Raw genomic sequence first — 57671 nt, forward strand, 5'->3', positions numbered from 1 at the left:
GTGGTGCTGCGACGATGTTCCTGGTGCTGGCCACCGCCGTTGCGGCGTTGTCGGCACCGTCCCCCGCCACCGCCGATCCTGCCGCCACGCCGGCACCGAACTGGTCGGGTTTGGATGTGCGCGACTACGCCGGACCGATCCCCCAACGCGCGGGGACCCTGATCTCGCGGGTCCCGCTCGCCACCGAGCTGAGCCTGCCCGCCGCCGGGCAGGCCTACCGAATCCACTACGCGACACCGGATCAGCACGGCCGCCCGGCCACCAGCACCGGTGCCGTGTTCCTCCCGAAGGGCTCCCCACCGCCCGGTGGATGGCCGGTGATCGCGTGGGCACACGGCACCACGGGTCTGGGCGACGGGTGCACACCATCGGCACTGCCGCGCAGCGATCGGGATTCGGCGTATCTGTCGCACTGGCTGGAACAGGGGTACGCGATCGTATCCACCGACTACGTCGGCCTGGGCACGCCGGGCCTGATGAGTTACCTCAACGGCGACTCCGAGGCCCACTCGATCGTCGACTCGGTGCAGGCTGCCCAGCAGATGGGGCTACCGCTGAGCACACGATGGGCGATCGTCGGGCAGTCCCAGGGCGCGGGCGCGGCGCTCAACGGCGCACACCAGGCCACCGCGTTGTCGCGGGGCTCCGGGCTGGACTATCGCGGCGTGGTGGCCACCGGCACACCGGCCAACATCGAGCAGATCATCGCGCTCGGCGGGCCGGACTTCCCGCCTGTCACGTTGCCGGCGGGCCTCAACACCTACACCGCCTACATTCTCGCCGGGTTCAGCGAGGCCCGACCGGACCTCGACGTGCGGTCGGCGCTCACCCCGCGCGGCGCCGAGCTGGTCGCCAAGGCCCGCACACTGTGCTACACGGAGATGGCCGACGTGATGACCGGCGTGGATCTGCGCACCCTGTTCCGCGCGCCGTTGGCCGGCATCCCCGGTGTGCGTGCGGGACTCGCCGAGTACATGGGCACGCCGTACGACGGCTACGACCGGCCGATCTTCCTCGGTCAAGGCCTGTTGGACACGGATGTACCTGCACCGTCCGCGCTTTCGCTCTACGCGCAGATGCGCGCCGCCGATCAACCCGTGGAGTTGCACGTGTACCCGACCGAGGACCATTCCGGCACAGTGCTGGCGTCCATGCCCGACTCGACCCCATTCCTGTCCCGGATCATGAGGTGAACACCACGTGCCTGCCGCACACTACGACGACATCATCATCGGTGCCGGCCACAACGGGCTGACCGCCGCGGCCTACCTCGCCGACGCCGGAAGGTCGGTTCTGGTGCTGGAGAAGGCCGATCATGTCGGTGGTGCGACGGTGTCGGCGATGCCGTTCGCGGGCCGGCCCGCGCAATTGTCGCGGTATTCCTACCTCGTGTCGCTGTTACCGCAACAGATCATGGCTGACTTGGGGGTGGACATCCGACTCATCCGCCGACGCCACGCCTCCTACACACCGCTGCCCACCGACCCGTCGATCGGCGTGCTCGTCGACCACGGCGACCTCACCGCCACCGCCGGATCCTTCCACCGTGCAACCGGTTCGGATACCGTGTTCACTGCCTGGCAATCGTTCTACACCCGAGTCGGCACCATCGCCGCACGCATCTTCCCGACGATGCTGGAGCCGTTGCGCTCGGGCGCCGAGATGCACGACCTGGTCATCGGCACCGATTCCAGCGAGGCCGAGTTCTGGGAAACACTCACCACCGAGCCGCTCGGAACACTGCTCGAACAGTACTTCGATGACGACGTGGTGCGTGGGATCGCCGCCACCGACGGTCTGATCGGCACCTTCGCCGACCTCGACGATCCGTCGATGCGGCAAAACATCTGCTTCCTGTACCACGTGATCGGTGGCGGCACCGGCGACTGGGATGTCCCGGTCGGCGGGATGGGCGCCGTGTCAGGCGCCCTGTATCAGGCGGCGGCTGCCGCAGGCGCCGAGATCCGCACGGGTGTTCAGGTTCTCGGCGTCGACCCGACCGACGGTACCGTCGAACTCTCCGACGGCCGGGTGTCGGCGAGCATGCTGTACGCCGCGTGCGCGCCGTCGGTGGTCAACGAGCTGCTCGACGACCCCATCCCCACCGAGTCCGAGACCCGCGGTGCGCAACTGAAGATCAACCTGCTCCTCGACCGACTGCCGCGGCTGCGGGACGGTTCGGTCTCGCCCGATGCGGCGTTTTCCGGCACCTTTCACATCAACGAGTCCGCGACTCAGCTGCGCACCGCATTCCGGCAGGCTGAGCGCGGGCAGATGCCTGATCTCCCGCCGTGCGAGATCTACTGCCACACCTTGTCGGACGCGTCGATTTTGGGTCCCGAGCTGGCCGGACACCACACCCTCACGCTGTTCGGGCTGCACACGCCGCCGGAGGTGTTCGATTCCCCCGGAGCCGTCGAGCATGCGGTGGGCGCCACCCTCGCCTCGCTGAATTCCGTACTGGCCGAACCCATCCAGAACGTCATCGCCCACGACGTCGAGGGCAGGCCATGTGTCGAGGTCAAGACCCCCCAAGACCTCGAGGACACCCTGGGGCTACCCGGCGGCAACATCTTCCATCGCAGCCTGCAGTGGCCGTGGGCCGAATCCGACACCGAGGTGGGCACGTGGGGCGTGGAGACGCCGCATCCACGCCTGCTGCTGTGCGGCGCCGGCGCTCGACGTGGTGGCGGGGTGAGCGGGATACCCGGCCGCAACGCCGCCCGCAAAGTGCTGGGCGGGTAGCGCATGCGGATGCGGTTGACGCGTCTACGGGACGTGTTCTGGTTCCTTCCGCTGGTGATGGGGCTGTCGGCGATCGTGCTCGCACAGGTCCTCGTCGCGGTCGACCGCTCACTGGCCGACACCACCCCCGGCTGGGAGGGCGGCTTCTTCGTCCGGGTCGGTGCCAGCGGCGGTCGCGACCTTCTCGGTGCGATCGGCGGGTCGATGCTCGGGGTTGCAGCGACCTCGTTCTCCATCACCATCTCGGTACTCGCGACCGCGAGCTCCACGTACGGGCCGCGACTGGTGCGCAATTTCATGAACGACCGCGGCAACCAGTTCGTGCTCGGTATGTTCGGCGCCACCTTCCTGTATGCGCTGATGGTGTTGCGCGCCATCACAGCCGGACCGACCGTGGACACCACCTTCGTCCCCGACATCGCGGTCAACGTGGCCGTGGGGTTGGCCGTGGTCGACGTCCTGGTGCTGGTGTACTTCATCAACCACATCGCGTCGTCGATCCAGGTGTCCACACTCTCGGCACGCGTGCGGTCCGAACTCGACGCCGTGGTCGCCGAACTCTATCCCGATCCCGCACCCGACAACGCAGTCCCCGCGCCGACGCCGAAAGGTGGGACACCTGTCACGGCAACGGGTTCGGGATTCATCATCGGCATCGACGAGACCGCACTGCTGGGTACCGCGCGCGAGCAGGACTGTCTGTTGGCAATGGAGGTCCGCCCCGGCGATCACCTGGTCGACGGCGAGGTGCTCGCCCACATCCACGGTGCCGATCGCAACGACGAGGTGATCGCGGCCGCGACCGAAGCGGTTCGGGCCGGTATCGACCTCGGCGAGACGCGAACGCCGTACCAGGACATCCAGTTCGCGGTTCAGCAACTCACCGAGATGGCCGTACGCGCCCTGTCCCCGGGCACGAATGATCCCTACACTGCGCACAACGCGCTCAACGAGCTCGCCGCCGGGCTCGTCCCGTTGGCCCGCCGCCACGCGCCCGACCTCGGGCGCGTCGACGACAAGGGCACCGTGCGCCTGCTCGTGACCCGTCTACCCATGCAGGAGTTGCTCGACGACGTGTTCGGAGCGGTGCGCACCTACGCACTCGATGCGCCGATCGCGATGACCGCGGCCATCCTGCTCGCACGTCGGATCGGGGTGGCGGCGGTGGATTCCGATGTGCGTGACCACGTCCTGCATCATCTCGGCCTGATCGACGATGCACTCGAGCGCACCGACGATAGCGTCAACGTGGATTTCTGCCGACGTGAGATCGAACAGGCGCGGTCGGCGATCGGCGCGTCAGAGAGCGCGAGATGAAGGAGCATCGTGACGAGTGACCCGGACCGCCTCACCGAACCGGCTGTTCCCGCCTCAGGTCTCGACGAGCTCCGCGCACGCCGGCACCTGACGAGCGATGCCGCGCGCACGGACAAGGTGGCCCGTCGTCATGTAGCCGGACGTCGCACCGCGCGGGAGAACATCGCCGACCTGATCGATGCCGATTCGCTGATCGAGTACGGCCAGTTCGCCACCGCCGCACAGGAACAACGTCGAGACCTGATGGACCTGGTGCTCGACACCCCGGCCGACGGGTTGATCGGCGGCACCGCCACCGTCGGCGGCCGCGCCTGTCTGGTGATCAGTTACGACTGGATGGTGCAGGCCGGCACCCAGGGCATGCGGGGTCATCACAAGACCGACCGGCTGATCGACGTCGCCACCCGATTGCGGCTGCCGGCGGTGTTCTTCACCGAGGGTGGCGGCGGGCGCCCCGGCGACACCGACTATCCGGTGGTGTCGGCGCTGGATGTGGGCTCGTTCCGGATGTGGGGCGCGCTCGGCGAGGTGGCACCGCGGATCGCGGTGGTGTCCGGCCGCTGTTTCGCGGGCAACGCAGTCCTGGCCGGGTCGGCGGACATCCGGGTGGCCACCCCGGACGCCAATCTCGGCATGGCCGGCCCGGCGATGATCGCGGGCGGCGGACTCGGTCAGGTGGCCGCCGAGGACATCGGACCTGCCGAGGAGCAGGCAGCCAACGGGGTCATCGACATCCTGGTCGACGACGAAGCCGAGGCCGTCGCGGTCGTGCGGCAGTTGCTCGGCATGACTGCACCGGGCGGCCCGGTCGAGGTCGTCGTCGACGATCAGACAGTGCTGCGCGACGCCCTGCCCGCCAATGATCGTGAGGCGTTCGACGTACGGCCGATCGTCGAGACCGTCGTCGACACGGGGACGGCGCTCTGGCTGCGCGAGCGGTGGGCGCCGGAACTGGTCACTGCTCTCGCCCGGATCGAGGGCATGCCGATCGGGGTGGTGGCCAATCAGTCCACCCATCTCGCGGGTGCGCTCACCTCGGATGCCGCGGCCAAAGCCGCCGACTTCCTCGAACTGTGCGAGCGGTGGGGCATCCCGCTCCTCAGTCTCGTCGACACGCCCGGGTTCATGGTCGGGCCCGAGGCCGAACGCACCGGTCTGGTGCGGACCGCATCTCGGATGGTCAACGTCGGGTCACAGTTCACCCAGCCGTTGATCGGCGTCGTCCTGCGGCGCGGCTACGGCCTCGGCGCCCAGGCGATGCTCGGCGGTGACACGCACCGCCCCGTCCTCACGGTGGCCTGGCCGCAGGCCCATCTGGGCCCGATGGGTCTCGAGGGCGCGGTGCGACTGTCGATGGCCAAGCAGCTCGCCGCGCTTCCGGAGGCCGAACGCGAAGAACTCGTCCGCACGAGTACTGATGCGATGCGGGAGCACGCCAAGGCTCTCAACGCCGCGCGGGTGTTCGAGATCGACGATGTGATCGATCCGGCGGATACGCGCGACATCGTCGCGCAGACGCTGCACCGGGCGCGATGAGATCGCTTCCTCGACTCCGCGACCAGGTGTTTCTCATCGCGATCCGACCGTCCGAGCGGACAGGTACCCTCATGTGCGATGTCTACTCACGAGTTGTTGCCGATCGAGACCCGCAAGCTGGTGGGGTGGTCCCGGACCACCCCGACCGTCGGGCACGTGCTCTCAACGCCATATCCCGAGGTCATCGCGGAAGCCGTTGCGCGCGTGGCCGACGACAATGCGGACAAACCGGACTATCTCAAGCGCGGGGTGATCGCTCGCGGGTTGGGTCGTTCCTATAACGAATCCGGCCAGAACAGCGGTGGCCTCACCGTCGACATGACGCCGCTGACGCGGATCTACTCGATCGACCCGGACACCGCGATCGCCGATGTCGACGCCGGGCTGTCTCTCGACGCCCTCATGGCCGCGGCTCTGCCGTTCGGACTGTGGGTCCCCGTGCTGCCGGGCACCCGGCAGGTCACTGTCGGAGGCGCGATCGCCCACGACATCCACGGCAAGAACCACCACAGCGCGGGGAGCTTCGGCAACCACGTCGTCGAGATGCATCTGCTCGTCGCCGACGGCCGGGTGCTGATCCTGACCCCCGACGGCTCCTCCGACGACCCGGACGGCGAACTGTTCTGGGCGACGGTGGCCGGCATCGGTCTCACCGGCATCATCCTGCGCGCCAAGATCGCGATGAAGCGCACCGAGAGCGCCCTGTTCCTCGCCGACACGTTCACCACCAATACCCTCGACGAGACGATCGACCTGCACCTCGAGCAGCGTTACGAGGACGGCTTCGAGTACGCCTCGGGATGGTTCGACACCATCAGCGGCCCACCAAAACTCGGGCGCGGGTCGTTCAGCCGCGGCAATCTCGCAACCCTCGACGACCTGCCGGCCAAGTACCGCAAGGACCCGTTGGCGTTCAAGAGCAAGCCGCTGATCTCGCTTCCGGATGTGTTTCCGCGCGGGCTGGCCAACAAGTTCGACTTCGCGCTGGTGGGTGAGGCTTACTACCGCATGGGTTCGAACAAGATGGGCCAGATCAAGAATTTGGCGCAGTTCTATCACATGCTCGACGTCGTCGGGAACTGGAACAACGCCTACGGCCGCGGTGGCGGATTCACGCAGTACCAGTTCATCGTGCCGACCGGCAACGAGAAGGACTTCAAGCAGCTCATCGTCGACATCCAGGCCTCCGGGCACGTGAGTTTCCTCAACGTGATCAAACTGTTCGGCGAAGGGAACAAGGCGCCGCTGAGCTTCCCGTTCAAGGGGTGGAACGTCTGCCTCGACTTCCCGGTCAAGAAGGGTCTCGCGGAGTTCCTCAACGACCTGGACCGGCGGGTGATGGAGATGGGTGGCCGCCTCTACACGGCCAAGGACTCGCGGACGTCCGCGCAGAATTTCCACGCGATGTACCCGCGAATCGACGAGTGGACTGCGGTTCGGCGGCGGATCGACCCGACCGGAGTCTTCATGTCCGACATGGGTCGTCGCCTCGAACTCGTCTGACGACCACCTTCCCGAACTTCCCACGACCTGCTCACGAACACCGAAAGGGCACCATGATCAACGCCGTCGGCGCACCCCAATCCATCCTGATCCTCGGCGGCAGTTCCGAGATCGGGCTGGCGATCGCCGAGGAGTACCTCAAGAAGGGGCCCGCCCGACTGGTGCTGGCCACCGTCCCGGGCGATCCCACCTCCGATGCCGCGGTCGAGAAGATGCGGACGGCCGGCGCCACCGACGTCGAGTTGATCGACTTCGACGCACTCGCGCCCGACACCCACCCCGCGGTGATCGACAAGGCCTTCGCCGGCGGTGACATCGACGTGGCGATCGTCGCCTTCGGTGTGCAGTTCGACGACGAAAAGGTGTGGCAGGACCAAAAGGGTGCGGTCACCGAGGTCGCCATCAACTACACCGCGGCGGTCTCGGTGGGTGTGCTGCTCGGTGAGAAGATGCGCGCACAGGGCTCGGGCCAGATCATCGCGATGAGCTCGGTAGCCGGAGAACGTGTGCGGCGCAGCAACTTCGTCTACGGCTCCACCAAGGCCGGACTCGACGGTTTCTACCTCGGCCTCGGCGATGCGTTGCGGCCGTTCGGTCCTCGCGTCCTCGTCGTTCGGCCCGGTCAGGTCCGCACCAGGCTGTCGGCCCATGTCGACGAAGCTCCGATGACGGTGAACAAAGAGGACGTCGGCCGCATGGTGGTCGCGGCCGCCGACAAGGGCAAGGAGATCGTCTGGGCTCCGGCGCCGTTCCGCTTCGTCATGATGATCCTGCGGCACATCCCGCGCCCGATCTTCCGTCGACTACCGATCTGATCGTGAGCACCGCCGTTCGCCGCGCCCGCGACGTCGGCGCACTCGTCGCTGCCGCGCTGCTGGGTGCGCTCATCGCGTTCGTGGGGCTGAAAGTCATCGCGGGCGTCGACTGGCCCGCGTTCAACTCCTCCAATGTGACCCGCGCACTGACCACCGTCGGGCAGGTGTTCGCGGTCGCGGTGCTCGTCGTCGCCGTTCTCCTGGATCGTTACGGCAGACCACGCTGGTTGACCGGCCTGCTGTCGGTGGCCGCATCCGCCGGGATGGTGACCGTCACCCTGGGTATGCCGTTGGGCGCCACGAAGCTCTACCTGTTCGGTCTCTCGGTGGATCAGCAGTTCCGCACCGAGTACCTCACCCGGATGACCAGCAGCCCACCGCTGGCGGACATGACCTATCTGGATCTGCCGCCCTATTACCCGGCCGGGTGGTTCTGGTGGGGTGGCCGGTTCGCCAACATCGAGGGACTGCCCGGGTGGGAGGCCTACAAACCGTGGGCCATCATTTCGATGGCGGCGGCCGCGGCCGTGGCGATACTGCTGTGGACGCGGATGGTGGGCGCGATGCGGGGAATCCCGATCGCCCTGGTCATCACGCTGGTCACGGTGATGTGGGCGTCACCGGAACCGTATGCGGCGATTCTGGTGATACTCGGCGTCCCGATGCTGATCCCGATGTTGTACGGGTTGCGCGGCAGATCACGGCTCGCCGACGGCCCCGTGGGCGGCCTCCGCCGCGGCACGAGTTGGCCTGCGGTGATCGGCTCCGGTGTGTTCCTCGGCATCAGCGCCACCTGCTACACGCTCTACACCGGGCTGTTCGCGCTCAGCGCGATCGTCATGGCTCTGTATCTCTGTGTGGTCGGTTGGGTTTCGGCCGGCAACAAGGCGGTGCCCAGCGCCACCGTGACCGGCCGGCGAAGAGGAGTGATCCTCGCGATCCTGGGTCGACTGGTCGCGATGGGCGTCATCTCCGGCCTCATCGCCCTGGTGGTGTGGGCCCCGTATTTGTGGGCGCGGGCGACCAGCGAGCCCGCCAGCGGCGGCACTGCCGAACACTATCTGCCCGATCGTGGCGCTGTCCTGCCGCTGCCATTCTTCAACTTCTCCCTGATGGGTCTGGTCACTCTGATCGGCCTGGTCTGGCTGCTGCTGCGGTTCCGACAGCGCACCGTCGCGCTTGCGCTGTTCATCACCGTCGTGACGATCTACCTGTTCTGTCTGCTGTCGATGTTGCGCACCGCCGGTGGCAGCACGCTGCTGTCGTTCCGGCTCGATCCCCTGCTGTACGGCGCGTTGTCGGCGGCCGGGGTGCTCGGTATCGCGGATCTGTCGCGCTGGGCGGTGGGCAAGTTCGGCGATGTCCGCTTCGCGATCGGTGCGATCGCGGCGGTCTCGGCCATCGCGCTCGCGCAAGGCATCCCGGGTCATCTGTCCGGGGAGATCACCACCGCCTACACCGACACCGACGGTCGCGGCGAACGCGCCGATCAACGTCCCGCAGGCGCCGAGTCGTACTACCCGGAGATCCATCGGTTGATCCGCAAGCAGACCGGCCGGACCGCCGATCAGAACGTGGTGCTGACCGCCGACTACGGCTTCCTGTCGATCTATCCGTACTGGGGCTTCCAGGGACTCACCTCGCACTACGCGAACCCCTTGGCCGAGTTCGACAAACGCGCCGCAGCCATCGAACGATGGGCCGACGCCGAGACCCCCGACCAACTCATCCGACGGCTGGACCGTTCGCCGTGGACTCCACCCAATGTGTTCCTGTTCCGCTATGCCGCTGAGGGTTACACGCTGCGGCTGGCCGAGGACGTCTACCCCAATGACCCGAACGTCAAGCGGTACACGGTGACATTCGATCCGGCCGTGTTCGCCGACCCGAGGTTCGAGGTGACCGAGGTGGGACCTTTCGTGGTGGTGGTGCGTCGATGAAGTTCGGACGCAGACCGATGCAGATCAGTCGGGTGGACGCCGGATCGTCGACAGCGTTTCTGGTGCATACCGACGTGGTGAATTGGATACTGCTGCAGGAGGGCTCGGATCTGACCCTCATCGACGGCGGCTATCCAGGTCAGGCATCTGCGGTCGAGGAGTCGGTGCGGGCCATCGGCCGTCGTCCCGAGGACATCCGGGGTGCGCTGCTCACCCACGCACACGTCGACCATCTCGGCGGGCTGGTGACGCTGAACGCGCGTTACGGATTCGACGTCTACTGCGATCCGGTGGAGGTCGCCCATGCCCGCCGCGAATACCTGCAGCAGGCGGGTCCGGCTGACATCGTGCCGATCTCCTACCGACCTCGGGTGCTGCACTGGCTGTCGATGGTGTTGCCGCTGGGAGCGTTGAGCCGCACGGGCCTCGAGGCCGAGCCGTTCCCGTCGCCGCTGGACCTGCCGGGCGCTCCGAACCCGGTGGCCGCGTACGGTCACACCGACGGTCACAGCGCCTACCTCGTCGCCGACGACGCGGTGCTCGTGTGCGGGGACGCCATGGTGAGCGGCCACCCGATCTCGACGGTGACCGGTCCGCAGTGCATCGAGCACGCATTCGCACACGATGAGGCCACCGCGCGACGCACCGTGGAATCGTTCACCTCGCTCGATGCCACGGTCCTGTTCCCCGGACACGGCCCCCGGCACAACGGTCCGGTCGCCGAGGCCGCGCGCCGCGCGCTCGACATCTCCTGAGCCTCCCTCACGATTTCGTAGTACCAACAGCCGCGAGGCGGCGGTTCGTACTACCGATTCGCGTCTTCGGCGAGCGACTTGATCCGCTCGAGTCGGCGGTCCCAACCGCGGGCGATGGCGTCGAGTTGGCGCGCCACCTGACTCAGTCGCGCGCCCACCGGCTCGTAGCGCACCTCGCGACCGACCTTCGCGGCCGCGACGAGCCCGACGTCGGTGAGTACTCGCAGGTGTTTGGCGATGGCCTGTCGGCTGATCGGCAATCGGTCGGCCAGCGCCGACGCCGAGGCCGGGGCGCGGGAGAGTTCGACAAGAATCTGCCACCGGCTGTCGTCGGCGAGCGCGGCGAACAACTCGACCGGCGCCTGCGTCTCGGCGTCAGGCACGAGCATCGGCCCCGGTGAGGTGCACACGGGCCAGCTCCAGTTCGAGTCGCCAGCCCTGGGAGTGATCGTCGAATCGGGAACGTCGATCGGCCTCCGGCTCGGACAACGATGCGAATCCCGATTCGGCGACCTTCAGCAATACTCCCGAATCGGCCGGAGTCAGCCAGAATTCGACCAGCGTGGATGAGCTCGACGGGTCGTCTGCGTCGATGTGCCAGCGAAACGCCGCATACGACGGCTCATCGAGATGCACGGTCCGGAAGGCGAAGCGCCCGTGGGTCGGATCGGTGACATAGGCGATCTCACCGTCGTATTCGACCTGATGGTCGACGATGCGCTGGTCATTGATGTACCAGCCGGGTTCACTCACCAACTCCCAGACCCGCTGCGGGGATGCGTTGATGGTGATCTCACGTTCGATGCGGTCGTACTCGGTGTCCATCATGGTGTCCTCTCAGGCTTTCATCTGCAACCCAAGGATTGCACATCGCACCGACCGTCTGCAACCCCAAGGTTGCATTTCTGTCGCCACGCGGTTCGCCCCCCGGGTAGAACGCTGAGCCGTCAGCCGAGCACGTCGACTAGTTGCCTTATCGCGAATTCGTAACCACGGATACCGAATCCGGCGATCACCCCGGACGCAAGCGGCGACACATAGGAGTGATGGCGAAACGCCTCACGCTTGTGCACATTGCTGATGTGCACCTCCATGATCGGCACCTCGGGTATCACGAGGGCATCGGCGAGTGCCACCGAGGTGTGCGTCCAAGCGGCCGGGTTGATCACGATCCCACTGATCTGACCACGCGCCTCGTGCAACCAGTCGATCATCTGACCCTCGTAATTGGTCTGCGCCGCCCGCAATCCGTAGCCGAGTTCGGCTGCGGTCCGCTCCGCCAGCGCGACGACGTCGTCGAGGGTGGCCGCACCGTAGACCTCCGGCTGCCGGACGCCCAAGGTGTTCAGATTGGGGCCGTTGAGCAGCAGAATCGGCAACGGTTCCGGGCCGGTGGCGGAGTCAGGCATGGCACCCACCATAGTTCAGCGACCTTCGGCCGAAACGGGACGCGCAAGCCCAACCGTTACCATCTCTCTTTGTGCCATCGCAGACGGTAAGACGCGCCAGGGTCGTCGCCATCATCACCGGACTGCTCGGATTCCTGATGGCACTCGCAACGCCACTGATGCCGGTTCATCAGACGACCGCCCAGATCTCCTGGCCCCAGGGCGAGCAGGTCGAGTCGGTCGCGGCACCGCTGATCAGCTACGTTCCCATCGATCTGGATGTTCGGGTGCCGTGCAGTGCGGTGGAGCAGCTCGGCGACGGCGAGTCCGTGCTGTTGTCGACGACGCCGAAGCAGGCGGAAAAATCCGGCGAGCGCGGGTTGTTCATCCGCAAGACCGGGCAGCCCGGCGATCCCGCCTCGCGGCAGACCGTCGAGGTGGTCATCCGCAACATGCCACTGGTGGCGGCGACGCTGGAGGACATCCGCGGTCAGGACTGCCGCGAGATCTCGGTGCACGCCGACGCCGAGGCCGTCTCGGCCGAGTTCGTCGGGATGCGCACCGACGACGGCGAACCGCTCGACGGCACTACCGCGGGCCGTGAGTCCGACACTTACGATGCCGACCAGCGCCCGCAGGTCACCGGGTTGTTCACCGACCTCGACGGCCCGGTCGCCAGCCTGCCCGGGCTGGACGCGCACGTCACGATCGACTCGCGTTACTCCACCGCGCCGACGATCCTGAAGTGGGCGGTGCTCGTCATCGGGATCATCGCCACCCTGCTGTCGCTGGCCGCGCTCGCAGTTCTCGATTCCACCGACGGCCGACGGCACCGACGGATCCTGCCAGCGCGGTGGTGGCACCTCAACGCCCGCGACTATGTGGTCATCGGCGCGCTGGTGGTGTGGCACATGATCGGTCCCAACACTTCCGACGACGGCTACCTGCTGACGATGTCGCGGGTGGCGCAGGACACCGACTACACCGCCAACTACTTCCGCTGGTTCGGGGCGCCCGAGGCGCCGTTCGGCTGGTACTACCAAGTGTTCGGCTGGCTCAGCCACGTCAGCGTGGCCAGCCCGTGGATGCGCCTGCCGGCACTCTTGTGTGGCATCGGTGTGTGGCTGATCGTCAGCCACGAGGTGTTGCCGCGACTCGGGCGCGCCGCCATCACCCGTCCGTCGGTGGGCTGGACAGCCGCCTTCGTCTTCCTCATCTCCTGGTTCCCGTTCAACAACGGGCTGCGCCCCGAGCCGATCATCTGCCTCGGTGCGCTGCTCACCTGGTGTTCGGTGGAACGGGCGATCGCCACCGGCCGCATGCTGCCGGCTGCCGTCGCCTGTCTGATCGGCGCATTCAGTCTCGCCGCCGGACCCACCGGTCTGCTCGCCGTCGCCGCACTGATCGCCGGCGCCCGACCGATGATCCTGGCTCTGATCAAACGCGCCAAAGTGATCGGTGGCGATCGATGGTCCTATGTGGCGCTGCTCGCCCCCATCGTGTCCGCCGGCACCTTCGTGATCTTCGTGGTGTTCTCCAATCTCACCCTGCGGTCGTTCGTCGAGGCGTCGCAGATGAAGTCGGCGTTGGGGCCGTCGATGCACTGGTACAACGAGATCAACCGCTACTCGTCGTTGTTCGCGTTCTCCGCCGACGGCTCCATCGACCGCCGGTTCGCGGTACTCACGATGATCCTGTCGCTGGTGGTGTCGGCGGCGATGCTCATCCGGCGCTCCCGGATCCCCGGCACTGCGCTGGGACCGTCGCGCCGCATCGTCGGGATCACCTTCGCCTCGCTGGTGTTCCTGATGTTCACGCCCACCAAGTGGACCCACCACTTCGGGGTTTTCGCCGGTCTCGCCGCGGCCCTGGCCGCGCTGGCCGCGATCGCCGTCGGACATCAGGCCATGCATTCGCGGCGCAACCGGACGTTGTTCGCCGCGCTCGTTTTGTTCGTCGCCGGCCTCGCATTCACCGCGCCGAACTCCTTCTACTACTCCTCGGCATGGGGTATGCCGTGGGGCGTCACGCAGGTGAGCTTCGGAGTGAACCTCGCAAGCCTGCTGCTCTATGCCGCCCTGCTCCTGCTGCTGCTCGCGCTCTGGTTCCACTTCCGCGAACCGTTCACCGGCACCGACCCGGCCGACGACCCGACGACCGATACCGACAGAGCCTGGTACCGCCGGATGTGGGCGCTGCTCGCATCCGCGCCACTCGCCTTCGTCTCCGCTGCCGTCGTGGTGTTCGCTCTGGTCACCGCCATGTTCGCGGGAATCCAGCAGAGTTCGTCGTACTCGGTGCCGCGTGCGAATCTGGAGGCCCTCACCGGCCAGGAGTGCGGGATGGCCGACAAGGTGTGGGTGGAAACCGACCCGAGCCGGTTCTTGCTGCAACCGGTCGACGGCTCCATCGCCGACCCCCTCGCGGGTCCGGCGACGGCGCCACCGGACGGTACCCGCCCGGCCACCACCGGGTTCACCGCCAATGGCGTGCCGGTCGATCTGGAGACCACCGCCAGCGAGGGGTCGCTGGGCGTGCTGGCGGGCAATGCGACAGACTCACCCGACGTGCTCACCGCCAACACCGGCGGCACCGGTGGCGGCGTCACGTCGCAGGCCGGGGTGAACGGCAGTTTCGCCGAGCTGCCGTTCTTCCTCGATCCGGCCACCACCCCGGTGATGGGCAGCTACTCGACCACCGATCAGGTGCCGGCCCGGCTCACCTCCGCCTGGTACGCGCTGCCCGCCGACTTCGCCGACAACCCGCTGCTGACCTTCTCGGTCGCCGGGCTCTACGACAACCCGAACCTGCTGCTGGAGTACACCACCGATCCGATCGATCCGGGTACGCGGGACGCCGAGCTTCAGGCAGAAGGCGAAACCGAACTGATCGACCCGGGCCCGCGTCCGTCGTGGCGCAATGTCCGCGTCACCACCGACTCGTTGCCGTCGGATGCGACCGCGGTGCGCATCGTCGCCACCGACGACAACCTGTCATCGGACCGCTTCATCGTGGTGACCCCGCCGCGGCTGCCGGAGATGCAGACGCTGCAGGACGTCGTCGGCCGGGCAGACCCCGTGCATGTGGACTGGACCTCCGGCCTGGTGTTCCCCTGTCAGCGTCCGTTCTCCCACGCCAACGGGGTCGCCGAGATCCCACAGTGGCGGATCAAACCGGGCGCCGACCTCGCCGCCGCGGTGTCGGCGTGGCAGGACTCCTACGGCGGCGGACCGCTGGGCTGGCTGGAGGTGTCCCAGCAACCCGAGGCGATGGCCACCTACCTGCAGGGTGACATCGGCCGCGACTGGGGTTCGCTGGAGCGCTACACCCCTTACGGCGACGTGAACACCCTCGCCGACATCGACACCGGCACCGCCACCCGCAGCGGCCTGTGGAGCCCGGCGCCGATTCGGTACTGACCCCTCACCCCACCCCCCCGGTTTTGTAGTACGAACCGTGCGGAAAGCGCAGGTTCGTACTACAAAACCGGGCGGGGGCGGGTCAGTTCCTGATCGCGCGCATCGGGCCGGGGGTCCAGAGGCCGCCGTGGTCTTCTTCGGTCAGTACGAGCTCGGCGTCGACCTGGGGTTGAAGCGGGGTGAGGCGCTGCAGGCTGCCCCAGTCCTTGGCCCAGCCGTTGCGGAGATACGACGGCAGCACCACGGGCCGCAGTTCGTTCTCCACGATGCCGAGCGGACCACCGTAGTCACCGGCCATCCAGCGCCGTGAGTTCACCCGCTCACCTTCGGCATCGGGCGTGATCCGCCACTGCGGGGTCTCCCACACACCATTGACCACCGTCGCCGGCCGCTGACATGGGAAGGCGAAGGCGACCTCCCAGTCCAGCAGCACCGGATCCTCGCTACCCACCAGCGAATTCAAGGTGACCAACGGGGTCACCCGCGGCGGGGTCACCGCCAGCCACTGGGCCGGATTGCCCGAGGTGTCCTCGGCGACGATCCGCACCACCGACGCCCGCGGCGGGGCCTGATCCCGCGGGAACCGCAGGTTGCGCCATTCGGGGTCGTTGCCGATGTCCAACGGCACCATCGATGCCACGGTGGTGACCCTGCCGTCCGGCTCGACGCGACCGAATTCCAGTCGCAGCTTCTGCCCCGGATGGGTGACGGCCAGTTCGTCGACGTATTCGATGGTCCCGGCCACCGACATGGTGACCAGCGGTGTGTCATCGGATCGCTCCGGCAACTGATACCAGTCGGACGTGAGTTGCCCACGCCCGGTGGGAGTTCCGTAGGTTCCCAACACCGGTACCCGGCTCTGGTCCAGACCGAACGGCAGCCGCACCGATGATCCGTTGACCCCGCGGGTCGCGGTGGTGCCGCCCCCGGTGTCCGCCGATCCCGCCGTACCGCTGGGTTCGGACTGGGCATCGGTGGGATCGGTCTGGGTCCGGTCGACGCCACTGGCGGTGGTGTCGGCTTCTGCTTCGCTCTCCAGATGCGCGGAGACCCCGTTCGGATCGAATCCTTCCATCGAACCGGTGCCTGCGCCGGCGAGCGCACCGCCGGGAGACCGATCACTCTGTCCGGCAACACGGGCCGGCGTCAGCAGACTCTCGTTGGGATCGGCCTCCACCAGCACGGCGTCGGCAAGTGCGCACGGCTCACCCTGTATCGCGTTCAGGTTGGAACTAGCCCATGACCACGAATCGCGTTGTGTCTGATACGCCTTGGCGAACGAGACGAAGTTGAACAGCAATACGGCAGCGGAGATGATGGCCAGCGAATACGTCGGCATCCGCTGGATCAGGCTCGGCGACGAACCGGCCACCGGCTGCACACCGCTCTCGGCCGCCCGGTCGTCGCGGTAGTACTGCCAGACGCCGAGCACGGTCAGCGCCCCCGCCACTGCGAGGATCGGGATGAACAACCCGATGCCCGCGACGTTGGGGGTGTCATCGGCCCACGGGATCCCGTAGCTGCCGACGTACCACCACTGGTTGCGTCCGGCGAACGCCACCGCTAGGGCGTAGGCCGCCGCGGCGGCGATGAACGTCCGGTTGCAGCGCCGCCGCATCACCTCCGGGCGCAGGAAAACGGTCGCCGCAGCTGCGAGAACACCGGTGAGACAAGCGAAAGCACCCATCTGATGGGTGGCCTTGGTGGGCACGAAGGCCAGCACGGTCACCGCACCCGCCGCGACCGCGAGCAACCGCCACAGCGGCGCCGTGGCCACCCCCGGCACTCGCCGCTTGCTGAGCAACGTGAGCACGATGATGATGGCGGCGAGGAAGGTGACGAAGATGCCGACGCGACGCGCGATCGACCCGTCGGGGGTCGGGTTGAGCAGGATGTAGTAGCGCATCGCCTCGGTCCACCATTCGTTGGTGGGGCCGACGACACCTTGCACGTCAACGCCTTCGAGGATGGTGGCCAGGGTCTGATCGACGAAGATCAGGAACAGCACGGCCAGGCCAGAGGCGAGTACCGGCATCAGCAGCGGCAGCAAGCCGTCGTCGGCGCGGCGTCGGCGCAGACGCCGCAGCAGCGGGCGCAGCGCCGCCAGCAGCGGCAGAATCGCGATCGCGCCGGCCGGGTGAATCGTCAGGGTTGCCCACGCGGCCACCACCGCCAGGGTCAGTGGGAAGAATCGCCCCGTCGCGATGGCGCGTTCCACCAGCACCCAGGTCAGCAGAATGCCCACGCTCAGTGCCGGTTCCACCCGGAGTCCATTGTTGAACGGCAGCCACACGGCCAAAAAGCCGAGTCCCGCCGCCCAATACGCTGCCCGGGAGGTGCGAACCGCCCGACCGAGACGGGGCAGCGCGAACCGGCTGATCAGGAACCAGCCGACGAGCGCGAACAACAACGGCAGCAACCGCAGCCACGGGGTGGCGGTGCTGACCTCCATCCACAGCGCCAGATAGCGGTAGTGCCAGCCGAACGGGTCCTGTGGCGCACCGAAGTAGCGGTAGTAGTTGTCCAGATAGCCGGCGTCGGGCGCCACACGCCCGACGGTCACCTGATAGCCGTCATCAGCGGTGTTGCCGCCGACGAACAGCCAACCGAACAGCACTGCGGTGATCACCCCGTCGAGCAGGGTCGGCCGCCACCACCGCGCCGGTAGGCCCAACCCGAACCGGTGCCCGTCGCGCGAGTCGAGCACCGCCAGCGCGGCCATCGAGGCGATCGTCATCACGATGCCGACGATCAGCACCAGACCCTTGAGCAGGGTCGGGCTGGTGCTGAACCGGGTGTCCACGGTGGAGGTGAACGAGAGCCCATCGGTCGGGGCGTCGGCCGGCAGATCGGTGTAGACACCGATGATCTGGGGCCGCGCGTTCGGGTCGGCGAGGTCGAACGTCGCCGGATCTCCGTCGGCGGGCACGAACCCTTCGACCGATCCGCGGGTTCCGCTGGTGTCGGAATCGATCACGATGCGGCAGTTCGCGCTCTGCGCTGCGGCAGCGCGGGGCACGTTCAGCAACACCGCGTTACGCTGCGTCACCAGCAGCCGGTCGGCTGTCGCACGGATGAACAGGCCGACGGTGTTCGCCTCGGCACCGTTCTCGGGGACCGTCGACAGCAGCACCCCACCGGAGGGAGGCAGGTCGGAGGCGAGCGCGCACGGCACCGAGATGTCCATCGACACCGGCACATATGCGACGTTCGGCGCCGCGACGTTCTCCAGACTGCTACTGCCGGGCTGTGGCCACTGCAGTTCGGCCTTGGTGTAGGTCACCGGTAGGAACGGCGCGAGGATCGCCAGCAGCACTCCGATCGCTCCGGCCACCACGGCGACGATCTTGGCGTTCTTCAGCTTTCGCGCCGACGGACGGCGTGCCTGCGCGTTCTCAGTCATCCTGTGCCACCACCCTGATCGCACCCGGGCGCATCCAACCCCAGGTCGACGACGTCCCGGTACTCACCCGGGCCGGCTGAGCCTCGGGCACCAACGGCGTCAGACGTCGCAGACCTCCCCAGTCCCGATACCAGTCGCCGTCGAGGTAGGTCGCCATGGTGGCCTCACGTGTCAGTGCCTCCGGGGTGGTCAGGATGCCGCCGTTGATCGCGGCCTGCCACGTCTTGGACTTCGAGTTGGTGGTGGTCTGGTCGGGCACGATGCGCCATTCGGGGATCTCGGCAACGCCGTGACGGGTTCCCATCGGATGCTGGCACGGGAATTGGCTGCCCACCGAGAGATCCAGCAGCACCGGAGTTTCTGTGCCCACCACTTGCTGCAGGGTCTGCAGTTGCGGTGCCCGAGGCGGGGTGATGGCCAGCCATTGATCGGGACTCACGTTGTTGTCCACTGCACTGATCCGCATGGCGGTGGCGTTCTCGGGTACCGCCGACATCGGGATGCGCAGGTTGCGCCACGGCCGATTCGGCCGCTCCGGACCGGGATCGATCGGCACATATGCCTCACCGACCTGGCGGAAGCCCTCGGGGCCGTCTCCGGCTCGCCCGAACTGTACCTTCAGCGAGCGGCCGCCGCGTGGCACACCGTCGGCGTCGACCGAGAACACCGGTCCCGCCGCGGTGATCACCAGCAGCGGCGAGGAGTCGCGGGCGGGCAGTCGGTACCACATCGACGTCAGCTCGGCGATACCGTTGTCGTGCCCGTAGGTACCCAACACGGGGGTGGTCTCGGCCGACAGACCGAACGGCAGTGCGGCGGTTGAACCGTTGATTCCCTCGGGGCCGCGACCGCCGGTGGTGCCCGGGGCCCCGCCGCTGACGATGAACGGCCGCGACAGGTCCCCGGAGGTGTTGATGGTGCCGGCGCCGAGCGCGGTGGGGTCGGGCATCAGGTCGCCGGCCACCCCGTCCGGCCCGAAGCCGGTGGATTCGCCGGCCAGCGCGCGGGAGATGTCGTCGGTGCCGATCGGTTGCAGTGCACCACGATTCGGGTTGTCCTCAACCAGCACGTCGTCGGCCATCCCGCAGGTGTCACCGGTCAGCGCCCGCATGTTGGCACTGAACGTCGTGTAGGTGTCCGACCGCGCCACCGCGGCCTTGGCGAACAGCAGCAGTTCGACGATCACGACCAGCGTCGCGATCACCAGCATCGGCGCCGACGACACCGCCGACTGGGTGCGCGACACCGGAGCGTGATCATCGCGGACCTTCCCCTTCTCCGCGTCCACGTCGATGCGCAGATGGAACCAGATGGCCACCGCCAGTGCGAGCGCGGTGAGTACCAAGAAGATCGACGACAGCGGGGTGCCGGCGATCGACGGCGCCTTGTCGAACCAGGAGATGCCGAAGTCGTAGGCCCAGCCCCAGGCGTTCTCCCCCGCCATGGCGAGCGCGCAGGCGAACATGAGCACCGCGATGTACATCCACAGGTTGCGCGGCGAGCGCCGCGCCGACTGGGCGACTGCCACCGTCGCCACCGCCGCCATGGCGGCACCCACCCCGGCGTAGATGCCGAATTGGACGGTCCACTTGGTGGGCGTGAACGACAGCAGCAGCACGGTCAACAGGATCGCGCCGATGACACGCCACACCGGACCCGGATCGACTCCGCGGATGTGTTTGCGCCGCAACATCACCGCCAGCGTCACGAACACCGCGGCGATCAGCAGCAACATCGGGACGCGGCGGACCAGCGAGCCGTCCTGGGTGGTCAGCGACAGGTAGTAGAACCGCAGCAGTTCCTGGTACCAGACGAGGGTGGGCCCGACGGTGTAGCGCACGCGCACCGCCTCGGCGACCGTGGCGAGGGTCTGGTCGCGGAACACCACGATCACCACCAAGGCCGCCGCCGCAGCTACCGGAGCGAGCAGTGGGAGCAGACCGTTCTCGGCTCGGCGCCGACGCACAGTGCGCAGCATGGGCCGCGATCCGGCGATGAGCAGGGCGACCGCGATCAACCCGTGCGGCGCCAGCGCGAGGGTCATCCCGGCGGCCAGTGCGGCGCCGGCGGCCGGCAGCATCCGGCGGGTGGCCACCGCCTGCTCCACCCCCCACCAGGTGAGCAGCGAACCGAGCACGATGATGCCTTCGCTGCGCAGTCCGCTGGCCAGCGGCATCCAGAACGCAACGAACACCGCAGCCGCGGTGAACATCGCCCACTGGGACCGGCGTACGGCGCCACCTAGTCGGGGCAGCAGCACCCGGCTGAGGATGAACCAACTGGCCAGGCCCGCGAGCAGCGCGGGCAGTCGCATCCACACACCGGCCGTCGACACCGCCTCCCAGTGCGACAGGAAGGCGTAATACCAGTCGAACGGCGCCTCGGGGATGCCGAAGAAACGGTAGTAGTTGGCGAGGTAGCCGGCGTCGGACGCGTTGCGGCCCATCGCCAGGATGTAGCCGTCGTCGGAGGATCCCGCGCCGAGGAAATGCCAGATCACCAGGGCCGCGGTGACCGCGAGGTCGGCGATCCGGGGGGCGAACAGCCGACGCAGGTCGAGTCGCCCGATGCGGCGGTGATAGCCGTGCGCGACGTCGAGGGCGGCGATGGCGACGAACGCGACGATCACCGCGAGCACTCCGATGATCATCACCAGCAGTTTGATCCACGACGGCGACGACTCGAACCGGTTGTCGACATCGATGTGCACCGCGAACCCGTCGTCGGCGGCCGCGCGGGTCACCGTCTCGGGATCGAGGTCGGTGAAGATGCCGGAGACCTGCGGACCGGCGGCCGGGTCGGCGGTGGCGACGATGCCGGCGCCGACAGCGCGCGCCTCGACACCGTCGAACGACGCCCGGATGCGTAGCCGCTGGCAGTCGGCGAGCCGGTCGGACGGGATGCGCAACAACTCCTGTCCGCGCAGGACCACATCGACCCCGGTCGGTGCGGCCGTCACGAACAGCGCCTTCGCCGACGCGTCGGTACCGGCCGGCGGCATCGTCGACAACACCATCGTCGGCCCGTTGGTCGCCGCGGCGGCCAGCGTGGCACACCCGATCGTGACGTCGAGCCCAGCCGGTGTCTGTGCCACCAGCGGCGCGGTCACCGACGCGCTCGCGGCGCTCGTCAGGTCCCGGTCGGGCCAGTCGATGGCGGCGGTACGCTCGTTCACCGGCAGCAACGGCGTCAGGACGGCGGCGAGGATCGCCACGAATCCGGCGACGGTTGCAATCGTCGCCCACGTGCGCGCCGGCAGCCGTCGGGAAGTCTCAGTCATCAGTCGGTGACCCTAATCGACAGTCCTGAAAGTACCGTGAGCCGCTCCGCGGAGATGACCGGCGGCTGCGACCGTTGACTAGGTACTCACCGCGAAGTCGCTTAGCATCAGACATCGTGCCTGTGACAGCCCCGAACGCGGCGCCCGACGCGGCGCAGCCCAGAACCAGGGTGTCCGCGGGCACCGCACGCACAGTGGCGATCGTCGCCGGCATCATCGGGGCCGTCCTTTGTGCGATCACCCCGTTTCTGCCGGTGGAATCCACCGAGGCCTCCTTCGTCTGGCCGCAGGGCCAGCAGCTGTCGCCCGAGTCGTCGTCGGTGGTGGCCCCGCTCATCGCGCAGACACCGCAGTCCCTCGACGCCACCATCCCGTGCAGCGTGCTCGCCGCGGCGCCGGTCGGCGACGTGCTGACGACGATGCCCGCGGACGCTCCCCAGAGCAGGTCCTCGGCGCTGTATGTCACCGCCGGCCGCGACGCGGTGTCGGTCACCTTCCGTAACTCCCTGGCGGCGAGCGCACCCCGCGATCAACTGTCGCAATGCAGTGATCTCCGTATCTTCTCCGAGCCGTCGGGGCCCGGCGCCCAGTTCGTGGGGCTCGGTGAGCCCACCGTGCTGCCGCCGGACAAACGTCCGCAGGTCGACGGCGTCTTCTCCGATCTCTCCACCGCGGAAGTCACCGCCGCAGCTCAGAACGGGTTGCGGGTGCAGGTGCAGATCGACAACCGCTACGTCAGCTCGCCGACGACCCTGAAGCTGATCGTGATGGTGCTCGCGGTGATCGCGGTGCTGGTGGCGTTGATCGCGCTCGGGTTGCTCGACCGCATCCACGGATATCACCGACAGATCGGCGTGCGCACCCGCCCACGATGGCGCATCGCGGTTCCCAGCCCTGCCGACATCGTGGTCACCGGCGTGCTGATGGTGTGGACGGTGCTCGGCGCCGGCACCGCCGATGACGGTTCCATCCTCAACATGGGCCGTACCGCCGACGCCTCGGGCTACCTCGCGAACTATTACCGCTGGTACGGCATCCCCGAGGCGCCGTTCGACTGGTACTACAGCTTCCTGGCCCACTGGTCGGCCATCTCACCGTCATTGTTGTGGATGCATCTTCCGCCGCTGCTGGCGGGCCTGGCGTCGTGGTTCGTGCTCAGTCGAGTCCTGCTGCCCCGGCTCGGCGCGGCGGTGCGCCGCAGTGGCTGGGCGATTTGGGCTGCCGCGTTGGTCTTTCTCGCGTTCTGGCTGCCGTTCAACAGCGGTTTGCGCAGCGAGACGATGATCGTGCTCGGGTCCGTGCTCACCTGGTGGGCCGCCGAGCAGGCCATCGCGACCCGACGGCTGCTGCCGGCCGCGCTGGCGGCCATCGCCGCCGGCTTCACCTTGGCACTGGCCCCGCACGGCGTGATCGCAGTCGCCATCCTGCTGGTATCCGCGCGCCCGCTGCTGCACATCCTGCTCGACCGCCGCCGCGAGGCGGGCACCCTCGCCCTGCTGGCACCGATGGCCGCCGCCGGGTTGCTGGTGCTGATCGTGGTGTTCCGCGACCAGACGCTGGCCACTGTCGTGGAGGCGATGAAGATCCGCTACCAGGTGGGGCCGGTGATCAGCTGGCATCAGGAGTACCTGCGCTACTACTTCATCTCCGTCACCACCGACGACGGCACACTCACCCGCCGGGTGCCGGTCCTGCTCCTGCTTGCTGCGCTGATCGTGACCGTCGCCGTCCTGCTGCGCCGTACCCGCATCCGCGGAGTCGACCCCGGCCCGGCGTGGCGTCTCGTCGGCGCCGTAGGCGTCACCCTGCTGTTGCTGGCGTTCACCCCGACCAAGTGGACCATCCAATTCGGCATCTTCGCCGGGCTCGCCGCCGCGCTGGCGGCGACGGCCACCCTGGCGGTCGCGCAGTCGGCGGCGCGGTCTGCCCGCAACCTGACGGTGTTCATCTCCGGCCTGTTGTTCGCCCTGGCCGCGGCGACCGCCGGCTACAACTCGTGGCCGTTCGCCTACGAATACGGCATCTCCTGGTTCGACCGGGCCCCTGTGCTGGCCGGCCGGCCGGTGTCGACGATGTTCTTGGTCCTGGCGGTCGTCGCGGCCGCGGTCGCGGTGTGGCAGCACCTGCGGCTGGACTACGTGGAGAACAAGGGGCTCGCGCACGCCGGTGAGGGACGTGACCAGAGTCGCGCCGACCGTCGTCGACTGTTCTTGGCGTCGTCGCCGATCGCGGTGGTCGCCGGCCTGATGGTCATCGCCGAGGTGCTGGTGTTCGCCAAGGCCGCCGTCACCCGGTATCCGGCGACCACCGTGCTCGCCGAGAACATCGACGCCCTCCGCGGCAACAGCTGCGGCATGTCGGAGAAGGTCCTGGTGGAGCCGGACCCCAACTCCGGCATGCTGACGCCGGCGAACGGGCAGTCGATTACCGAGGCGTTGACCGGCTCCGATCCGGTCGGATTCACCCCGAACGGCATCCCGAACGACCTCCTGCCCGATCCGGGTAATCAGCGCCCCGGCCAGATGAACGTATCGGCCAGTTTCTCGCGCCCCTTCGCGATCACCGGCGGCCTCGGTGCCGGGACCACCGGCGGGCAGGGCCCCCGGACGGTCAACGGGTCCACTGCGGCATTGCCCTACGGCCTGGACCCGGCCACCACACCCGTCCTGGGGAGCTTCGGCTATCCGGGTCAGGCCCAGATGACCACCGGCTGGTACGAGCTGCCGGCGGTACGAGCGGTGTCGCCGCTGCTGGTGTTCAGCGTTGCCGGAGCGGTGTCCACGATCGACACCTTCGGGGTCCGTGTGTTCGGACAGAAGCTGGTGGTGCAGTTCGGGCGACCTGGACCCAATGGTGAGTTCGTCCAGGTTGGCCCCGACGTCTTGCCGATCGACCCGGGCCCGGTCATCACCAACCGGCCGTGGCGCAACCTGCGGGTCCCGATGAGCGCCGCTCCGCCGCGGGCCACCGCGATGCGACTCGAACTCGCCGACAACAATCTGGGCCGCGACCAGTTCATCGCCGTCACCCCGCCCCGCGCGCCGCGGCTACAAACCCTGCAGCAGGTCGTCGGGTCGCGGGCACCCACGCTGATCGACTTCATCGTCGCAGCCCACTTCCCGTGCCAGCGCCCGCTGCACATCGCCAACGGAGTCGCCGAGGTACCGCAGTGGCGCATCATGGGCGACTATCCGCTGACCAACTCGCAGTCGAAGACGTGGCAGGCAGGCGCCGACGGCGGCCTGCTCTCGATCTCCGAGTCGACGACATCGGCGCAGGCTGTGCCGACGTACTTGAAGGACGACTGGACGCGGGAATGGGGTGCGCTGGAACGGCTCACGCCGCTGGTCCCGGGGGCCGCCGACGTCCGGCTCGACACAACGCAATCGACGCAATGGGGCTGGTCGCGCACCGGTTCGATCAGGGTGGAGCCGCAATCCGATGACTGACACACCGACGACCGACGCGCCGTCGACCGGCACCCGTGCACCGCGCATCGATCACCGGACCGCCCGGATCGTCGCGGTGGTGGCCGGTCTGCTCGGTTTCCTCATGGCGCTCGTCACCCCGCTGCTCCCGGTGAATCAGTCCACCGCGGAACTGAACTGGCCGCAGGGAGAGCAGGTCGGTGACGTCGCCGCCCCGCTGGTGTCGTATGTACCCATCGACATGGACGTGACCGTGCCGTGCGCGCTGGCGTCCGACCTGCCCGACACCGGCGGGATGCTGCTGTCCACCATCCCGGCCGGCGGGCAGGATGCGGCGGCGCGGGCCCTGATGATCCGGGCCACACAGGACGCGCTGCTCGTCACCGACCGTGACGTCGTGATCCTCAACACGCCACGCGCCGCGGCGCAGGCGAATCCGAACTGCCGCATCGTGTTCCACGCCGATGGCGACGGGGTCAACGCCCGCATCGACAACGTCACCGGCGACGGCCAACACACCTTCTCCGTCCCCGACCACGAGTTGCGCCCGCAGATCGTCGGCGTCTACACCGATCTTCCGGCGACGGCATCGCGCGAGGGACTGTCGCTGCACGCCACCATCGACACGCGCTACGTCAGCACTCCGGCGCCGCTCAAGGTCGCAGTGATCGTCCTCGGCATCCTGATGACGATCCTGTCGCTGATCGCGCTGGGCATCCTCGACCGGGCCGACGGCCGCAGCCACAAGCGGTTCCTGCCATCGGGCTGGTGGACCATCCGCGGTCCGGACATCGCGGTGTTCGCGATCCTGGCGTTCTGGTGGATCGGCGGCGCCAACACCTCCGACGACGGCTACAACTTCACCGTCGGCCGCATCGCCGGCGAAGCGGGATACGCCGACAACTACTTCCGATACTTCGGCGTCCCGCAGGATCCGTTCGGATGGCACTTCCAGGTCATCTCGGCGATGACCCATGTGAGCCTCGCCGCGCCGTGGATGCGGTTGCCGGCATTCCTGCTCGGGCTGCTCGGCTGGTGGTTGATCAGCCGAGAGGTGATCCCGCGACTCGGGCGGGCAGTGCGCAACAGCACCCCCGCGGTGTGGTCGGCCGCGTTCGTGTTCCTGGCGATCTGGTTGCCCTACAACAACGGTCTGCGGCCCGAACCGGCCGAGGCCGTCGGCGCGCTGCTCACCTGGTGCTGTGTGGAACGCGCCATCGCCACCCGGCGACTGCTGCCCTATGCCGTCGCCGTGGTGACCGCCGCGTTCACCCTCGCGCTCGCGCCGGGTGGCCTGATGGCCGTCGCGGCGTTGCTCGCCGGAATCCGGCCGGTCATCAAGACATTGGTGACGAGACGTCGGCGCGACGGACTGCTCGCGATGATCGCACCGATCCTGGCCGCCGGTACCGCGGTGCTGTACCAGATCTTCTTCGACCAGCCACTGGCCCCGCTGATCGCGGGCAACAAGGTCGCCTCCGACGTCGGGCCCACGCTGGAGTGGTGGTCGGAGCCGGTGCGCTACTACTACCTGATACTGCCGACCGCCGACGGCACGCTCGCCCGCCGATTCGGTGTGCTGATAATGATCTTGTGCCTGGTGGTGGTGTTGCTGCGGCTACTGCGCCGCGAGCACCCCAACGGTGTTGCCCGCGCACCGATCTGGCGACTCATCGCAGTGACGCTGGGCACCATGTTCTTCATCGCGTTCACCCCCACCAAATGGACGCATCACTTCGGTGTGTACGCCGGTATCGCGGGCGGCTTGGCTGCGGCGGCAGGTGCGATGATGGCGCCGGCGATCCTGCGGTCGCGGCGTAACCGGACCTTCTTCGCCGCCGCAGTCCTCGCGGTCACCGCGATCTCGTTCACCGGAACCAACGGCTGGTGGTTTGTCGGCAGTTTCGGTGTGCCGTGGTGGGATCGGCCACCGTCAATCGCCGGGATCAAGGTGGGCTGGGCCATCCTGGTGATCGCGGTGGTGACCGCGTTGGTCGGTCTGTGGTACCACTTCCGCGACGACTACGTCGACGAGTCGACCCGCACCCGCGGCGGCTCCGGATGGTTGTCGAAGCTGAAGTTCTCACCCCTACCGGTGATCTCGGCGTTCATGGTGATTTTCATGGTCCTGTCCTTCGTCAAGGGCGCCTACGAACAACGCGACAGTTGGTCGTGGTTGAAATCCAACGCGCGGGCGTTGACCGGCAACGAGTGCGCCCTGGCCAACGACGTGCTGGTGGAGGCAGACCCGAACACCGGGTTGCTGCTCCCGGCGGCCGTGGACGGTCGCGCGGCACCGGATATCTCGGCGGCGCTCGCCGGCTCGACCAACCCGCCCGGCTTCACCCCGAACGGCGTCCCCAACCGCCTGTCGATCGATTCCACCGAGGATGCCGACACCGCAACGACGTCAGCACAGAACACGGCCCAGACCGGTGCCGGCGCCGACGAATCCACCGAGACCAGCGAATCCGCGCAGGGCGGCACGGAGGGTGGTCAAGGCGTCCGCGGCGTCAACGGCTCCACCGTGAGCCTGCCGTTCGGTCTGAACCCGGCCAACACCCCGGTGCTGGGCAGCTATGGTTCGCCCACCGGCACCGGATCACTGACCACCGACTGGTATCAACTGCCGGCACGCAGCGCCGACGCCCCGCTGCTGACGATCGCGGCGGCCGGTTCGGTGGAGGCCGTCGACGGATTGGGGGTCGTACATTCCGGCCAGCAGGTGAACGTGCAATTCGGTCGCACCGAGGCCGACGGCAGTGTCACCCCGGTCGGGATGATGACGCCGATCGACATCGGTGAAGTGCCGATCTGGCGCAACCTGCGTTACCCGCTCGCCGATGCCCCACCGCGCGCGGATGTGGTGCGCGTTGAGGTGCGCGACACCGCCGGCGCCCCGTCGGAGTGGGTGGCCATCACGCCGCCGCGCGTCACCACCTTGCAGACGCTCAACGACGTCGTGGGCACCACCGATCCGGTGTTCATCGACTGGCTGCCAGGGTTCGTGTTCCCCTGTCAGCAGCCGATGGCGGTGTCCGACGGTGTGCTCGAGGTGCCGCAGTGGCGGATCATGCCCGACGCCGAGGCCACCCGGAAGAACAGCCAGACCTGGATGTCGGGCAAGGCCGGCGGCCCGCTCGGCATCACCGAGGCCATGCTCAAGCCCACCCTGCTGCCGACCTATCTGCGCAACAACTGGGGCCGCGACTGGGGCGGCCTGCAACGATTCACCGAGATCGCGCCGGCGCCGCCGGCCGAACTCGATCTGGGTACGGCGCGCCGCTCGGCACTGTACGACCCGGCGCCGATGCGGTCGAGTGGTTACTGACGGTCGATCTCGATACGCCACTCACTTCGTTCGCGGCTACTCGATCAGCAGGAGATACCCCACTCACTTCGTTCGCGGCTACTCGATCAGCAGGACGCCCCAACCGCTGGTCGAGTAGGCACGAGCCGCTGGGCGAGGGCCGTATCGAGACCCGCCGGCGCATCACGGTTACGCCTACGGAAAGCTACGGTTTGTGCCGATTTTCGGCACAAACCGCGTCGTCGGTGCCCATGATGGGGCATGGCCACCGTGGACCACTACCAGCACGCACATGTCGCGGATGTCCGTGCATCCCGGCACCGTCGCCGCATCCGCCGCACCGGCGACTTGGTGACAGGACTGGGCCCCACGATCGCCGGCGCCAACGTCATCATGCAGCTGGCGAACCCCAGGGTCGGGTACGGCGTGGTGGAGAGCCGTGTGGATTCGGGCAGCGCGGTCAAGCACCCGATCAAGCGCAGCCGGACCACCGGCACCTTCCTGGCCGTCGCCCTGCTCGGCGACGACGAGGACCGGCGCTACGTCCATGACGAGCTGAAGCGAGTCCATGATCTGGTGTACTCCACTGCCGAGAGTCCGGTCCGATACAGCGCCAACGACTCCCGGCTCCAACTGTGGGTGGCGATCTGTCTGCTCAAGTACTTCATCGACCAGTACGAGCTGCTCTACGGCCGCCTAACCGTGGCAGAGAAGGAACGCATCATCACCGACGCCCGGTGGCTGGGCACCACCCTCAACGTCCGGCCCGACCAGTGGCCGTCGAGTTACCGGCAATTGCAGGAGTACTGGGACGATCAGCTCGGCGACATGACCATCGACCCACCGGTGCGCGATCTGCTCCAACAACTCTCGGATCTGTCGTTCCTGCGCCATCGCTTCGGCACCGCGGGCACGGTGGCGCACAAAGTACTCGGCCGGCCGATGAACTACCTGATCAATGCGGGGCTGCCACCCGAGTTCCGCGACATGATGCAGTGGCGATGGGGCCCCGGCGATGAGCGGCTCTATGCACGGACGCTGCGCGTGGCCCGCGCGCTCGATCCTGCGACCGGCCGACTCATGCGGGGCATGCTGTTCACCTATGTGCTCGACATGCGGTTACGACGGCGGTTGGGGCTGAAGGTGTTCTGACGGTCACGTTTGGCGCGGCTCGCCGCCGAGCACCTCGATTGCGCACCGTGGTCCGTGCGCTCGTGCCAGGCGGGCGTCCATCGTGAGGAGCGTGGCGTCCATGGCCTCCGCGAGCGTGACGTAGAACGCATCCCAGCCGCGAACCGAATCGCGCAGCTCCCACACCCTGTCGAGCATCCACCGATGTGAGTGCCGGTCACCCGGCCAGTCCCGAAGGTCGTCGACCGCCAACGCGGCCGCCGTCTCGTCGAGTCGTCCTCGAAGATATTGCGCGCGAATGACTCCGAGCACCTCAACATCGATCACCTCGGGAGCGGTATGGTCGGTGTCCGACGCGAGGCGTGCGCGGATGTCGTCGGCCCGTGGGGTATCGGCGACCACCTCGAACAGGCACGACGCGTCAACGACGAGCATCCGGCCACTGCCCCCGCCAGTTGTCGAGCGCATCCAACGCTTCTGCGGTCGAGATCTGCGATGGGCGCCGCGCGGTGCGGCGCAGCCATTCGGCCACCGACGGACGTGACGCCATGCGGGTGGCCTCACGTCGGAGCAACTCCGGCACACTGACCCCCTCCTCCGCGGCGCGACGTGACAGCGCGGCGTACACATCGTCGTCGATGTCACGAATCTGCACGGTTTTGGGCATGTGTGCATGTTAACATGCGTTCTTGCATCACTGCAGGTAGGGCCGCCCTTCGTGACACTCGCAAGTTCGCTCCTCAGGGAGCGGGTGGCCATGCTGAGGCAACCTTTGCCTTGCTTGCGTGAATCGTCCTGCGCCAGTTGAGTTGACCCATGACCGTCGACCACGAGCATCAGCACCGCAACGAGCCCCACCGCGGATCGCTGGCCAACCGGCTCAACTGGCTGCGGGCAGGCGTCCTGGGCGCCAATGACGGCATCGTGTCCACCGCAGGCATCGTGGTGGGTGTCGCCGCCGCCACCGCCGACCGGGGCGCTATCTTCACCGCCGGCGTTGCCGGCCTGGCTGCGGGCGCGGTGTCGATGGCGCTCGGCGAGTACGTCTCGGTGAGCACCCAGCGCGACAGCGAGGAGACGTTGCTGGCCAAGGAGCGTCGCGAGCTCGCCGAGCAACCCGACGAGGAGTTCGACGAGCTCGTCGGACTGTACGAGGCCAAGGGCCTGAGCCACGAGACCGCGAGCCGCGTCGCCTCCGAGCTCACCGAGAACGACGCCTTCGAAGCCCACGCCGAGGTCGAGTTGGGCATCGATCCTCACGAGCTGACCAACCCGTGGCAGGCCGCCGCGTCGTCGGCGATCTCGTTCACCATCGGCGCCTTACTACCCCTGATCGCGATCCTCGTGCCCACACCGTCCTGGCGCATCCCGGTCGCCTTCGTGGCCGTACTGGTGGCGTTGGCACTGACCGGCGCGACGGGCGCGACGCTGGGCGGCTCGCGTCCGTGGCGTCCGATGGTGCGGGTGGTGATCGGTGGCGCGATCGCGATGATCGTGACCTTCGCGATCGGTCGACTGGTGGGCACGGCCGTCGTCTGACCGGGTACTCAGCTCATTCGGCACCGTTACCGCTCCGTGACCATCGGTCTCGGTTGAGTTGCCGATCACGGTCGAAGGTCGTTGGAACCGAGGAAGGTTCCTAACGTCGGGGACATGACTTCATTCACCGCTCCCGGATTGTCCGTCGAATCAGCAACCACCGTGTCCGATACCTTGCAGGAACGGCTCAGCGCGCTCAACGATCTGCACCTCACGCTCAAGCACATCCACTGGAATGTGGTCGGCGCCAACTTCATCGGGGTGCACGAGATGATCGACCCGCAGGTGGACCTCGTCCGCGGCTACGCCGACACGCTCGCCGAGCGCATCGCCACGCTGGGCTCGTCCCCGCGCGGCACCGCCAAGGCCATCGAGGACGACCGTTCGTGGGGCGACTATTCGATCGGCCGCGATACCGCGCAGGCCCATCTCGGTGCGCTCGACCTGGTCTACGACGGCTTCATCACCTCACACCGTTCCGCGATCGAGAAGATCGGCAAGATCGACCCGATCACCGAGGACATTCTCATCGGCCAGACTGCCGAACTCGAGAAGTTCCAGTGGTTCGTCCGCGCCCACCTGGAGAGCTACACCGGCGAGCTGGCCAACGCCGGCCAGTCCAGCGAGTCCGCTGCCGCGGAGGCCGCTCGCACCGCCAACTGATCGCCGCCCGCCTTCAGGTGGCCGATGCCCGCTGCCGGCCCTCCGGCCAGCCTCCGCTCGACCGGGGAGCCGGCACCACCTTTGTTATCCTGGCCGCAGAGCGGCATGCTTGCATGTTTGCACTGCACAGGATGTGAAAAAGACCGCATCCTCCCACTTCATCTCGGAGCATTCACAGCTCTGACGGGAGGCGCCCGATGATCGCTGTTACCGCATGACCCCCGAGGTCAGGCAGGCACCGGCCACCGAGGGCGGGTTCACCCTGTTCGAGGATCTGGAGCTCCACATGCAGTTCGCGCCGGTGTGCCGGCTCACCGACGGTGCCCTCGCGGCCGTCGAACTGCAACTCCGCGGCCCGTCCGGTACCCGGTTGGGGACCGCGGATGCGCTGCGTCGAGCCGCTCGGTTGATGGAGCAGCATCACGTCCTGGACCGTCGACGACGTGAGCTGGCCCGCAGCGCGCGGGCACAGTCGGTGGCCAAGATCCTGCCGATGCTGGTCGGGATGGATCTCGAATTGTTCGACGAACTCGGCGACGACACCGTTGAGGTGCTCGAGCGCCACGTGATGGTGGTCCTGCCGAGCGCTGTGGAACGCAGCCCACAACGCACCCTCGCCCGTGTGGCCCGAGCACGGGCTGCCGGCAAGGTGATCTGCGTCGACGGGTTGAGCAGCAGCGACCACGCCGCGACGCTGCTGACGCTGATCGAACCCGACATCGTGATCACTTCGGCCGAACTGCTGAATCAGAACTCCAACCCGGAATCGGCCCAGCTCGCGCACACCCTGGCCGCGCACACCGAACGCAGTCAGGCGGTCGTGGTGGCCGAGGGCGTCGACGACGAGGCGCGCCGGGTCATCGCCATGACGATGGGTGCATCATTCGGCATAGGGGCCCTGTATCCCTCGGTCGAGAACCCCGAGTCGCTGGCCACTTCCACGATCGTGCCGCTGCCGGAGCTGCCGGTGTGGTCTACGCCGGCACCTGACCAACAGACGCCCTACGCCATCGCCGCAACCTCGCTCACGCCCCGTCTTGGTGACAAGCGGCTGCTGATCGAGATGAGCAAGGCACTCGAGCACCAGGCCGCGATCGGTGGCGCCTCGATTGTGCTGGGCACCTTCCAACACGCCGACCACTTCACCCGCCGCACCGCGGACCGGTGGCGTGACATGTCCGAGCAGACCGGGCTTGCCGGTGTGTACGGCGTGGGACTGCCGGATGTCCGGGACGGCAACGTCCACCGCGCACCGCTCGACCCCGACGATGACCTGGTCAACGAATGGAACGTCGCCGTACTCGGACCCCACTTCGCCGCACTTTTATCTGCGCGCGATCTACACAGCGGCGCAAGCGATCTCGACCGCACCTTCGACTTCGTGCAGAGCTACGACCGGCTCACCGTCACCCAAGCCGTGCACTCGATTCTGCGGCGATTCGACTGACTCGTACCCGTCCCGTGTCCGGCGGGATCACCGGTGGACGCCGCCGACCGGATAATCCACCCGGCGACGCTGCACGGTGATCCCGGCGGACATTGGCCGATGACCAGGAACCGTCAGATCGGCATCAGGTAGTGCTTGCGGGGCGTCCGGTATTCGGTCTTGTCCCGCAACTGCGCCAACGCCTTCCGGAGCTGCAGCCGGGTCTCGGCGGGCTCGATCACGGCGTCGATGTATCCGCGTTCGGCGGCAAGGTACGGGGTTGCCATCATCGTGTTGTAGAAGTCGATGAAGTCGCGCCGCACCTTGTCGGCTTCGGCCGCCGACATCCCGTCGGTCTGCCGCCGCGTGAGCACCGCCGCAGCGGATTCGGCACCCATCACCGCGATCTTCGCGCTCGGCCAGGCCAAGTTGATATCGGCACCGAGCTGCTTGCAGCCCATCACCGCATACGCACCGCCGTAGGCCTTGCGCAGCACCACCGTCACCTTCGGGACGTCGGCCTCCACGTAGGCATACAGGAACTTGCCCGACCGCCGGATGGTGCCCTTCTGCTCCTCGGCGAGCCCCGGCAGGATGCCCGGTGTATCGACCAGGAAGATCAGCGGGATGCGGAATGCGTTGCAGATCCGGACGAACCGGGTCGCCTTCTCCGACGAATCGGTGTCCAGCACGCCCGACATCACCGATGGCTGGTTGGCCACCACACCCACCGATCGGCCATCCACACGCGCATAACCGGTGAGGATGTTCGGCGCGAACAGCTCGCCGACCTCGTGGAACGCACCATCGTCGAAGAGCTTGATGATGATGTCGTGCATGTCGTAGCCGGCGTTGTCGTTGTCGGGCATGAAGGCGTTCAACGACAGATCCGACTCGGTGATCTCCGGTTCCAGACCGGGGTTGATGACCGGCGGCTGCTCATACGCGCTCGACGGCATGTACTGCAGGTACTCCCGCACCCAGTCGAAGGCGGCGCGTTCGTCGGGTGCGACGTGATGGATGTTGCCCCAGCGCGCCTGGTTGTGGGCGCTACCGAGGTCCTCGGCCGAGATGTCCTCACCGTTGACCTGTTTGAGCACATCTGGTCCGGTGACGAACATGTAGCTCTTGTCCTCGACGGCCACCAGGATGTCGGTGTTGGCCGGGGTGTAGACCGCACCGCCGGCACACTTGCCGAGGATCACCGAGATCTGTGGGGCCAGACCGGACAGCAGCAGGTTTCGACGACCCATTTCGGCGTACCACGCCAGCGAGGTGACGGCGTCCTGAATACGCGCACCGGCCGAGTCGTTGATGCCGACCATCGGGCAGCCGATCTTTCCGGCCCACTCCATCAGCGCAGACACCTTGCGGCCGAACATCTCTCCGACAGTTCCGCCGAACACGGTCTGATCGTGGGAGAACGCGGCAACCGGTCGGCCGTGCACCAGGCCGTGCCCGGTGACCACACCGTCGCCGTACCCCGAGTGCGCGGCACCCGGCATCTTGGCGAGCGCACCGATCTCGACGAAGGTGCCCGGGTCGAAAAGCATCGTCAGCCGTTCGCGCGGCGAGCAGATACCCTTCGCCTCGCGTTTGGCAATTGCCTTCTCGCCGCCGGGTTCCTGTGCCGATTCCAGCTTCTCACGCAGATCCGCCAGCTTCGCCGCGGTTGTCGCATTGGCCGGTGCTGCCGTCCCGACCTCGGTCGTGTCAGTCACGATGCTCGCTTTCTCTCACCTACCGAACTCACCGGCGTGCGTCCACTTCACGCAGTCGCCGGGTGAGATCCGCACCGATCTTGGCGATGAACGGCTCGTCGACGATCGACAGGTGATCGCCGCCGATGTGGATGATCTCCAGATCGTCCACGACCTCACCCCACCGGCCGTCTTCGTCGATGTTCGCCCACTGCGGTTCCAGTTCGATCGCACCGTCGTGCATCTTGTCGGCACGATAGAGGACCACCTTGCCGTCATAGTCGGTGGGTTCGATGTTGGTCAGCGCACGATTGTCGAGGAACGACGTGCGCTGGTGTTCGATGATGCCGCCCGGGATCTTGGTGCCCGACATCGACATCATCTCCATGATGATCTGGAACTGCCCCTCGTCGTCGGCCTCCACGAGCCGGTCCATCGGGATCGGGATGTCAGCGTCGAGATCGTAGGTCTTGACCGCGAAATCGCGCCAACGCTCGAGCCGGGCACGCTTGGTCTGTTCATTCTCCACCACGGGTTCGGATGGCCGAACCACGTCTATCAGGCCGACGAAGGAGACCTCCTCACCTTCCTCACGCAGCACCTGGGCGCACCCGTAGGCCAACGCCCCGCCCAGCGACCAGCCGATGAGCACGTACGGGCCGTGCGGCGCAACCTCGCGCAGCCGCGGCAGGTACTGGCGCACCCGCTCCTCGATGGTTCCCTCGACGCGGTCGAAGCCGATGACCGGCTGATCGTCGGGCAGCCGTTTGAGCAGCGCCTCATACGCCGAGGTGTTGCCGCCTGCCGGGTGGAAGAGCAACGCCGGCACCGGATCTCCGGCGGTCGTGTCGTAGCTCTTCTTGCCGTCGACCACCCGCAAGAAGCGCAGGAAGCCGTCGGTGTCGGCGCCCGCATCGAGGTACTCGCGGACATAGTTCGACATCTCCTCGATCGTTTCCGAGTCGAGGATGTCTTCCATGTCGATGTCGCCGCCGGTGCGCTCATTGAGACGATCGGTGAGCTGTTGGGCCACTTCCTCTTCGAGCACCGGGAGTTTGTTGAACACGCCGCCCGCCGAAGTCTTGGTGACCACCGCGTAGACGCCGAATGTCAGGCGCTCGGCCGCATCGCGCGGCGGAACGTCGGAGCCGGTGGCGTCGGCGACGGCGGCTTGGTCGGCGAGGTCGGTGGGGGTCTGGTCGACTGGTTGCGGGGTGTTCGAGGCTTGCGGGGTCTCGATACGCTCCTCGCTAGCGCTCGTCGCTACTCGACCAGCGGTAGGGGTCTCCGTCGCCACGCCAGTAGGGGTCTCCGTCGCCACGCCAGTAGGGGTGTCCGCCGCCACGCCGTCACCGGGCGCGGCGACGTCCTTCGCGTTCTGCTCATCGATGTAGGCGTTGAGCGCCGCGGTGTCGAGTTCGCCACCGCCCGCGGCATTGTCGGCGAGGTCATCGAGCTGATCGCGGTGGGTGACCGCGAACTCGACGAATTTCACCACATCGGCGAGGTTCGCCTGACGCATCGCCTGCAGTTGCAGTTGAGGGATGTCGAACTCGAACTCGACGCGATTCTTGATCCGCACCGCCATCAGCGAGTCGAGACCCAGTTCGATCAGCGGGATCTCGCGCGGTAGGTCCTCGGGGTCGTATCCCATGGACTCGCCGACGATGATCGCCAGTCGCTGCTCGACCGTCTCACCGCTTTCCGGGTTCCATTTGTTGTCGATGTCGTCGACAATCTCGTCCTCGGTGATCACCTTGTCGTCGGCGAACACCGCGGCCGGTGACGTCTGAGCGGTCTCGACAGCCGGCGCGCTCGCCTGGTCGGGAACTGCCCCGCCCGTGACGGCCGCCTCGAACAGCAACCGGAAGTTCTTGTCCTGCTTGGCATGCACCGTCACCGACGCGCCACCCGGATGCGGGCTCAGCGTGGTCGTCACCGTGCCCGAGGCCGGGATCTGCGCATGCGTGACCACAGCCCCCACCACGGCGTCGGCCATCACCTGCGCCGCCGCAGCCCGCACCAGCTCGCGCGTATCGGCGACCGCCGAGGCGTTCACCTCCCACGCGTGCCGGCCGTCCGGCAGTGCGACATGCGAACCCGGCACGGTTCCCGCCGAGCCGCCGCTCGCGAGCTGCGCCTTGAGCCAGAACTCCCGGCGCTCGAACCGAGTCCGCGGGATGTCGCCGAATGCGCCGGAACCAAACAGAGATCCGACGTTCACCGGATGTCCGTGCACGTACAGCTTCATCAGCGCATTGACGAGTCCGTAGCTCTCATCTTCCTTGCGTTTGAGCGTCTCCACCAGTTCGGCATCGTGCAGCCCGGCCGAGAATGTCACCGCGGCAACAGAGATCAGCACGGCGGGATTCGGCGAGAGCTCCAGGAAGGTGCGGTGCCCGTTCTCCACCGACTTCGCGATCGCCTGGCTGAACCAGACACTGTGCCGCAGCCCCTTGGTGAAGTAGTCGATGGTGTGTACCGGCTCGTGGCCCGGTCGGTAGAACGTCTCCCGGTCCACCGAGCTGTAGAACCCGACGGTCGGCCGCAGCGGCTCGATTCCGGTGAGCTCGTAGGCCAGTTCGCCGAGCAACGGGTCCATCTGGGAGGTGTGGCTGGCTCCCTTGGTCTGCAACTTGCGACCCAGCTTGCCCTCGGCCTCCGCGCGGGCGACGATGGCGTCGACCTGCGACTCGGGGCCACCGATGACGGTGTGGGTGGGTGCCGCGTAGACGCAGATCTCGAGATCGGGGTAGTCGACGAGGACGTCGTTGATGTTCTCGGCGCTGTACTCGACGAGCGCCATCAGCCGGATGTCGTCACCCTGCAGCATCGACTCGCCCTCACCCATGAGGCGCGAACGCTGGCAGATCACCCGAGTCGCGTCCTCCAAGGACAACCCGCCACTGATGTAGGAGGCGGATGCCTCACCCATCGAATGCGGCACCAGCACACCGGGTTCGGCGCCGAAATGCCGAAGCGTGTCGGCGAGCGCGACCTGGATGGTGTAGATGCCGACCTGGCTCGTCTCGATGCCGTAGGTCTGCTCGTCGTCGAGAAACATCTCGGCGATCGAATAGCCGAGCTCGCTGCGCACATATTCGTCGACCCGGTCGACGTACTTCGCGAACACCGGGTTCTCGGTGTAGAGCTGTTTGGCCATCTTGCGGTGCTGCGAACCGAAGCCCGACAGCAGCCACACCGCGGTCGCCGCGTCGGGCGAATCGGCCACGTAGACCAGCGGATTGCTCTTGCCCTCGGCGACCGCACGGACACCGGCGATGGCGTCGTCGTGGGTCCGCGCCATCACCACGGCACGGGAACGGCCGTGATTGCGGTGGGCCAGGGCACGACCGATGTCGGCCAGCGGTGTCGTTTGTCCTGCCTCGGATTCCAGCCACACCAGCAGATCCTCGGCGGCCTTGCGGCGACGCGAGGGCAGGAATCCGGAGAGCACAAGTGGGACAACCGAGCCGTCCGCGGCGCAAGGCGCGAAGCCCTCGGCGGGGTCTTGTTCGGTCTGCTCGGCCGGGGCCTCGTCCTGCTTCGCCTGCGCGGCGAGGACGGCGCGCTCGGCCTCAGTGAGGTACTCGTCGTCGTCGAGGGCGTCGATGTCGATGTCGCCTGGTCTCGATACGGCACTCACTCCGTTCGCGCCTACTCGACCAGCGGGAAGGTCGTTCGCGCCTACTCGACCAGCGGGAAGGTCGTTGACGTCTACTCGACCAGCGGACTCCGACTCCTCGGCAATAGGGCTCGAACCCAGATCGCTCGGCAGGACTTCGCGGACGATGACGTGCGCGTTGGTGCCACCGAACCCGAAGCCCGAGACGCCGGCGATGGCGTGACCGGAGTAGCGGGGCCAATCGCCTGCCTCCGCGTTCACCTTCAGCCCGTTCGCGTCGAACTGGATGTATGGATTAGGGCCGGAGTAGTTGAGCGAGGCTGGAATCTTGTTGTGCTGCAACGACAGGACCACCTTGGCCAGCGCGCCCGCACCGGCCGCGGACTCCATGTGACCGAAGTTGGTCTTCGCCGACCCCAGCAGAGCGGGCGCACCGACGACCCGGCCACGCCCGACCACACGACCGAGTGCGTCGGCCTCGATCGGATCGCCGAGGATCGTGCCGGTGCCATGGGCTTCCACGTAGTCGACGGTGCGAGGGTCGATCGCGGCGTCGGTGTAGGCAGCGCGCAGCACCTCCACCTGCGCCTCCGGATTCGGGGCGAACAAGCCGTTGGACCGACCGTCGGAGTTGACCGCGGAACCGGCGATCACGGCCAGCACCTGGTCGCCGTCACGACGGGCGTCGGCCATCCGCTTGAGCACCACCAGTCCGCCACCCTCGGCACGGATCATGCCGTCGGCGTCGGCGGAGAACGCCTTGATGTGGCCGTCCTTGGCCTGCGCACCGACTCGATCGAAACCGAGCGTGACCGCGGGCGTGATGATCATGTTGACGCCGCCGGCCAACGCGACCGAGCTCTCGCCCGACCGCAGGCTGCGGACCGCCTGATGCACGGCCACCAGGGACGACGAGCAGGCGGTGTCGACCGCGATGGACGGCCCGTGGAAGTCGAAGAAGTAAGAGACGCGGTTTGCGACGATCGACGTGGCCGTACCGGTCAACGCATAGGCCGCGGTCTCCTCGGCACCCTCACCGAGGCCCATCGTCGCCAGCATCTGATAGTCGTTGGTCGACGTTCCGAGGAACACACCCACCGGACCGCCCTTGAGGTCGCTGGCCGGGATGTGTGCGTGCTCGAGCGCCTCCCAGGTGAGTTCGAGCGCGAGCCGCTGCTGCGGGTCCACCATCTCGACCTCACGCGGACTCATCTGGAAGAAGTCGGCGTCGAAGCTCTTCACATCGTCGAGGTAGCCACCCTTGACGTTGGACGCGGCGATGATCTCGGCGATCCGCGGGTCATCGGTGAACTCGGTCCACCGGCCCTCGGGTAGGTCACTGATGCCGTCGACGCCGCCGATCAGCGCCTCCCACGTCGACTCCGGGGTGGCGCCGGCCTTCGGGAACCGCGTCGCGAGGCCGACGATCGCGATGTCGTCGTCGGCGCTGCGCTCACGCTGCCAGAAGGTGTCGGCGACGTCGTCGAGCAGCTCGTCGGGATCACCCTCGATGATGCGCTTGGCCAGCATCGCGATGGTCGGATGGTTGTAGGCCGCAGTCGCCGTGAGGATCACGCCGGTCTTGTCCTCGACGTCGGCGGCCAAGGCGACGGCGTCACGCGAGGAGAGTCCGAACTCCTCCATCGGCCGGTCGTCGGAGATCTGTTCTGCGGGGATTCCGGTGGCGTCCGAGACCCAGGAACGCAGCCAGTCCCGAAGCTCGGCGACCGTCAGATCACCGGCGGTCTCGCCGGCGGTTCCGGTGGCATGCGACTGGTCGTCCGTGCTGGCGCCGGACTCGTCGGTATTCAGTTCAGACATCGCTTCCAGACTACTGATCGGGACCCTTCGTGGCTCGCAAGCTCGCACCTCAGGGATCATTTGTTGTGGCTCGCAAGCTCGCGCCTCAGGACGACACCTCAGAACGGCCGCGGAGGCCTGTTCGTCTACTGGGCGTCCGGGAACGCCGTCTGCTTGTAGCCGCCGCGCAGGCTGCCATCGATATAGGCGGTGCGGGTGGCGCGTCGCGCGATCTTGCCGCTGGACGTGCGCGGGATCGAACCGGCCGGCACCAGCAGGATGTCGCGCGCCATGACCCCGTGGCGCTGCGCGACGGCGGCACGCACGGTGTCGGCGATCTCCTGCGGGTCGTGCTTCTTGCCGGGGCCTCGCTCGGCGACGATGACCAACTGCTCCGAGGCATCATCGGCGTCGAAGGTCAGTCCACTGGTGGACTGCTCGAACACGTCGGCGGGCAGCTGGTTGGACGGCACCGAGAACGCGGCGACGAACCCGGGGCGCAGCGAGTCGCTGGCCTCCTGCGCCGAGTACTCCAGGTCCTGCGGGTAATGGTTGCGCCCGTCGACGATTACCAGGTCCTTGACACGACCGGTGATGTACAGCTCGCCGTCGAGCCACACACCGTAGTCGCCGGTGCGCATCCAGATCGCGTCGGCCGCGGTGCCCTCGGTGTGGCTGCCGTCGGCAAGCGGGTCGGTGATGCGGTTGTGGAAGGTCTGCTCGGACTCCTCCGGCTTGTTCCAGTAACCGGCACCGATGTTGATGCCGTGCAGCCAGATCTCGCCGACGTGGCCGTCGGCCTGCTCGGTGGCCGTCTCCGGGTCGACGATCGCGGCCCATTGACTCAGCGCGACCTGCCCACACGACACCTGCGCAACGGCGTTGTCCGCGTGCTGGTCGACGACCTTGAACCGGCCGGCGTTGAGCTCGTCGCGGTCGACGTAGATGACCTTCGCCTCGTTCTCGCGCTGCGTGGCGGAGACGAACAGGGTCGCCTCGGCCATGCCGTAGCAGGGCTTGATGGCCGTCTTCGGCAGACCATACGGCGCGAAGGCGTCGTTGAACTTCTTCATCGAGCTGACGGTGACCGGCTCGGAGCCGTTGATCAGGCCGATGACGTTGGACAGGTCGAGGTGTTCGCCCTCCTTGGGCAGACCACGTGCCGCGGCATGCTCGTAGGCGAAGTTCGGGGCGGCGGCGTAGGTGGGCGCGTTGTCGGACTCGGCGGCGAGTTCCTTGATCCAGCGGCCCGGTCGGCGCACGAATGCCTGCGGACTCATGATGGTGATGTACTTACCGCCCAGCGCAGGCAGGATCACCGTCAGCAAGCCCATGTCGTGGAACATCGGCAGCCAGGTCACGCCGCGGGCATTGCGGTCGATCTCGATGCAGTCGTAGATCTGCAGCACGTTGGCGGCGACGGCCTGATAGGTGATCTCGACGCCGGCGGGCACGCGGGTCGACCCCGACGTGTACTGCAGATAGGCGACGGTGTCCTTGTTGTGGTCGGTGCCGGCGACGGGAGCGACCCAGCTCGAACCGACGGAATCCGGCACGGCATCCACGGCAATGACCCGTGGGCGTTCCTTGGCCGGCAGCGGCTTGAAGAAGTCCCGGACCGCCTCGGCCGATTTGGTGGAGGTCAGGATCGCAGTGGGCTTGCAGTCCTCGAGAACGGCGTGCAGCCGATCGGTGTGGCCGGGCTCGTCCGGCGAGAACAGTGGCACGGCGACATTGCTGGCGTAGAGCGCGGAGAAGAAGCCGATCACGTACTCGAGCGACTGCGGGGCGAGGATGGCGACCCGGTCACCCGGCTTGGTGACCTGCTGCAGACGTGCCGCGACGGCACGCAGACGCTTCCCGAACTGCGCCCAGGTCAGGTCTTGGGCCTCGCCGTCACGCTCGCGGCTGTAGTCGATGAAGCGGTACGCGAGGGTGTCGGCCTCTTCACGCACGTTGCGTTCGACGTAGTCGACGAGCGTCGCGTCTTCGGTGAAGTGGATCTGTCCGTTCTCATCGAGGAACTGCTCAAATTCAGTGTTCAACATCCATTACTCCTGTGGCCCCTCGTGGACCGCGCTCTACCTCCCCGATCGCTGGCACGTCCCCCGTCATGCCATCGACCCACGCTTTCCACGCCCGTCCGTACTACCGCGGTCACGGTAGTCCAAATTGTTACCCGTTCGAAATGCTCGTGATCGTCAACCGCACCTTCGCGCTCGCACACACCGGGCATAAACCGCGGTCAGCCAGCGTCGATGCCCGCTCAGCGCGTCAAGTGCATTCAGGCCGTCGACAATGCTACTCCCCCTTGAGAAGCGAGATGACCGGCGCAAACGCGTCCATCTGCGTCGGGAAGACACCGACATAGGACATCGAGGTACGCCGACGCACCTCGCGGATCTGCTCGGCGATCTCCTCGAATGTGCCCATCGCCAGATACGGCGAGGCCATCACATCGTCAACGGTGAACTCGCAGTCGCGTTCGATGTTGGGCGGATAGCCCTGTTCCAGGGCTTTCAACGCCATCTCGGCGGTGGCCTCGCGGTCGTCGGTGATGACGATGACCGCGATCGTCCAGTTGAGTTCGATGTCGTCGAACCGGTCGCCGGCAACCTCGCGGATCCGGTCGACTCGCTGCGCGGTCTTCTCGATCGTCATATCCGACAGCCGCATCTTGCCCTCGCGTGTCGTCGACGGCGCAACCGAAATGATGTCGGCATGCTTGGCCGCCAGTGCGAGCATCTTGGGCCCGCCACCGCCGACGGCGATCGGTGGCCGTGGGCCTTGCCGCGGTCGTGGCGATCCCTCGAGCCCGTTGATCTGGTAGAACTCGCCCGCGAAGTCGACGGTCTCGCCCCGCATCAGGCCATCGAGGATGGTGAGCGCCTCGTCGAGGCGCCGGATGCGGACACCGGGTGACTCGAACTCGATGCCGGCCTTGTCGAACTCTTCTTTCATCCACCCGGCGCCGATGCCCAACTCCAGGCGTCCCTTGGAGAGCACGTCGATCGTGGTGGCCTCTTTGGCGACCATTGCCGGATGGCGCCAGCCGTTGGCCAGCACCGATGTCGCCAGCCGGATGGTCGAGGTGGCCTGGGTCAGCGCGCCGAGCGAGGCGATGGGTCCGACCTGGTTGCCCAGGTGATCGGGCACCGCGAAGGTGTCGTAGCCGTACTCCTCGGCGGTCTGGGCGAGTTTGACGAACTTGCGCGCGCCACCCTCGTCCTTGTTGCCCTCACCACCGGCACCGAACCGGAACGGGCGCAGCTCCCCGGTCTCGCTCATTCACTGTCTCCTCATGCGCATGGTGCGCGTCTGCCCCCAGCGCAAGTCCCTGCGCATCGCGGGTATCGGTAGCCCGATCGCCCAATCACGGTAATGCAGGGCCAACACACCGCCAAACAGATCGCGGACATGCCCCGGCGGATAGTCGAGACTGCCACAACTGGGTCCATTGACCCACTCCGTGACCTGCGCGTTTTCGGGCCGGCGTGAGACGTGTCGCGTTTCACTCACGACGATGCGGGTACGGACACCGATATGACCGCAACAGTCGAACCCGTCCGCATCGTCATCGTGGGTGCCGGCTTCGCCGGCTTCGAGACCACCCGGCGCCTGCTGCGCCATCAGCGCTCGTCGACCGACCATCCGATTCGGGTCACCGTGATCTCGCCGGATGACTTCATGCTCTACACACCGCTGCTGCCCGACGTCGCCGGTGGGCTGCTCGATCCGCGATTCGTCGCCGTCCCGTTGGCCGACAGCCTGCCAGAAGCCGACCTCATCGCCGGCCGCGTGGAGAAAGTGGATCTGGCCGCTCGGACACTCGAGGTGCACAACCGCGAAGACGCCGTCGAAACCGTCGCCTACGACCGACTGGTGCTGACCCCCGGCTCGGTCACCCGACTCTTCGACATCCCCGGCCTCGCCGAACACGCCCGCGGGCTCAAGACCACCACCGAGGCGTTGTATCTGCGCGATCAGCTGCTCGAGCAGCTCGAATTGGCGTCGCGCGAAACCGATTCGGCGGTTGCCCGGGCACGACGCACCGTCGTGGTGGTGGGCGCGTCCTATGCCGGCGCCGAACTGACCGCACAGTTGCGCGCGTTGGCCGACGAGGTCGCCCGGCAACGTGATTTCGACCCGCAGGAGGTTCGTTTCGTGCTGCTCGACATGGCCGACCGGGTGATGCCGGAGGTGGGCGAGAAGCTCGGCGACAAGGTGCTCGAGGTGTTGCGCTCGCGCGGCATCGACGTGCGGTTGGGCACCACCATCGACCGGTTGACCGATGAGGTCGCCGAGCTGAGCGACGGCACGACGGTTGCCACGCACACCGTCGCGTGGGCCGCCGGAGTCAGCGCCAACCCCCTCATCGAGTCCCTCGGATTGCCCACGGAGAAGGGGCGACTGACGGTGCGCACAGACCTGTCGGTCCCCGACCACCCCGACGTCTTCGCAGCCGGCGACGCGGCGGCCGTGCCGGACACCACGAAGTCGGATTCGGCGGCGATCACACCGCCGACCGCCCAGCACGCCGTGCGTCAGGGCAAGGTGCTCGCACGCAACGTGCTCGCCTCGATCGGCACCGGGACTTCGACGAACTATCGACACAACGATCTCGGCCTGGTCGTCGATCTGGGGCCGCGGTTCGCGGTGGCCAATCCGGTCGGTGTGCACCTGTCCGGCTTCGCGGCCAAGGCAGTCACCCGCGCCTACCATCTGTTCTCGCTGCCCCGTGGCGCCAACCGCATGGCGGTGGCGGCGGCCTACCTGGGCGACGCCGTCTATCCGCGCCCGCTGGTGTCGTTCGGGCTCGTCAGTGCCGAGGAGGCATCCTTTGCGCGCAGTCAGGGCATCCGGATGTCAGACACCGACTGACGCCCGTCGTCGCTCAGTTGTGGGCGGGGCGGGGTGCGTCGGAGATGACGCTGCTGGCCCAGCCGTACATCCACTGGGTGGCCGACGTCCCGTCGAGCGACCAGTAATCGGTGGTCGCATACATCGCGTGCACGGGGTTGTCGATCGCACCGGCGAGCTGGCTGACCGCCCGGATCGGGTTGGTGATGGTCGGCGAGTCGCAGATCAGATCGCCGGGGGCGCAGATGGACTGCACCCGATCGGCGAGCTCACCGAATCCGCCGGCACGCGGCCCGGTCATGGTGATGCCGGGCACGAGTCGACCCATCCCGGCCAGTGCGACCTCGGCTCCCACACCCTCCGGGGAGGGACCGATGTCGTTCTGCTTGCCCGATTCACGGCGGCCGTCGGCGATCAGCCCCACACCCAGCACCAGATCCTGGTCGGAGGCGTCCAGCACGCCGCGCCCGTTACCGATGTTGCTGGCCAGGTCGCCGGCGATCACCGCGCCCTGCGAGAAGCCCATGATCACGTAGCGCGTCAGCGGACAATTCCGGTTGGTCTGGATGATCTTGCCGGCCGCCCGTTTGTAACCCTGCGAGCGAGAGAAATCGTAGTCACGCTGCCGGTCGGCCAGATTGGTCGGATTCCGGAACTGCGCCACGTAGGGCACGGTGTAGACGCTCGTGCGCGACGACGGGAACTCGTCGGCGAGCGCACCGGAGACCCGCAGCATCAACGACTGCGGATTCGCAGTCGGTGTGTAGGGATCGTCGTCCGCCGACGACTCCCAGGTACCGGGTATGACCAGGGTGAGCACGTCCGGGCAGTCGGCCGACTGCGCATCGGGCCGCTCCTTTGGTTCGGTGGTCGACTCTCCCGGGCCGATGGGAATCCGTGGCGGGCCTGGCTGCAGCAACACGATCACCAACACCACGATCAGGATGATCGCGACGACCGCGAGCAGCGCCAGGAACAGCAGCATCCTCGGCAGTCGCCGCTTACGACGCTGCGATCTCCGTGCGCTCACCTATCAGCAGTAATTCTCGTCGGCGGCCTTGATGACCTTGTCGGCCTTGGTGTTGGCCTCGACGACGGTGTCGGTGCCCGGTCCGACCGACGCGGTGACGAATGCCTTCACGGTCACCGGGTCGGTGCCCTTCTTGCGTTCATTGCACACGTACTCGGCCATCGTGAGGGCCACCGAATTGTCGGTGTCACCCATGAACGTGACGTTGTCGGCCTTCAGCGCCGCCAAATACGCCTTGCCCTTCGGCCCGATCTCCTGCCCGTCGGGTCCGGGGAAGCTCTGCGGGACGCCGGTGCCGGGTTCGGGTGCCGTTGCCGGCAATGCCGTCCCGCCCGGCTCCTGCGGTGCCGGTTCGTCGGGGGCGTCGGAGTCCGCGGTCTCTTCGGCCGAGGCCGTCGTCGACGGAGCCGCCGATGACGACGGCGTCGTCGAATACATCGAGGTGGTCGTCACCGGGTTGCTCGTGATCGGGGCCGTGGCCGTCGAGTCGTCGGAGCACGCCGACACCGAACCCACGGTGAGCGCGAGTCCCGCCGCGACCATCGCGAGTTGCAGAAACTTTCGGGTCATCGTCACTTCCTCGTCGCACCCGGCCCGGACGTCGTCGTCGGAGTCGGGTTCTCACACCTGCTGCCGCGGTCCGCTCCTGCGATCCGCCTGGCGTCAGGCTACCGTCTCCGCGGTGAGTCGCTTGCCACCCGACCCACCCCACCAGCAGAAACGTGCCGATTACTCAGTGAAGTCTCAGCACCGGCGACGGCTCCCGTTCAGCTTGGGCCGTCGCCGGGTGCGAGAGGTCACTTGGTGACCTTCGCTCCATCCTTGGCCGTCCAGACGATCCGGCCGTGCTCGAAGGTGTTGACGCGCCCCTTGCCGTCGCGGGTGGGCATCTCGTCACTGGTCGGCAGACCCAGCTTGCCGCCCGGCCCGCCGGCGGCGACGTACTCGCCGCCGATGCCGCCGCCGACCATCTTGGGCCCCTTCGGACCGGTGATGATCCGCCCACCGCGGAAGTCCTGTGCCTTGCCACCCGGTACGCCGTAGACCGGTGTCAGGCATTCACCGAGAACGTCCTTGTTGACGTTGTAGGCCTTCGCGAAGCCGACCTTGCACGCCGGGTGATCGTTCGTCAGGCCCAGGGCGCCCGCGGCCTGCGGCCACGACTGCTGCATCTCGAACTGCCAGTACGGCCAGGTGTGCGTCCCAGAAGGACGGTAGACCGCCTGACCGGGGATGCCCAGCTGGTTGAGCTTGATGGCGAACTGCTGCGAGGTCACTCGGCTGAGGATCTCCAGTCCGACACCCGAATAGTTGGTGGCCAGCATCGGGATGTCGGACGGCTTGTCGTGCGGGCCGACCAGTCCGTTGCCCGACGACACGTACAGGCTGGTGCCGCGCAGCTTCTCGGCCAGCAAGTACGGGTCATGCTCCTTCCAGGCCGGGTCGCTGGGCGGGCCGAACATCTTCATCGAGTCGTAGCCGCCACCGTCGCGCAACGCGAACTGGATCGCCTGCGGCATTCCGTAGGAGGTCATCTGCAAGATGCCCGAGTAGGACGCGGCGTACTTGTAGAAACCGGGGTTGCGGGCGGCCAGCATCATCGCCGCCGAGCCACCCATCGACAGGCCCTGGATGCCGCGGACGTCGGTGGAGCGCCAGTCGCCCTCCAGGATCGGCGGGAGCTCGGACTGCAGAAACGTCTCCCACTTGTAGTTCTTGCCCTTGTCGGGTTCTTTCCAGTCGGTGTAGAAGCTGGACTCGCCGCCGATCGGGAGCACCACGTTGACGTTCTTGTCGCGGTAGAAGTCCTCGATGTTGGTGTTGATGATCCAGCCACTCTGGTCTTCTTGTGCCCGCAGACCGTCGAGGGTGATCAGCTGCGGGAACTTCTCCTTCGGCTTGGCCCACCAGTCACGGGCCAGCAGCAGCTGGACCTGGATGTTGGTTCCCATCGCCGGCGAGTCGACCCACAGCGCGACACGGCGGTCGGTGTACCAGAAGGTGTTGGTCACCCGCGCGGGTCGGGTCGCGGCGACCGGCGCCGGGGCCGGTGGGGCCGCCGGGGCCGACTCGGCCGCCGGCGGTGCTGCCGGCACGGGGGCCGGTGGCTGCACCGCGGGCGCGCCGGGCGCCGGCGCCGGCTCGGCGCCGGCGGGGATCGTGGGAGCAGCGAGCACCAGCACCGCGGCGGCCGCTGCCGCCGCACCGGTCGCCCACCGTCGGGCGGTGCCGGATCGACCGCTCTGACCTCGGTGCCCCCGGACGCCGTGCCCCCGAACATCGTCGGTCGTGTTCCGCGCGCTGTGCGCCACGACATGCCGAACCACTTGCCAGTTCACCCTCTGACTCCTTCACACCACCTGAGCATCACGGCGTTTGACCAGGTGAGCGAGTAACTCTTTCCCCAGAAGTCACATCAACCCCACAGACAACAAAACGCCCTACGTGTTTCTTACACGTAGGGCGTTCTGTTTTGCGTGCGCCACGCTGTTACGCGTGGGATTTCTGTGACTGATGTTGTCCTGCGGTGCGATCGCCGGTCAACTCAGCGGAAGAACCCGCGATTCTTGGCGTTCCAGAGCATGTCCTGCCAGTAGCCCCAGGCGTGGGTGCCGTTGGAGTAATAGGTCATCAGCGGCAGTCCCTGGACCAACGCGGCCGCCTCGAAGGCCTTGGCCTGTGTGAAGGCGAGGACCTCGAGCGTCGAGCCCTTGAACAGGTCGTCGAAAACGTTCGGCAGCGAGTTGTATTGTCCGAACAGGCCGTTACCGGACCCGATGAAGATCTTCATACCGTGCATGCGGTTGATGTTCATGAACGGGTCGTTGGAGATCCATCGCGGGCTCCACGGCGGGCCCCACATGCTGTCGATGTTCCACGGCTTGGGGTCGACGTCGAACATCGCCAGTCGCAGCGCGGTGCGCATACCGGGCGCGTTCAGGAAGTTGTAGCCCGACAGCGACGCCGCGCGGTCGAAGTTGTGGCGGTTCTGCGCACCGATGACGAGGGCGGCATTACCGCCCGACGACAGACCGGCGATGGCGTACTTACGGCTCGCGCCGACCCGGAACCCGCGGCGGTCCAGTTCGCGGACCAGCGAGCGGGTGATGACGCAGTTCCACATGTAGCGGTACGGCTGGTTGTTGAAGTTGCTGGGTGCGTCCCAGTCGGAGTAGAAGCTGGCCGGCCCACCGATGGGTTCCACGACGTTGACGCCGGAGCGGACCATCTCCTGGACGTTGGTGTTGATCTCCCAGCCGCTGTAGTCGTACTGGGCGCGCATGCCGTCGAGCAGGATCGCGGTCTTGTAGTTACCGGGACGCTTCCAGGCACGCACCTTCACGTTGGGCATGCCACATCCGTTGACCCAGAACTCCTGCTTGCCGATCTGGGTGCCACCGATCCGGGCGCTCGCGTCACCGGCACCGCCGATCACACCGGCCAGGCCGATCACGGTCGCCATCGCGATGATTGCCGCGACGGCTCGGTTTCGCGCCCAACCGGCTCTTGGCGGCCTGGCAGCAGCTTCACGCATCGACTGATATCTCCCTCTGTCATCCGGCGGGACGGGACAACATTCCCGAACCGCCGAATCCTCCTACGACACCCGGCCGCTGACATCCCCCGACGGCGCTGCGGGCGCACTCGCCCCGGCACGCGAAGCAATCGCGCGCCGAACAGCCCACATTCGGCCGTTGAGCACCGTTTCGGGAGCCTATTGCATCCCCCCAACGCTGACAAACGCTGTGACTGCTCTCACATCCGCTCGTCGGCGAGCCGATATGCAATCAGCACACGGGTGTCCTGGTCACGTTGATCTATCGACCAAGTCGGGCCGAACGTTACCGATTCGAGATATTGATGGGCAAACCGGGCCTTCGTGACGGGCCTCCGCACGCTCCGGCCCTCCTCAGGCAGCGGATTGCGCGGACTTCCGCACGCGTCGGCCCCTCGCGGATGAGGTGAACGGTCAGCGCGGATGGATGCGGGGCGGCATCTGCAACCCACAGCGCGCGATCTCGTACTCGGGCTCACGTTCGATCCGGTAGTCGGTGAACGTGAACGACTCCTTGAGATTGCGTTTGAACCGTTCCCACGTCCACGCCGCCTCGTACGAGTCGAAACGATCCTGGGTTTCCGGGCATCTCAGCGCCACCTGCGCCTGCCGCACCAGGTCCTCGTCGAGATAACCCGGCAGGACCGGCTTGCGCGGGTAGGCTCCGGCCTCCGCGACGACCCATTCCGAGGGCAACACCTTGTCGTGACCGATCCGGCCGTCCTCGAGGCGCTCGGTGTGCGCGGCGAGCGGGTATGCCAGGCCCATCTGGTCGATGACACGGACGTCGAGTGGCGCGTTCATACTCGTCATCCCCAGATTGAGGAAGTAGACGGTGAGCTTGCGGTCCTCGGGCGCGATATTGCCGGGCAGCTTTGCGATGTACCACTCGTCGTAATTGAACGACGGCAGGATCACTCCGCCCTCGTCGTGGTAGCGCTCGATCCACTCGGCCATCGCTCCCATACGCGGGTAATCGAGATAGTCTTCGGCAGTCACCGGGTTCTCGTTGCCCATGTTGGTGACGTAGAAGCGACGCTCGTCGACGATGCCGCTCCGGCCGATGTCGGTGCCGGCGTTGGGCAGCACGTTGTGGCTGCACACCGCGGCCCACGCGACGATGGTCACCCAGAACGCGCCCATGATCACCGACCCGGCGAGCTGTACCCGCGTCCGACGCCGCACGGCGGTATCGGTGCCGGTATCCGAGCGCCATGCCGCGCGCACGTGCGCCGGAATGGTCACCGGCACCACCATCAACGGCAGCAGCAAGGTGAACAACGGGACCAGTAGAACGCGACCGTGCATGAAGTCGCCGCCCTGCCGAATCCAGTAGATGCCGCCGATCAGACCGGCCAGCATCACGGTGACCGTCACCGCGGAGGGACTGTGTAGGGCGGCCGACCAGGACGCCACCCGCTGCCGCCAGGTGAGTCGGACGGACTCGCCGGGCTCCGGCGTCGGCCGCCCGCCCGCGAGACGTCGGCCGCCGACGATGAAGATGCCGGTCACGACGATCAGGACGACGGGCAGCAACAGCACGTACGGTCCGAACAAATTGGCCAGATAGAGCAACCCTTGATGCCACTTGGCGCCGCTGGCGTCCTTGGCCACAGCCGGGTTGGGCACCAGCAACGCGTAGTAACCCATCCGGAAGATCTGATAGCCCACCGGCAGCACCGCGGCCACCACGATCATGCCGATCCGCGTCGGCCACGAGGTGGGTGCGAGTATCACCAGTAGCAAGACCAGTCCGCCGAGAATCGTCAGTTCCGGCCGGATCAGCGGCGCCAGACCGGCGGTGAACGCCAAGGTCAGCGTCGCGGCCCGCTGCCACCGCGACGGGTCGGTGACCGGGCGTCTGCTCCACGCCACCAACTGACCCCACAGGACCGCCACCCAGAAGATGCACAGGCCGTTCTCCAGACCGCTGGTCGCGAAGTCCCGGGCCGGCGGCAGCGCGACGTAGGCGATCACGCCGAACGGCAGCAACAGCGTCCAACCGTCCCCGGTCAGTCCACCGAGGCGGGTGCGATACAGCCGTGCGGTGGCATACATGGCGATCGGGATCGCCGCGACCGACAGCACCAGCGCCACCCAGAGGGCGACGTACTCGAGCTGACCGTCGGTGACCCAGGCCCAGAACCAGAGCACGTAGGTCCAGGCGGTCGAGGTGTTGGCCTCGACGCGTTCGCCGACGTTGAAGACCGGGCCGTTGCCTGCGAACAGGTTGCGCAGCGTACGCAGCACGATCAGTCCGTCGTCGGCGATCCAGCGTCGCTGCCACACCCCGATGGTGAACAGCGTGGTGACCGTGATCGTGCCGATCAGAAAACTGATGACGGGCACCCACTGACGGGCACCCCAGCTGCCGAGGCCACGGCCCGTGTCGGCGCCTGTCGTCAGCTCGGTGGCGACTGTCGATTCGGTGTCAGGGTTCCGCTCGGTGGCACGGCTCGACTCGCTGTCGGGGTCCGACTCGGTGACGGGGATCGCCTCGGTGGGGGCGTCGGCTGCCGCGTCGCCGACCTCACCGCCCTCGGAAGACCCCAGGTCAGGAGACCGCATAGACCGCGACACCAACACACACCAACCAGGCGACGGCCAGCAACTGCAGGACGCGGTCACCGAGCGCGATCTCTTCGGGCTCCCCGGCCTGACCACCGTCGATGTCGACGGCGTAGCGCAGGATCGCGATCGTGAACGGCACCATCGACACGGAGTAGGCGACATTCGTGTCGGCGTTGTCGAAGGCCCAGAGGCCGTAGAAGATCACCACCGCAGTCGCCGACAAGGTCCACACGAACCGCAGGTAGGTGGTGGTGTAGTACTGCAGCGCCTTGCGGATCTTGGCGCCGGTCCGCTCGGCCAGCTGCAGCTCCGCGTACCGCTTGCCGGCAGCCATGAACAGCGACCCGAACGCCATCACCAGCAGGAACCACTGCGACAGCTCGATCTCGGCGGCGACACCTCCGGCGATAGCACGCAGCAGGAAGCCCGACGAGACAATGCAGATGTCGATGACCGGCTGGTTCTTCCAGCCGAAGCAGTAGCCGAGCTGAATGCCGAGGTAGATGGCGATGACGACCGCCGTCTCCCAGTTGGCGAGCAGCGAGATCCCCAGCGCCGCCACCGCGAGCACCACCGCCAGACCGTAGGCCAGCGGCACCGGCACCACACCCGCGGCGATCGGGCGGAAACGTTTGGTCGGATGATTGCGGTCGGATTCGACGTCGCGAGCATCGTTGACCAGATATATGGACGACGCGACCAGGCAGAACGCGACGAAGGCGATGGCGACGGGCCCGAGCACATCGCCCTCGCCCACGCTGCCCGCCGCCAACGGCGCGGCGAGAACGAGGACGTTCTTCACCCATTGCCGCGGGCGGACCGCCTTGATCAGGCCGGTCGCCAGATTCTTCGGCGGTGCCAGCACCGGTTCATGCTCGATCGGCTCTTCGCTCATGTCCTCGGACTCATCTCGTAGCGACGTTGGTCGCGAACAGTCTGTCACCCGCCGTCACGGCCGCCGCGCTCGCCGCTCCAATGGCTGCTCCGGCGAGCACATCGGTCGGGTAGTGCACGCCGAGGACCAGCCGCGACAACAGCATCGGCGGAACAAGTACCGCGGGCAACGCCGCCGTCGGCAGTCCGGCCGCCCGCCCGATGAGGATGGCGGCTGCGGTGGTGGAGGTGGCGTGCGACGACGGGAAGCTGAGTTTGCTCGGCGTCGACACCCCGACACGGATGCGCTCGTCGTGTGGGCGGCGGCGGCGCACCACCCGCTTGATGATCACCGAGGCGGCATGCGCGCCGAACGCGCCGACCCCGGCCTCCGCCCAGCGCCGCACCTCGGGCTGATCGCCGCGTCGCCATGCGGCGGCAGCGCCGACGCCGGCGATCGCCAGCCAACCCAGTGAGTGTTCGCCGAAGTGCGACAGGCCTCGCGCCGCCGAGACCACGCCCGGACGGTCGGCGGCCACGCGTTGGACCGCGAGCAGTGCGGCGACCTCACCGGTCGCCGGTGGCAGCACCACCGGCGCCGAGACCGACTCAGTCGATTCCGAAGACACGCGCCCAACTCTCCTGACTCGTCAGTTCTGCATGCTTGGCCCGGTACTCCTCGCGCATCGCCGGGAAGCGGTCCTTGAGTTCGCGCACGAGTGCCGCCGACTCTCTGGCCAGCGCAATCATCTTGTCGCGGTCACGTTTGCGGTAGACCACGCCGCGGCCGTCGGCGGTGGTCACGGTGACGCCGTCGACGCGTCCGAGGCTGAACCAGCGTGCCTCGATCGGCGGGAAGTTGGCCTGCGGCACCTCGTGGTGACGCGGGTCGGCCGGCTTGGCGTTGCGCACCAGCGCGGCGGTCAGCGACTTGAGCTTGGCGACCTTACCCTCCGGGATGTTGGTGCCCAGGTGGGTGGCCTGTCCGCTGGTGCGCGGCAACTCGGTGGCCGACGGCAGGACGACGGCGTCCGGGTACTGCTTGCGCATCGCGGCGATCTTCGGCAGCGCGGTCGGCAACAAGCTGCGGATGTGATCCGGCCCGGCCAGGAAGTCGCGGATCGCCTCGTTCTGGATGGCGACCGTCGAATACTCGAGGCACAGTAGATGTTTCGCGGTCGCCTTGACCATCGACTTGACGATTCCGTCGATGGGGCCGTCCTTGGTCAGCGACGCGACCACCAACCGGTTGCGCAGGTGGAAGTAGGCCTGCCAGTCGATGGCATCGTCCTTGTCGCTCCACGCCATGTGCCAGATCGCGATACCCGGCACGGTCGCCGTCGGGTAGCCGGCCTTGGCGGCGCGCAGCGCGAACTCCCAGTCGTCCCACTTGATGAACAGCGGCATCGGCAGGCCGATCTCCTCGGCGCACTGCCGCGGGATCATGCACATCCACCACCCGTTGCCCTCGACGTCGATCCGCCGATGCAGGTTCTTCGAGTTCTCCCGGTCGCGCAACGGGTATTTCGCGAAGTTGTGGTCGTAGGAGACAAACGGCGCCGCGGTCCACATGAACTTGTCGCGGTTGATGACCTCACCCATGCAGTGCAGGTGGCTGCGGTCCTGCAGGTTGAGCATCTGACCACCGACGAGCATGGGGGACTTGGCGAATCGCGACATTGCCAGCGCCCGCAAAATCGAGTCGGGCTCGATCATGATGTCGTCATCCATGTAGAGGATGTAAGGAGAGTCGGTGCGGCGCAACGCCTCGTACATGATCCGGGCGTACCCGCCGGAGCCGCCGAGGTTCGGCTGGTCGAAGATGTGCAGCCGATCACCGAGTGCGGCGGACGCCTCGGTGTAGCCGGGTTCGTCGACGACCTTCTTGTTGCCCTGATCGGGCATCATGACGGCATCGATCACCTCGTCCACCAACGGATCCGAGGTGAGCGCGGCCAGCGCGTTGACCGCATCGGTGGGCCGGTTGAACGTCGGGATGCCGATGGTGACGCGTTTGGTCTCGTCACCGGTTGCTGCCGGCTGCGCCGAATACCACCCGGCCGCGACGATCTCGGTGTCGGTGTCGGTGGTGATGTCGAACCAGATCCAGCCGCCGTCCTCGAACGGCCCCAGGTCGAGCTCGAATTCGGCCACGCCGCGGCCGTTCTCGTCGGTGACGATCAGGTCGCCGCCGATGCCGATGCGTGAGCCGTCGATCTTCGAGCGATACAGATCGACTCGGCAGGTGCCGACCACCTCCACCCGCAGCACCACCGACGTCAGCACACTCCAGCGACGCCAGTAGGCAGCGGCGAAGGCGTTGAAGTAGGTCTCGAAGCTCACCTCGGACTCGCCGGCGAGCGACACCGATGTCCGGCTCGGTGCGTGCGCGCGTCGCGAATTGTTCGGCGATTCCACCAGATACAGCGACCGCACGTCGATCGGTTCACCGGCGCGCGGGAAGATCACCCGCTGCAGCAGTGCGGTCGCCTTCGACGGGCCGGCGCCCGCCTCCGGGATGTCGGTCTGGTTCACAGGGGTCACTGTCATGTATTCCGCCTCATCGGTTCACACCCGGTCACTGCCCGTCGGACGTCGAGAGCGGGGCGCCCTCGGCGAGGTGCGGCGCCAAGGTGTTGTCGAACATGGTGAGCGCACTGGCGATCGCCATGTGCATGTCCAGGTACTGGTAGGTGCCCAGCCGACCACCGAACAACACGTTGCGCTGTGCGGTCTCGGCTTTCGCGAGGTCGCGGTAAGCCGAGACCTTCGCACGATCCTCCGGGGTGTTGATCGGGTAGTAGGGTTCGTCGTCGGCTTCGGCGAAGCGGCTGAACTCGCGCATGATGACCGTCTTGTCGGCCGGGTAGGAGTCCCGCTCAGGATGGAAATGCCGGAACTCGTGGATACGCGTGTACGGGACGTCGGCGTCGTTGTAGTTCATCACCGGTGTGCCCTGGAAGTCCCCGATGTCAAGTACGTCGGTCTCGAAATCGAGTGTGCGCCAGCCGAGTCGGCCGGCCGAGTAGTCGAAGTAGCGGTCCAGCGGGCCGGTGTAGACCACCGGGGCGTCCGGCGAGATCGCCCGCAACTCGTCGCGCACGTCGAACCAGTCGGTGTCCAGGCGCACCTCGATGCGGTCGTCGGCGGCCATCTTCTCCAGCCACGCCGTGTAGCCGTCGACCGGTAGCCCCTCGTAGGTGTCGTTGAAGTAGCGGTTGTCGAAGGTGTAGCGCACCGGTAGCCGGGTGATGTTACCGGCGGGCAACTCCTTCGGGTCGGTCTGCCACTGTTTGGCGGTGTAGTGCTTGACGAACGCCTCATACAGGGGCCGCCCGATGAGGCTGATCGCCTTCTCCTCGAGGTTGCGGGCCTGCGCGGTGTCGATCTCGGCGGCCTGCTCGGCGATCAGGGCGCGCGCCTCGTCGGGCGAGTAGTAGCGTCCGAAGAACTGCGCGACCAGGCCGAGGCCCATCGGGAACTGATAGGCCTGGCCCTGATACATCGCGAAGACGCGGTGCTGATAGCCGGTGAAATCGGTGAACTGGTTGACGTAGTCCCAGACCCGCTTGTTGGAGGTATGGAACAGGTGCGCGCCGTACTTGTGGATCTCGATGCCGGTGGTCGGCTCGGCCTCGGAGTACGCGTTGCCACCGATGTGTGGCCGGCGGTCCAGCACCAGCACACGCTTGTCGAGTTGGGTCGCGGCCCGCTCGGCGATCGTCAGTCCGAAGAACCCGGAGCCGACCACGATCAGGTCGACGGGGCTGCGGTCCTCACCATTTCCTGCCACGGGTGTTCAGGGTAACGGACCGAACCTGAGTAATCGCCGTGCACACGGCCGCGTGGTGGCGTCGACCTGCACATCCGATCACCGGCCGGGCGGGTGTGAGTCACCCCGGATCTGGGTACCCGCGCACCGGTCGGCCTGAAACCACCGGGCATCGACGTCGTCAGACAACCCTGGAGGGCCCGGTGACCGATGTGCACGTTCTCGATGATCACTCGCCGATGGAACGGGCGGTGGTCGTGGTTCCCGCGCACAACGAAGAACTCTT

Annotated in this window: 37 protein-coding genes (2 of these 37 cut by a window edge); 17 read left to right on the forward strand and 20 right to left on the reverse strand. The window is 67.1% G+C overall.

From position 1 onward, the window contains the following. From VX037_RS19350 to VX037_RS19385, 8 genes are all read left to right on the forward strand, one after another. Positions 1–1193, forward strand: the 3' portion of a protein-coding gene (locus tag VX037_RS19350) for an alpha/beta hydrolase family protein (protein ID WP_442903713.1). The gene continues 19 nt to the left of window position 1, outside the view; the window shows 1193 of its 1212 coding nt (coding positions 20–1212); its start codon lies beyond the left edge, outside the window; the stop codon is at positions 1191–1193. Between the two features lie 7 nt (positions 1194–1200). Further along, on the forward strand, positions 1201–2745 hold the full coding sequence (locus tag VX037_RS19355; RefSeq protein WP_266063668.1) for a phytoene desaturase family protein: 1545 nt from the start codon (positions 1201–1203) through the stop codon (positions 2743–2745). Between the two features lie 9 nt (positions 2746–2754). Then, the gene (locus VX037_RS19360) at positions 2755–4062 is read left to right on the forward strand and encodes a DUF2254 domain-containing protein (RefSeq protein WP_235723338.1); all 1308 of its coding nucleotides are present in this window, start codon (positions 2755–2757) and stop codon (positions 4060–4062) included. Between the two features lie 9 nt (positions 4063–4071). Next, the gene (locus tag VX037_RS19365) at positions 4072–5598 is read left to right on the forward strand and encodes an acyl-CoA carboxylase subunit beta (protein WP_328715509.1); all 1527 of its coding nucleotides are present in this window, start codon (positions 4072–4074) and stop codon (positions 5596–5598) included. Positions 5599–5676: 78 nt separating this feature from the next. Next, a complete protein-coding gene (locus tag VX037_RS19370) occupies positions 5677–7101 on the forward strand; it encodes an FAD-binding oxidoreductase (RefSeq protein WP_266063671.1) in 1425 nt (474 codons plus the stop codon). A gap of 53 nt (positions 7102–7154) precedes the next feature. Continuing rightward, positions 7155–7916, forward strand: a complete 762-nt coding sequence (locus tag VX037_RS19375; RefSeq protein WP_235723335.1) for a decaprenylphospho-beta-D-erythro-pentofuranosid-2-ulose 2-reductase — start codon at positions 7155–7157, stop codon at positions 7914–7916. 2 nt (positions 7917–7918) lie between these two features. After that, a complete protein-coding gene (locus tag VX037_RS19380; protein ID WP_328715510.1) occupies positions 7919–9856 on the forward strand; it encodes a galactan 5-O-arabinofuranosyltransferase in 1938 nt (645 codons plus the stop codon). After that, positions 9853–10611, forward strand: coding sequence for an MBL fold metallo-hydrolase (locus VX037_RS19385; RefSeq protein WP_266063673.1), 759 nt, complete (start codon positions 9853–9855; stop codon positions 10609–10611). The genes VX037_RS19380 and VX037_RS19385 overlap by 4 nt, the downstream gene beginning before the upstream one ends. Positions 10612–10661: 50 nt before the next feature. On the opposite strand, the gene VX037_RS19390 is transcribed toward VX037_RS19385, so the two are convergent. From VX037_RS19390 to aroQ, 3 genes are all read right to left on the reverse strand, one after another. Continuing rightward, positions 10662–10994 (reverse strand): ArsR/SmtB family transcription factor, encoded by a 333-nt coding sequence (locus tag VX037_RS19390; protein ID WP_266063674.1) that lies wholly within the window; start codon positions 10992–10994, stop codon positions 10662–10664. Next, a complete protein-coding gene (locus VX037_RS19395; RefSeq protein ID WP_266063675.1) occupies positions 10987–11439 on the reverse strand; it encodes an SRPBCC domain-containing protein in 453 nt (150 codons plus the stop codon). Before VX037_RS19395 ends, VX037_RS19390 begins: the two co-directional genes overlap by 8 nt. Before the next feature lie 119 nt (positions 11440–11558). Beyond that, entirely contained in the window at positions 11559–12020 is a 462-nt protein-coding gene (gene aroQ / locus VX037_RS19400) for a type II 3-dehydroquinate dehydratase (RefSeq protein WP_287016526.1), read from the reverse strand. Between the two features lie 71 nt (positions 12021–12091). Here aroQ and VX037_RS19405 point away from each other — a divergent pair, with 71 nt between their 5' ends. Beyond that, positions 12092–15418, forward strand: coding sequence for an arabinosyltransferase domain-containing protein (locus tag VX037_RS19405; protein WP_328715512.1), 3327 nt, complete (start codon positions 12092–12094; stop codon positions 15416–15418). An 82-nt stretch (positions 15419–15500) separates the two neighbouring features. Here the strand turns inward: VX037_RS19405 and VX037_RS19410 are convergent, their stop codons facing one another. Both VX037_RS19410 and VX037_RS19415 read right to left on the reverse strand, forming a co-directional pair. Then, positions 15501–18821, reverse strand: a complete 3321-nt coding sequence (locus VX037_RS19410; protein WP_287016524.1) for an arabinosyltransferase domain-containing protein — start codon at positions 18819–18821, stop codon at positions 15501–15503. Then, positions 18814–22101 (reverse strand): arabinosyltransferase domain-containing protein, encoded by a 3288-nt coding sequence (locus VX037_RS19415; protein ID WP_287016523.1) that lies wholly within the window; start codon positions 22099–22101, stop codon positions 18814–18816. The genes VX037_RS19410 and VX037_RS19415 overlap by 8 nt, the downstream gene beginning before the upstream one ends. A gap of 116 nt (positions 22102–22217) precedes the next feature. Between VX037_RS19415 and VX037_RS19420 the strand changes: the two genes are divergently transcribed. The 3 genes from VX037_RS19420 to VX037_RS19430 all read left to right on the forward strand — a co-directional run bounded on the left by VX037_RS19420 (position 22218) and on the right by VX037_RS19430 (position 29991). Continuing rightward, positions 22218–25550 carry an arabinosyltransferase domain-containing protein gene (locus tag VX037_RS19420; protein ID WP_287016522.1) on the forward strand — a complete coding sequence of 1111 codons (3333 nt, stop codon included), beginning with the start codon at positions 22218–22220 and terminating at the stop codon, positions 25548–25550. After that, complete coding sequence (locus VX037_RS19425) at positions 25543–28860, forward strand: arabinosyltransferase domain-containing protein (RefSeq protein ID WP_328715514.1); 3318 nt, start codon at positions 25543–25545, stop codon at positions 28858–28860. The genes VX037_RS19420 and VX037_RS19425 overlap by 8 nt, the downstream gene beginning before the upstream one ends. A 240-nt stretch (positions 28861–29100) precedes the next feature. Beyond that, positions 29101–29991: an oxygenase MpaB family protein gene (locus VX037_RS19430; protein ID WP_287016520.1), complete on the forward strand. Its 891-nt coding sequence runs from the start codon at positions 29101–29103 to the stop codon at positions 29989–29991. Positions 29992–29994: 3 nt separating this feature from the next. On the opposite strand, the gene VX037_RS19435 is transcribed toward VX037_RS19430, so the two are convergent. Then, positions 29995–30405 (reverse strand): type II toxin-antitoxin system VapC family toxin, encoded by a 411-nt coding sequence (locus VX037_RS19435; RefSeq protein WP_287016519.1) that lies wholly within the window; start codon positions 30403–30405, stop codon positions 29995–29997. Beyond that, entirely contained in the window at positions 30392–30637 is a 246-nt protein-coding gene (locus VX037_RS19440; protein ID WP_235723322.1) for a FitA-like ribbon-helix-helix domain-containing protein, read from the reverse strand. Before VX037_RS19440 ends, VX037_RS19435 begins: the two co-directional genes overlap by 14 nt. Before the next feature lie 149 nt (positions 30638–30786). Between VX037_RS19440 and VX037_RS19445 the strand changes: the two genes are divergently transcribed. The 3 genes from VX037_RS19445 to VX037_RS19455 all read left to right on the forward strand — a co-directional run bounded on the left by VX037_RS19445 (position 30787) and on the right by VX037_RS19455 (position 33619). Then, positions 30787–31509, forward strand: a complete 723-nt coding sequence (locus VX037_RS19445) for a VIT1/CCC1 transporter family protein (protein WP_235723321.1) — start codon at positions 30787–30789, stop codon at positions 31507–31509. Between the two features lie 114 nt (positions 31510–31623). Then, positions 31624–32172, forward strand: coding sequence for a Dps family protein (locus tag VX037_RS19450; protein ID WP_235723320.1), 549 nt, complete (start codon positions 31624–31626; stop codon positions 32170–32172). A 214-nt stretch (positions 32173–32386) separates the two neighbouring features. Beyond that, positions 32387–33619, forward strand: coding sequence for a DICT sensory domain-containing protein (locus tag VX037_RS19455; RefSeq protein ID WP_235723319.1), 1233 nt, complete (start codon positions 32387–32389; stop codon positions 33617–33619). A gap of 113 nt (positions 33620–33732) precedes the next feature. Here VX037_RS19455 and VX037_RS19460 read toward each other — a convergent pair whose 3' ends face one another. The 4 genes from VX037_RS19460 to VX037_RS19475 form a co-directional block, all read right to left on the reverse strand. Then, positions 33733–35319, reverse strand: a complete 1587-nt coding sequence (locus VX037_RS19460) for an acyl-CoA carboxylase subunit beta (RefSeq protein ID WP_235723318.1) — start codon at positions 35317–35319, stop codon at positions 33733–33735. Between the two features lie 28 nt (positions 35320–35347). After that, on the reverse strand, positions 35348–40744 hold the full coding sequence (pks13, locus tag VX037_RS19465; RefSeq protein WP_328715515.1) for a polyketide synthase Pks13: 5397 nt from the start codon (positions 40742–40744) through the stop codon (positions 35348–35350). Between the two features lie 125 nt (positions 40745–40869). Next, entirely contained in the window at positions 40870–42771 is a 1902-nt protein-coding gene (fadD32, locus tag VX037_RS19470; RefSeq protein ID WP_235723316.1) for a long-chain-fatty-acid--AMP ligase FadD32, read from the reverse strand. A 253-nt stretch (positions 42772–43024) separates the two neighbouring features. After that, positions 43025–44011 (reverse strand): LLM class F420-dependent oxidoreductase, encoded by a 987-nt coding sequence (locus VX037_RS19475; RefSeq protein ID WP_266063535.1) that lies wholly within the window; start codon positions 44009–44011, stop codon positions 43025–43027. Positions 44012–44266: 255 nt separating this feature from the next. Between VX037_RS19475 and VX037_RS19480 the strand changes: the two genes are divergently transcribed. Further along, entirely contained in the window at positions 44267–45604 is a 1338-nt protein-coding gene (locus VX037_RS19480; protein ID WP_328715516.1) for an NAD(P)/FAD-dependent oxidoreductase, read from the forward strand. Positions 45605–45617: 13 nt separating this feature from the next. Here the strand turns inward: VX037_RS19480 and VX037_RS19485 are convergent, their stop codons facing one another. The 9 genes from VX037_RS19485 to glf all read right to left on the reverse strand — a co-directional run bounded on the left by VX037_RS19485 (position 45618) and on the right by glf (position 57406). Then, positions 45618–46568, reverse strand: a complete 951-nt coding sequence (locus tag VX037_RS19485) for a cutinase family protein (RefSeq protein ID WP_268900160.1) — start codon at positions 46566–46568, stop codon at positions 45618–45620. 48 nt (positions 46569–46616) lie between these two features. Beyond that, positions 46617–47183, reverse strand: coding sequence for a DUF732 domain-containing protein (locus VX037_RS19490; RefSeq protein ID WP_235723312.1), 567 nt, complete (start codon positions 47181–47183; stop codon positions 46617–46619). Positions 47184–47410: 227 nt separating this feature from the next. Next, positions 47411–48796, reverse strand: coding sequence for an alpha/beta hydrolase-fold protein (locus tag VX037_RS19495; protein ID WP_328715527.1), 1386 nt, complete (start codon positions 48794–48796; stop codon positions 47411–47413). A 362-nt stretch (positions 48797–49158) separates the two neighbouring features. Beyond that, positions 49159–50148, reverse strand: a complete 990-nt coding sequence (locus tag VX037_RS19500; RefSeq protein ID WP_235723311.1) for an alpha/beta hydrolase — start codon at positions 50146–50148, stop codon at positions 49159–49161. A 435-nt stretch (positions 50149–50583) separates the two neighbouring features. Beyond that, a complete protein-coding gene (gene zomB / locus VX037_RS19505) occupies positions 50584–52737 on the reverse strand; it encodes a flagellar motor control protein ZomB (protein WP_328715517.1) in 2154 nt (717 codons plus the stop codon). Continuing rightward, positions 52724–53635 (reverse strand): decaprenyl-phosphate phosphoribosyltransferase, encoded by a 912-nt coding sequence (locus VX037_RS19510; RefSeq protein WP_235723309.1) that lies wholly within the window; start codon positions 53633–53635, stop codon positions 52724–52726. The genes zomB and VX037_RS19510 overlap by 14 nt, the downstream gene beginning before the upstream one ends. 10 nt (positions 53636–53645) lie before the next feature. Beyond that, positions 53646–54242, reverse strand: a complete 597-nt coding sequence (locus tag VX037_RS19515) for a phosphatase PAP2 family protein (RefSeq protein ID WP_235723308.1) — start codon at positions 54240–54242, stop codon at positions 53646–53648. Beyond that, the gene (locus VX037_RS19520; protein ID WP_328715518.1) at positions 54223–56163 is read right to left on the reverse strand and encodes a glycosyltransferase; all 1941 of its coding nucleotides are present in this window, start codon (positions 56161–56163) and stop codon (positions 54223–54225) included. Before VX037_RS19520 ends, VX037_RS19515 begins: the two co-directional genes overlap by 20 nt. A 28-nt stretch (positions 56164–56191) precedes the next feature. Continuing rightward, positions 56192–57406: a UDP-galactopyranose mutase gene (gene glf / locus VX037_RS19525; protein WP_287016512.1), complete on the reverse strand. Its 1215-nt coding sequence runs from the start codon at positions 57404–57406 to the stop codon at positions 56192–56194. A gap of 182 nt (positions 57407–57588) precedes the next feature. Between glf and VX037_RS19530 the strand changes: the two genes are divergently transcribed. After that, positions 57589–57671: the start of a glycosyltransferase gene (locus VX037_RS19530; protein WP_328715519.1), read on the forward strand. The gene runs 697 nt beyond the window's last position; the window shows 83 of its 780 coding nt (coding positions 1–83); its start codon is at positions 57589–57591; its stop codon lies beyond the right edge, outside the window.

It is taken from the genome of Gordonia sp. Z-3, assembly GCF_036233855.1.
Classification (GTDB): domain Bacteria; phylum Actinomycetota; class Actinomycetes; order Mycobacteriales; family Mycobacteriaceae; genus Gordonia; species Gordonia tangerina.

Coding starts and splice junctions, on each gene's coding strand:
- VX037_RS19360 (WP_235723338.1), top strand. CDS start 2,755: ATGCGGTTGACGCGTCTACGGGACGTGTTCTGGTTCCTTCCGCTGGTG.
- VX037_RS19370 (WP_266063671.1), top strand. CDS start 5,677: ATGTCTACTCACGAGTTGTTGCCGATCGAGACCCGCAAGCTGGTGGGG.
- VX037_RS19375 (WP_235723335.1), top strand. CDS start 7,155: ATGATCAACGCCGTCGGCGCACCCCAATCCATCCTGATCCTCGGCGGC.
- VX037_RS19385 (WP_266063673.1), top strand. CDS start 9,853: ATGAAGTTCGGACGCAGACCGATGCAGATCAGTCGGGTGGACGCCGGA.
- VX037_RS19395 (WP_266063675.1), bottom strand. CDS start 11,439: ATGATGGACACCGAGTACGACCGCATCGAACGTGAGATCACCATCAAC.
- aroQ (WP_287016526.1), bottom strand. CDS start 12,020: ATGCCTGACTCCGCCACCGGCCCGGAACCGTTGCCGATTCTGCTGCTC.
- VX037_RS19410 (WP_287016524.1), bottom strand. CDS start 18,821: ATGACTGAGAACGCGCAGGCACGCCGTCCGTCGGCGCGAAAGCTGAAG.
- VX037_RS19415 (WP_287016523.1), bottom strand. CDS start 22,101: ATGACTGAGACTTCCCGACGGCTGCCGGCGCGCACGTGGGCGACGATT.
- VX037_RS19425 (WP_328715514.1), top strand. CDS start 25,543: ATGACTGACACACCGACGACCGACGCGCCGTCGACCGGCACCCGTGCA.
- VX037_RS19430 (WP_287016520.1), top strand. CDS start 29,101: ATGGCCACCGTGGACCACTACCAGCACGCACATGTCGCGGATGTCCGT.
- VX037_RS19435 (WP_287016519.1), bottom strand. CDS start 30,405: ATGCTCGTCGTTGACGCGTCGTGCCTGTTCGAGGTGGTCGCCGATACC.
- VX037_RS19440 (WP_235723322.1), bottom strand. CDS start 30,637: ATGCCCAAAACCGTGCAGATTCGTGACATCGACGACGATGTGTACGCC.
- VX037_RS19445 (WP_235723321.1), top strand. CDS start 30,787: ATGACCGTCGACCACGAGCATCAGCACCGCAACGAGCCCCACCGCGGA.
- VX037_RS19450 (WP_235723320.1), top strand. CDS start 31,624: ATGACTTCATTCACCGCTCCCGGATTGTCCGTCGAATCAGCAACCACC.
- VX037_RS19455 (WP_235723319.1), top strand. CDS start 32,387: ATGACCCCCGAGGTCAGGCAGGCACCGGCCACCGAGGGCGGGTTCACC.
- pks13 (WP_328715515.1), bottom strand. CDS start 40,744: ATGTCTGAACTGAATACCGACGAGTCCGGCGCCAGCACGGACGACCAG.
- fadD32 (WP_235723316.1), bottom strand. CDS start 42,771: ATGTTGAACACTGAATTTGAGCAGTTCCTCGATGAGAACGGACAGATC.
- VX037_RS19475 (WP_266063535.1), bottom strand. CDS start 44,011: ATGAGCGAGACCGGGGAGCTGCGCCCGTTCCGGTTCGGTGCCGGTGGT.
- VX037_RS19480 (WP_328715516.1), top strand. CDS start 44,267: ATGACCGCAACAGTCGAACCCGTCCGCATCGTCATCGTGGGTGCCGGC.
- VX037_RS19485 (WP_268900160.1), bottom strand. CDS start 46,568: ATGCTGCTGTTCCTGGCGCTGCTCGCGGTCGTCGCGATCATCCTGATC.
- VX037_RS19490 (WP_235723312.1), bottom strand. CDS start 47,183: ATGACCCGAAAGTTTCTGCAACTCGCGATGGTCGCGGCGGGACTCGCG.
- VX037_RS19500 (WP_235723311.1), bottom strand. CDS start 50,148: ATGCGTGAAGCTGCTGCCAGGCCGCCAAGAGCCGGTTGGGCGCGAAAC.
- zomB (WP_328715517.1), bottom strand. CDS start 52,737: ATGCGGTCTCCTGACCTGGGGTCTTCCGAGGGCGGTGAGGTCGGCGAC.
- VX037_RS19510 (WP_235723309.1), bottom strand. CDS start 53,635: ATGAGCGAAGAGCCGATCGAGCATGAACCGGTGCTGGCACCGCCGAAG.
- VX037_RS19520 (WP_328715518.1), bottom strand. CDS start 56,163: ATGACAGTGACCCCTGTGAACCAGACCGACATCCCGGAGGCGGGCGCC.